56 protein-coding genes and 1 tRNA gene (1 of these 57 running past the window's edge) are annotated in these 57,671 nt (G+C 42.9%); 28 read left to right on the forward strand and 29 right to left on the reverse strand.

Features of this window, described 5'->3' with window-relative positions; translation table 11 throughout:
- Window positions 1-136: 136 nt before the first annotated feature.
- Both rplT and rpmI read right to left on the reverse strand, forming a co-directional pair.
- Window positions 137-493: a 50S ribosomal protein L20 gene (rplT, locus tag RH96_RS04620; RefSeq protein WP_010197865.1), complete on the reverse strand. Its 357-nt coding sequence runs from the start codon at window positions 491-493 to the stop codon at window positions 137-139.
- A gap of 150 nt (window positions 494-643) precedes the next feature.
- Window positions 644-841, reverse strand: a complete 198-nt coding sequence (gene rpmI / locus RH96_RS04625; protein WP_010197866.1) for a 50S ribosomal protein L35 — start codon at window positions 839-841, stop codon at window positions 644-646.
- A gap of 655 nt (window positions 842-1,496) precedes the next feature.
- Between rpmI and RH96_RS04630 the strand changes: the two genes are divergently transcribed.
- From RH96_RS04630 to RH96_RS04660, 7 genes are all read left to right on the forward strand, one after another.
- Window positions 1,497-1,940 carry a thioesterase family protein gene (locus RH96_RS04630; RefSeq protein WP_010197869.1) on the forward strand — a complete coding sequence of 148 codons (444 nt, stop codon included), beginning with the start codon at window positions 1,497-1,499 and terminating at the stop codon, window positions 1,938-1,940.
- Window positions 1,941-1,992: 52 nt separating this feature from the next.
- Window positions 1,993-2,856 carry a bifunctional phosphoribosyl-AMP cyclohydrolase/phosphoribosyl-ATP diphosphatase HisIE gene (hisIE, locus tag RH96_RS04635; RefSeq protein WP_010197871.1) on the forward strand — a complete coding sequence of 288 codons (864 nt, stop codon included), beginning with the start codon at window positions 1,993-1,995 and terminating at the stop codon, window positions 2,854-2,856.
- 230 nt (window positions 2,857-3,086) lie between these two features.
- Window positions 3,087-3,356, forward strand: a complete 270-nt coding sequence (gene tatA / locus RH96_RS04640; protein ID WP_010197877.1) for a Sec-independent protein translocase subunit TatA — start codon at window positions 3,087-3,089, stop codon at window positions 3,354-3,356.
- 62 nt (window positions 3,357-3,418) lie between these two features.
- On the forward strand, window positions 3,419-4,129 hold the full coding sequence (gene tatB / locus RH96_RS04645) for a Sec-independent protein translocase protein TatB (RefSeq protein ID WP_010197882.1): 711 nt from the start codon (window positions 3,419-3,421) through the stop codon (window positions 4,127-4,129).
- On the forward strand, window positions 4,129-4,986 hold the full coding sequence (gene tatC, locus RH96_RS04650) for a twin-arginine translocase subunit TatC (RefSeq protein ID WP_010197884.1): 858 nt from the start codon (window positions 4,129-4,131) through the stop codon (window positions 4,984-4,986). The genes tatB and tatC overlap by 1 nt, the downstream gene beginning before the upstream one ends.
- 515 nt (window positions 4,987-5,501) lie before the next feature.
- Window positions 5,502-7,001, forward strand: coding sequence for a UvrD-helicase domain-containing protein (locus RH96_RS04655; protein ID WP_010197889.1), 1,500 nt, complete (start codon window positions 5,502-5,504; stop codon window positions 6,999-7,001).
- Window positions 7,002-7,079: 78 nt separating this feature from the next.
- Window positions 7,080-8,099 carry a tRNA dihydrouridine synthase gene (locus RH96_RS04660; protein WP_010197891.1) on the forward strand — a complete coding sequence of 340 codons (1,020 nt, stop codon included), beginning with the start codon at window positions 7,080-7,082 and terminating at the stop codon, window positions 8,097-8,099.
- 48 nt (window positions 8,100-8,147) lie between these two features.
- On the opposite strand, the gene RH96_RS04665 is transcribed toward RH96_RS04660, so the two are convergent.
- Both RH96_RS04665 and RH96_RS04670 read right to left on the reverse strand, forming a co-directional pair.
- Complete coding sequence (locus RH96_RS04665) at window positions 8,148-8,573, reverse strand: MAPEG family protein (protein ID WP_010197893.1); 426 nt, start codon at window positions 8,571-8,573, stop codon at window positions 8,148-8,150.
- A gap of 14 nt (window positions 8,574-8,587) precedes the next feature.
- Entirely contained in the window at window positions 8,588-9,001 is a 414-nt protein-coding gene (locus RH96_RS04670) for an OsmC family protein (RefSeq protein WP_010197896.1), read from the reverse strand.
- A gap of 539 nt (window positions 9,002-9,540) precedes the next feature.
- On the opposite strand from RH96_RS04670, the gene RH96_RS04675 reads away from it, so the two are divergent.
- Window positions 9,541-10,062 (forward strand): RNA pyrophosphohydrolase, encoded by a 522-nt coding sequence (locus tag RH96_RS04675; protein ID WP_026037137.1) that lies wholly within the window; start codon window positions 9,541-9,543, stop codon window positions 10,060-10,062.
- A gap of 70 nt (window positions 10,063-10,132) precedes the next feature.
- Here the strand turns inward: RH96_RS04675 and RH96_RS04680 are convergent, their stop codons facing one another.
- Window positions 10,133-10,966 (reverse strand): NRDE family protein, encoded by an 834-nt coding sequence (locus RH96_RS04680; protein ID WP_010197909.1) that lies wholly within the window; start codon window positions 10,964-10,966, stop codon window positions 10,133-10,135.
- A gap of 309 nt (window positions 10,967-11,275) precedes the next feature.
- Here RH96_RS04680 and lgt point away from each other — a divergent pair, with 309 nt between their 5' ends.
- The 4 genes from lgt to RH96_RS04700 all read left to right on the forward strand — a co-directional run bounded on the left by lgt (window position 11,276) and on the right by RH96_RS04700 (window position 15,054).
- Window positions 11,276-12,160 (forward strand): prolipoprotein diacylglyceryl transferase, encoded by an 885-nt coding sequence (lgt, locus tag RH96_RS04685; RefSeq protein ID WP_010197913.1) that lies wholly within the window; start codon window positions 11,276-11,278, stop codon window positions 12,158-12,160.
- A gap of 63 nt (window positions 12,161-12,223) precedes the next feature.
- On the forward strand, window positions 12,224-13,084 hold the full coding sequence (locus RH96_RS04690) for a thymidylate synthase (protein WP_010197915.1): 861 nt from the start codon (window positions 12,224-12,226) through the stop codon (window positions 13,082-13,084).
- Window positions 13,085-13,148: 64 nt separating this feature from the next.
- A complete protein-coding gene (locus RH96_RS04695; RefSeq protein WP_010197916.1) occupies window positions 13,149-13,721 on the forward strand; it encodes a dihydrofolate reductase in 573 nt (190 codons plus the stop codon).
- 13 nt (window positions 13,722-13,734) lie between these two features.
- Window positions 13,735-15,054: a DUF723 domain-containing protein gene (locus RH96_RS04700; RefSeq protein WP_010197919.1), complete on the forward strand. Its 1,320-nt coding sequence runs from the start codon at window positions 13,735-13,737 to the stop codon at window positions 15,052-15,054.
- A 79-nt stretch (window positions 15,055-15,133) separates the two neighbouring features.
- On the opposite strand, the gene uvrC is transcribed toward RH96_RS04700, so the two are convergent.
- Together uvrC and RH96_RS04710 are read right to left on the reverse strand one after the other, a co-directional pair.
- Window positions 15,134-16,978, reverse strand: coding sequence for an excinuclease ABC subunit UvrC (gene uvrC / locus RH96_RS04705; protein WP_010197921.1), 1,845 nt, complete (start codon window positions 16,976-16,978; stop codon window positions 15,134-15,136).
- A 153-nt stretch (window positions 16,979-17,131) separates the two neighbouring features.
- Complete coding sequence (locus tag RH96_RS04710; protein ID WP_010197923.1) at window positions 17,132-18,658, reverse strand: DUF3360 family protein; 1,527 nt, start codon at window positions 18,656-18,658, stop codon at window positions 17,132-17,134.
- A gap of 518 nt (window positions 18,659-19,176) precedes the next feature.
- Here RH96_RS04710 and RH96_RS04715 point away from each other — a divergent pair.
- Window positions 19,177-19,740 (forward strand): DUF4442 domain-containing protein, encoded by a 564-nt coding sequence (locus tag RH96_RS04715; RefSeq protein ID WP_010197925.1) that lies wholly within the window; start codon window positions 19,177-19,179, stop codon window positions 19,738-19,740.
- 209 nt (window positions 19,741-19,949) lie between these two features.
- Here RH96_RS04715 and rplS read toward each other — a convergent pair whose 3' ends face one another.
- From rplS to rpsP, 4 genes are all read right to left on the reverse strand, one after another.
- Complete coding sequence (rplS, locus tag RH96_RS04720; protein ID WP_010197927.1) at window positions 19,950-20,372, reverse strand: 50S ribosomal protein L19; 423 nt, start codon at window positions 20,370-20,372, stop codon at window positions 19,950-19,952.
- Window positions 20,373-20,572: 200 nt separating this feature from the next.
- Complete coding sequence (gene trmD / locus RH96_RS04725; protein WP_010197929.1) at window positions 20,573-21,337, reverse strand: tRNA (guanosine(37)-N1)-methyltransferase TrmD; 765 nt, start codon at window positions 21,335-21,337, stop codon at window positions 20,573-20,575.
- 77 nt (window positions 21,338-21,414) lie between these two features.
- A complete protein-coding gene (gene rimM, locus RH96_RS04730; protein ID WP_010197930.1) occupies window positions 21,415-21,948 on the reverse strand; it encodes a ribosome maturation factor RimM in 534 nt (177 codons plus the stop codon).
- A 165-nt stretch (window positions 21,949-22,113) separates the two neighbouring features.
- Entirely contained in the window at window positions 22,114-22,383 is a 270-nt protein-coding gene (gene rpsP / locus RH96_RS04735; RefSeq protein ID WP_010197931.1) for a 30S ribosomal protein S16, read from the reverse strand.
- A 623-nt stretch (window positions 22,384-23,006) separates the two neighbouring features.
- Between rpsP and RH96_RS04740 the strand changes: the two genes are divergently transcribed.
- Window positions 23,007-24,482, forward strand: a complete 1,476-nt coding sequence (locus tag RH96_RS04740) for an ATP-binding protein (protein ID WP_010197932.1) — start codon at window positions 23,007-23,009, stop codon at window positions 24,480-24,482.
- Between the two features lie 361 nt (window positions 24,483-24,843).
- On the opposite strand, the gene RH96_RS04745 is transcribed toward RH96_RS04740, so the two are convergent.
- From RH96_RS04745 to RH96_RS04805, 13 genes are all read right to left on the reverse strand, one after another.
- On the reverse strand, window positions 24,844-25,023 hold the full coding sequence (locus RH96_RS04745) for a hypothetical protein (RefSeq protein ID WP_026037138.1): 180 nt from the start codon (window positions 25,021-25,023) through the stop codon (window positions 24,844-24,846).
- 154 nt (window positions 25,024-25,177) lie between these two features.
- The gene (locus RH96_RS04750; protein WP_010197937.1) at window positions 25,178-26,866 is read right to left on the reverse strand and encodes an ATP-binding protein; all 1,689 of its coding nucleotides are present in this window, start codon (window positions 26,864-26,866) and stop codon (window positions 25,178-25,180) included.
- Window positions 26,867-27,197: 331 nt separating this feature from the next.
- The gene (locus RH96_RS04755; protein ID WP_010197939.1) at window positions 27,198-27,914 is read right to left on the reverse strand and encodes a response regulator; all 717 of its coding nucleotides are present in this window, start codon (window positions 27,912-27,914) and stop codon (window positions 27,198-27,200) included.
- A gap of 638 nt (window positions 27,915-28,552) precedes the next feature.
- Window positions 28,553-28,969 carry a F0F1 ATP synthase subunit epsilon gene (locus RH96_RS04760; protein WP_010197949.1) on the reverse strand — a complete coding sequence of 139 codons (417 nt, stop codon included), beginning with the start codon at window positions 28,967-28,969 and terminating at the stop codon, window positions 28,553-28,555.
- Window positions 28,970-29,084: 115 nt separating this feature from the next.
- Window positions 29,085-30,518, reverse strand: a complete 1,434-nt coding sequence (gene atpD, locus RH96_RS04765; protein WP_010197951.1) for a F0F1 ATP synthase subunit beta — start codon at window positions 30,516-30,518, stop codon at window positions 29,085-29,087.
- 38 nt (window positions 30,519-30,556) lie between these two features.
- The gene (atpG, locus tag RH96_RS04770; protein ID WP_010197952.1) at window positions 30,557-31,438 is read right to left on the reverse strand and encodes a F0F1 ATP synthase subunit gamma; all 882 of its coding nucleotides are present in this window, start codon (window positions 31,436-31,438) and stop codon (window positions 30,557-30,559) included.
- Window positions 31,439-31,666: 228 nt separating this feature from the next.
- Window positions 31,667-33,211 (reverse strand): F0F1 ATP synthase subunit alpha, encoded by a 1,545-nt coding sequence (gene atpA / locus RH96_RS04775; protein WP_010197953.1) that lies wholly within the window; start codon window positions 33,209-33,211, stop codon window positions 31,667-31,669.
- A gap of 93 nt (window positions 33,212-33,304) precedes the next feature.
- The gene (locus tag RH96_RS04780) at window positions 33,305-33,928 is read right to left on the reverse strand and encodes a F0F1 ATP synthase subunit delta (protein WP_010197955.1); all 624 of its coding nucleotides are present in this window, start codon (window positions 33,926-33,928) and stop codon (window positions 33,305-33,307) included.
- Window positions 33,929-33,941: 13 nt separating this feature from the next.
- Window positions 33,942-34,412 (reverse strand): F0F1 ATP synthase subunit B, encoded by a 471-nt coding sequence (locus RH96_RS04785; RefSeq protein WP_010197957.1) that lies wholly within the window; start codon window positions 34,410-34,412, stop codon window positions 33,942-33,944.
- A gap of 117 nt (window positions 34,413-34,529) precedes the next feature.
- A complete protein-coding gene (gene atpE / locus RH96_RS04790) occupies window positions 34,530-34,778 on the reverse strand; it encodes a F0F1 ATP synthase subunit C (protein ID WP_010197960.1) in 249 nt (82 codons plus the stop codon).
- Between the two features lie 33 nt (window positions 34,779-34,811).
- Window positions 34,812-35,681: a F0F1 ATP synthase subunit A gene (atpB, locus tag RH96_RS04795; protein ID WP_010197962.1), complete on the reverse strand. Its 870-nt coding sequence runs from the start codon at window positions 35,679-35,681 to the stop codon at window positions 34,812-34,814.
- 687 nt (window positions 35,682-36,368) lie between these two features.
- On the reverse strand, window positions 36,369-36,767 hold the full coding sequence (locus RH96_RS04800) for an ATP synthase subunit I (RefSeq protein ID WP_010197964.1): 399 nt from the start codon (window positions 36,765-36,767) through the stop codon (window positions 36,369-36,371).
- A 376-nt stretch (window positions 36,768-37,143) separates the two neighbouring features.
- A complete protein-coding gene (locus RH96_RS04805) occupies window positions 37,144-38,028 on the reverse strand; it encodes a metal ABC transporter solute-binding protein, Zn/Mn family (protein WP_026037139.1) in 885 nt (294 codons plus the stop codon).
- A gap of 118 nt (window positions 38,029-38,146) precedes the next feature.
- Here RH96_RS04805 and RH96_RS04810 point away from each other — a divergent pair, with 118 nt between their 5' ends.
- The 6 genes from RH96_RS04810 to gluQRS all read left to right on the forward strand — a co-directional run bounded on the left by RH96_RS04810 (window position 38,147) and on the right by gluQRS (window position 43,928).
- Window positions 38,147-38,686: a transcriptional repressor gene (locus RH96_RS04810; protein WP_010197967.1), complete on the forward strand. Its 540-nt coding sequence runs from the start codon at window positions 38,147-38,149 to the stop codon at window positions 38,684-38,686.
- A 96-nt stretch (window positions 38,687-38,782) separates the two neighbouring features.
- Window positions 38,783-39,580, forward strand: a complete 798-nt coding sequence (locus RH96_RS04815; protein WP_010197970.1) for a metal ABC transporter ATP-binding protein — start codon at window positions 38,783-38,785, stop codon at window positions 39,578-39,580.
- A gap of 76 nt (window positions 39,581-39,656) precedes the next feature.
- On the forward strand, window positions 39,657-40,475 hold the full coding sequence (locus RH96_RS04820) for a metal ABC transporter permease (protein WP_010197972.1): 819 nt from the start codon (window positions 39,657-39,659) through the stop codon (window positions 40,473-40,475).
- Between the two features lie 298 nt (window positions 40,476-40,773).
- Window positions 40,774-41,622: a metallophosphoesterase gene (locus RH96_RS04825; RefSeq protein ID WP_010197973.1), complete on the forward strand. Its 849-nt coding sequence runs from the start codon at window positions 40,774-40,776 to the stop codon at window positions 41,620-41,622.
- A 466-nt stretch (window positions 41,623-42,088) separates the two neighbouring features.
- Window positions 42,089-42,529, forward strand: coding sequence for an RNA polymerase-binding protein DksA (gene dksA, locus RH96_RS04830; RefSeq protein ID WP_010197974.1), 441 nt, complete (start codon window positions 42,089-42,091; stop codon window positions 42,527-42,529).
- 394 nt (window positions 42,530-42,923) lie between these two features.
- On the forward strand, window positions 42,924-43,928 hold the full coding sequence (gene gluQRS, locus RH96_RS04835; RefSeq protein ID WP_010197975.1) for a tRNA glutamyl-Q(34) synthetase GluQRS: 1,005 nt from the start codon (window positions 42,924-42,926) through the stop codon (window positions 43,926-43,928).
- Window positions 43,929-43,978: 50 nt separating this feature from the next.
- Here the strand turns inward: gluQRS and ftsW are convergent, their stop codons facing one another.
- Both ftsW and murD read right to left on the reverse strand, forming a co-directional pair.
- Window positions 43,979-45,175, reverse strand: a complete 1,197-nt coding sequence (gene ftsW / locus RH96_RS04840; RefSeq protein ID WP_189585987.1) for a putative lipid II flippase FtsW — start codon at window positions 45,173-45,175, stop codon at window positions 43,979-43,981.
- Window positions 45,176-45,491: 316 nt separating this feature from the next.
- Window positions 45,492-46,907: a UDP-N-acetylmuramoyl-L-alanine--D-glutamate ligase gene (murD, locus tag RH96_RS04845; RefSeq protein ID WP_010197977.1), complete on the reverse strand. Its 1,416-nt coding sequence runs from the start codon at window positions 46,905-46,907 to the stop codon at window positions 45,492-45,494.
- 655 nt (window positions 46,908-47,562) lie between these two features.
- On the opposite strand from murD, the gene RH96_RS04850 reads away from it, so the two are divergent.
- The 4 genes from RH96_RS04850 (at window position 47,563) to RH96_RS04865 (ending at window position 52,156) form a co-directional block, all read left to right on the forward strand.
- The gene (locus tag RH96_RS04850) at window positions 47,563-49,062 is read left to right on the forward strand and encodes a SulP family inorganic anion transporter (protein WP_010197978.1); all 1,500 of its coding nucleotides are present in this window, start codon (window positions 47,563-47,565) and stop codon (window positions 49,060-49,062) included.
- Between the two features lie 161 nt (window positions 49,063-49,223).
- On the forward strand, window positions 49,224-50,078 hold the full coding sequence (locus RH96_RS04855; RefSeq protein ID WP_010197979.1) for a universal stress protein: 855 nt from the start codon (window positions 49,224-49,226) through the stop codon (window positions 50,076-50,078).
- 399 nt (window positions 50,079-50,477) lie between these two features.
- Window positions 50,478-50,816: a P-II family nitrogen regulator gene (locus tag RH96_RS04860; RefSeq protein ID WP_010197981.1), complete on the forward strand. Its 339-nt coding sequence runs from the start codon at window positions 50,478-50,480 to the stop codon at window positions 50,814-50,816.
- A gap of 77 nt (window positions 50,817-50,893) precedes the next feature.
- The gene (locus RH96_RS04865; RefSeq protein WP_010197982.1) at window positions 50,894-52,156 is read left to right on the forward strand and encodes an ammonium transporter; all 1,263 of its coding nucleotides are present in this window, start codon (window positions 50,894-50,896) and stop codon (window positions 52,154-52,156) included.
- A gap of 144 nt (window positions 52,157-52,300) precedes the next feature.
- Here the strand turns inward: RH96_RS04865 and RH96_RS04870 are convergent, their stop codons facing one another.
- The 3 genes from RH96_RS04870 to RH96_RS04880 form a co-directional block, all read right to left on the reverse strand.
- Complete coding sequence (locus RH96_RS04870) at window positions 52,301-52,684, reverse strand: DUF2147 domain-containing protein (protein WP_010197983.1); 384 nt, start codon at window positions 52,682-52,684, stop codon at window positions 52,301-52,303.
- Between the two features lie 259 nt (window positions 52,685-52,943).
- A complete protein-coding gene (locus RH96_RS04875; protein WP_010197984.1) occupies window positions 52,944-53,207 on the reverse strand; it encodes a hypothetical protein in 264 nt (87 codons plus the stop codon).
- A gap of 128 nt (window positions 53,208-53,335) precedes the next feature.
- Window positions 53,336-54,166 (reverse strand): DNA/RNA non-specific endonuclease, encoded by an 831-nt coding sequence (locus RH96_RS04880; RefSeq protein WP_010197985.1) that lies wholly within the window; start codon window positions 54,164-54,166, stop codon window positions 53,336-53,338.
- Between the two features lie 253 nt (window positions 54,167-54,419).
- Between RH96_RS04880 and RH96_RS04885 the strand changes: the two genes are divergently transcribed.
- The 4 genes from RH96_RS04885 to RH96_RS04900 form a co-directional block, all read left to right on the forward strand.
- Window positions 54,420-54,510: transfer RNA gene (locus tag RH96_RS04885), tRNA-Ser, on the forward strand.
- A gap of 679 nt (window positions 54,511-55,189) precedes the next feature.
- Complete coding sequence (locus RH96_RS04890; RefSeq protein WP_010197986.1) at window positions 55,190-56,353, forward strand: iron-containing alcohol dehydrogenase; 1,164 nt, start codon at window positions 55,190-55,192, stop codon at window positions 56,351-56,353.
- A 74-nt stretch (window positions 56,354-56,427) separates the two neighbouring features.
- A complete protein-coding gene (locus RH96_RS04895) occupies window positions 56,428-57,327 on the forward strand; it encodes an SMP-30/gluconolactonase/LRE family protein (RefSeq protein WP_010197988.1) in 900 nt (299 codons plus the stop codon).
- A gap of 313 nt (window positions 57,328-57,640) precedes the next feature.
- Window positions 57,641-57,671 carry the beginning of a hypothetical protein gene (locus RH96_RS04900; RefSeq protein WP_010197991.1) on the forward strand. Its footprint extends 680 nt past the window's final position, so the window shows 31 of its 711 coding nt (coding positions 1-31); the start codon lies at window positions 57,641-57,643; its stop codon lies off the right edge, out of view.

Genomic DNA, 57,671 nt, shown 5'->3' on the forward strand with positions numbered 1-57,671 from the left:
ATTTAATATAAAAAAAGCCACCGACCAGCGGTAGCTTCTATTAATATCGACCTATTAATCAATATTAGTCCTATTCGTTTAGATGCTTAATTAGATAAGCGTTATATCTATTTAATATCTAAAGGATAGTTAATATTTATGCTAGTTCCGCTTTTGCTTTTTCGACCAAGGCTGTGAAAGTCGCTGCATCATGCATAGCGATGTCAGCAAGTACGCGACGATCGATTGAGATGTTGGCTTTTTTCATACCATTGATAAAGCGGCTATAGCTTAAGCCGTTTAAGCGTGCACCAGCATTGATACGTGCAATCCAAAGACGACGGAAGGTACGTTTTTTGTTGCGACGGTCACGATAAGCATATTGACCAGCTTTGGTCACTGCTTGTACCGCTACGCGGTAAACACGTGAACGGGCACCGTAGTAGCCTTTTGCGCGCTTTAAGATTTTTTTGTGACGACGATTCGCCTGTACACCACGTTTTACACGGGCCATAAATTACTCCAAGATATTGTTAATCATTATTAAACGAATCACGATGTCATCGAATAGTAGACATCGTTATCAAATTGCAAGGTCAAATATTTTTAACTAAGTAGCTATAAATTAAACAGCGCTTGATTAAATACATATGACGATAGGCTATTAGATGTATGGGCACATACGACGAACTGCTGCTTCGTCAGACTTGTCCACCATCTTAAGACCGCGCAACTGGCGAATACGCTTAGCTGATTTCTTGGTCAAGATATGGCTTTTGTTTGCTTGCTTACGCTTGAAGCCGTTTGCTGTTTTTTTGAAGCGTTTAGCTGCACCGCTTCTGGTTTTCATCTTAACTTTCATGATGATTTGCCTCTTTGTCTTTAATAGAACCTGGTCGTCAAATAGTTAAAATGAATAGTGGCTTTAAAAACAACCACTAAACCTCTATTTGCCTCGAGGTGGGAGGCGCTATTTTAGCAGATAGTGTGCTATTTTGCCAAGTAAAGTTTCAGCCCTCTCCTAATACACAATTTATGCTTGTCATTCGTATTAACAAAAGTACATGTTCTAGCCGTTTTAAGCTTCATAGAGGCCTCTCTTTTTTAGCCATCATTAATTTATAAGATAAAATAGCGCTAATAATCATGCAGCACACTTAATTATTTACCATAAACCAGACACAAGGGTTCAGCGCTCTTTACCTCATTTCATATTTGTTGCTGGATGAAGACTCATGTCAGGTACTATTGCATGATGTTCGATAGCACCATACATTACTGAAATCTCTATAAAGCTTCATAAACCACGAATTTTTTGTAAATAGATTGAATCTCGGTTTAAGCTGTGCTTAAGTAGAGACTGAGCGTCGCTACATTTTAAGTGCCAATAAACAACGCCAATTACTGCATCTACTAACCGTAGATCATACGATGCATGTTGATTTTTAACTATTCGGCTAGCTTGCCAATCGCTCAACAGAACAACTGATTATGGACAATCACTCTAGGAGACGACGTTGTCAAACCAAGAACTAGACTTTGATGACGGAATATTTGTGTTTGAAACGGTGATGCGGGTGCGCAATACCGAAATTGATATGGGTCAGCATTTAGCACTGCAATCATTGACAGCCCTACTGACTGAAGCAATGCAACGCTTTTTATACTCTAAAGGGATTAAAGAGATCAATGCCGATCATCAAGGCTTGATTATTAATAAGCTACAGCTGAGCATTTTTAGCTGTGTACGGGCGCGTGAAGAGCTTCTGTTTGAGGTCGGCGTTGAGCCATTATGTGATAATGGTGGCAATATTGTGTTTCAAGCCATGCGTATGCACAATGGCGAAATAGTGGCAAAGGCAAGGCAGCATTTTGTCAATTATGATTTTCGCCTAAATAAAATAACCACGCTGGATAACACGATTAAGAAAGCCTTATATCCCCATTTATTCGAGCTTTAACTTTTCTTACTGACTAATGACCACTTCCTAATTATAAGACGATAGACAGATTATGACTTTACCTGCTTGGCTAACTGCCATAAAGTTTAACGCTGATGGTTTGATTCCTGCGATTGCTCAAGATCACGAGTCAGGGCGCATTTTGATGATGGCCTGGATGAGTGCTGAAGCACTTCAGTTAACAGCACAAACAAAAACTGCCGTGTATTTTTCGCGCTCACGTGCCAAGCTATGGCATAAGGGCGAGTCATCGGGTCATACTCAGACCGTACATGATATTCGCTTGGACTGTGATGCAGACGTGATTGTACTTAGTGTCACTCAGGCTGGCGGTATCGCTTGCCATACTGGTCGTGAATCTTGCTTCTATCAGCGTTTAGATTTGTCCGGCCAAACGCCTGAATGGCAAACCGTCGATAAGGTATTAAAAGACCCTGCTGATATTTATCAATCTTCTGAAGCTTCTGGCTCTACTCCTCACAGCCATAATACTGATACAAACGATGCTATGAATGCGGATAGTACGAATAACGCAGTTGAAAATCATAATACCGCAACGGGTAACACCTCCATTTTACAGCAGCTTGATAACGTATTGGCAGAGCGCAAACAAGCGGATGCCGATAGCTCTTATGTGGCAAGCTTATATGCAAAAGGGTTGAATAAAATCCTAGAAAAAGTGGGCGAAGAGAGTACAGAAAGCATTATCGCTGCCAAAGACTTTGCCAATTGCGATGAGACAACTAACAAAGCACAATATGACGAGGCTCGTCATGAGCTCATTTATGAGGTTGCCGATGTCTGGTTTCATACGTTGGTGGGGCTAGCGTGGTTCGATATAGAGTCGGATGCTGTGTTAAACGAGCTGGGACGTCGCTTTGGGCTATCAGGCATCGAAGAAAAGGCCTCGCGATAAATTGTGACACGATAAAGTTAATCCAGTAAAGATGACGGGCGAAATCGTAAAACAAATCTCTACTTGTTTTGATTATGATTGCTTTCACCTTTTTGTCACAATGGCAGGTTATAATATAGCTCTTTTAGCTTCGCATCTTTTATCTATATTTTTTGTTTAACAGATCAATATTCTATAAAATAAAAGCATTCATATATAGATATTACAATCAAGACATTAAGGATATCATTATGGGCAGTTTTTCCATTACACATTGGCTGATATTATTGGTGGTAGTGGTGGTCGTATTTGGCACCTCAAAACTTAGAAATGCGGGCAAGGATTTGGGCGGTGCCGTCAAAGGCTTTAAAGAAGCGGTCAAAGATGAGAATACCGAACATGCCAAAAAGCATGTGGTTCTCGACCATGATGGCAATGCACACCCAACAGATCACGCGGCAACCAGTAAGGTGCAGGATAGTGATATCAATACTGCACCTGTTGACGATAAGCACCATTGATAATACCGAGTATAGTGCTGGGTATGATACTGCTGGCATCTAGATAGTGATAATCAACCATTATGTTTGATATTGGGTTTTCTGAATTACTCCTCTTTGGCGTCATTGCCTTAATTGTCTTGGGCCCAGAAAAACTGCCACAAGCAGCACGTACTGCTGGGCAGTGGTATGCTAAAATTCGCCGTACAGTCTCTACCCTACAGTCTGAAATAGAGGCTGAGCTAGACCTAGCTGAAACACGGCAACAAATGCAAAAAGAGCTGGCTAAAATTCGTGAAACTGAGGCAGAAATGCGGCGTGAGATGGCAGAAATGCGCGGCAGTATGCAGGAGTTTGAGTCTTCACAAAACCAGACTCTGAAAGCCACGCATGATCTAGACGCTGACCATCGCAATAATAAAACAAGCAATAATCAGCAAGATGCTAGCGATCAAAAAAACACGCCACCTGTCACGCCAAAGGCGTTTGACTACGCCTACGAGCAGGACGAAAAATTAGCAGATTCTGAGCAATTATTGAAATATGGTACTGACGACGAAACCTCAAAAACTGCCTCTAGTGATAATATTCAACCCATTACTCAACCAACTGCTCAAATCATCACCACCAAACCGTGGGAAAATATGTGGTTCCGTCTGGGCGCTTATGATAAAGCGCGTCGTTTGCCGCAGCCGCCCTATTTGCCGAATTACAAAGCGGATAGATTATTAAACAGCCCTTTAGATCTTTCTTCAAAAACACAGGCTTCTGTCAATAAGCAGGAGACTGATTGATGAATTTATTTAAGCGCAAAAAAAGTCGTCAAGAAAAAATTGCCGATGCAGATTTAGAGAAAGTAACTGAGACAGCCAGTAACGAGAAATCTGGCGATATATTAAGTTCATTGGCTGATATGCCCATCACTGAGCACTTGATTGAGCTACGTTCGCATCTGATCAAAATATGCGTGGCAGTGTTGGTCATATTTTTAGCCTTGGCTGGATTCTCACGCGAGCTCTATAATTTCTTATCTGATCCATTGGTCGCGCAGCTACCCGCCAATTCGACGATGATTGCCACGGATATCACCTCTAACTTTATGGCACCGATACGCCTGACTGTCTTTGTCGCTGCCTTCTTTGCCATGCCTTATATTTTGTACCAAATTTGGTCTTTTGTCGCACCTGGGTTATATAAAAAAGAGAAAAAAATCGCTATCCCTGTGCTGATGTCATCTATCTTTTTGTTTTATGCGGGCGTGGCTTTTTCTTACTTTATCGTGCTGAAAGGCGTCTTAAAATTCTTTATCATGTTTGCCCCGCAGAACGTCTTGCCAATGACGGATATCGATAGCTATTTAAGCTTTGCGCTTAAACTATTTATGGTGTTTGGCCTGACTTTTGAGATTCCCGTCGTCACCTTACTATTGATATTGGTGGGGATTGTCTCCATTCAGACTCTAGAAGATAAACGTCGTTATATTATCGTTGGTTGTTTTGCTGTGTCTGCAGTCGTCACACCACCCGATGGCGTGTCGATGTTATTACTCGCCATCCCTATGTGGCTATTGTTTGAGCTGGGTCTGTTATTAGCAAAGATCTTAATCAAAGAAAAGTCTAGTCCTGATTTGGCAGCCGTAGATAAAGAGTAAAAAAACTATATTCGCTATGTTTTGACGCATCAATAAATGCTCGTGTTTTTATTGGCAATTATTTTTGACTTTCCTCTATCTTATTTATTAGCTTAGGGCGTGTCTTCATTTCAAAAATGGTGATAAAAATGAGATAAATTGCCGTCAAACAAGAAAAATAGTGCAGATAATATCGAGATATTAACCAGCTATTTGACGATGTTTGGCAAGATTTAGCCATTTTTAGCCCATTCAGATGACTATCGAGTGAATTGAAGACACGCCCTAGTATAGTCAGTTCAAAAAAAATGGATACATAACTAGTTAAGTGCAACTGGTATAAATTTTCCTTGCTTGCTGCTATCACAGAGGCTACGAAAAATTCATCTCAGTCGCACTGTATCTGTTTTAAAGTGAATTCACTATAGTTATTAGCCTTACTAAGCGTCATCATTGTTCGCCAGCCATTGCTTATCCAGTGGCTTTTTTTACCCCCATCGTTTTTACTCACTTTTAGTCTTTTAGGTAGCTTTATTATGTCCGCATCTATGCCAGCTTATATGAGCGACCCCACTGATGAGCAGCTGAGCGCGCTTAATATGGCGATGGATCACAAATCATTTAAAGTGGTCGCTTATGCGGGTGCCGGTAAAACCACGACGCTAAAACTAATCGGTGAGCGCCTACGTGGACGCGGCTTATATTTAGCCTTTAACAAAACAATTGCCAATGACGCTCGTTCAAAGTTTCCATCCCATGTGGAATGTCGCACCTTTCACTCGCTTGCTTATCGGCATGTCGCGCGTGATATCACGGCAAAACTATCCTTGCCACGCTTTTCACCCAAGCGTCTTGGTGATGACTTGGGATTGCAACCGGTACAAGTACGCCGGCAAATGGATGGCATTAATAAATACATTACGCTCACGCCTGCGAGATTAGCTCGATTCGTTAGTGACGCAGTCAGCAACTTTTGTAGTACACATGCCAGCTATCCAGCACCAAGGCATATATTGTTTCCGAGTTGGCTCGATGAGTCTGATGCAGAGCAATTACGTGAGATGCTATACCCTGCCGTGGAGCAACGCTGGCTACAGTCGATTGATGCACGTCACCCTGCTGGCATCGGGCATGATATTTATCTCAAACTTTGGGCGCTATCTAAGCCAAGCATTCCAGCAGATTTTATCTTGTTTGATGAAGCGCAAGATGCTGACCCATTGATGATGGGAATTTTGACGCAGCAACCACGGCAAGTCATTTATGTCGGCGATGCGCACCAGCAGATTTACGAGTGGCGCGGCGCAGTTAATGCGATGAAAAAGCTGCCATTGCCGCAAACCTTATTGACGCAGTCTTTTCGCTTTGGCGAACCGATTGCTGAGGTTGCCAACACTTTGCTCAAAGCATTGCAAGAAGAGGTACCATTAAAAGGCAATCCTAACAAGCAGTCTTCTACTGAAAAAGGTATGGTTCATAGTAAAAAAGATGCCATTCTATGCCGCACCAATGCCGCTGCGATGTCGCAATTATTGACTGGACTTAAGCTAGGACACCGCGTGGCATTGCAAGCCGATACCGAGCGTATGCTGAAATTCTGTCAGGCCGCCGAAAACTTAAAAAATGGCAAATCGGCGTATGGTGTGCCAGAGCTGGCATATTTCTATAACTGGTCTGATGTACAAGAATATGCTGAAACCAATGAAGGCAGCGATCTCAAAACTCTGGTCAAGTTGGTCGATGACCATGGCACCAATGTATTAAGCCAAGCAGTTAATAGTTTGACCAGCATCGAAAATGCCGACTACGTTATCTCAACGGCTCACAAAGCCAAAGGGCTTGAATGGGGAAAGGTACAGTTAGATGATGATTTTTATTATGATGTCACCACCAATGCGATCAAGATAAGCCCAGAAGAATTGCGTTTGCTCTACGTTGCTTGTACACGTGCGCAGAGTAATTTGGACATCCATAATATCAAAGACTTGATATCAGGCTTACAGACAGGCAAAAAAGTGATTTTTGGCAATACTTAATTTTCCTCTTCCTAGTTGTCAATTTGAATTCCTAGTCTACCTTTCTTTATAACGACCTTTTAGCAGTGAATAACAAGCATGAATAATAGTCAGCAACTTCAAGCACGTCAAAACACCATCCGTCAGTTATTTGCCAATCCTGTCCGCTTACTTGCGCCAATGGAAGGACTGACCGACCCATTAATGCGACAAATCCTAACGCAGATTGCGGCAGATTTAGGTCGTCCCTATGATTGGTCAGTTAGCGAGTTTATCCGCGTGACCCAACACGTCTTGCCAGCGCATGTATTTTATAAATACGTTCCAGAGTTGCGTCATGATGCCAAGACTGCCTGTGGCACACCGATTCATTTGCAACTTTTAGGCAGTGAAGCGCAACTCATGGCAGACAATGCGGCATATGCCTGTGCGCTTGGTGCACCTGCCATTGATATCAATTTTGGTTGCCCTGCTAAAACGGTAAACAGCCATCGTGGTGGTTCGGTACTATTGGATGAACCCGAAACCATGTATCAAATTATCAGTGCGGTGCGTCAAGTGGTTCCTGCCGACATTCCAGTCTCGGCTAAGATACGTTTAGGCTATACCGATACCAGTCGCATGGATGATATTCGCGGCGCGATTAACGACAGTGGTGCTGATTGGCTGACCATTCATGCACGAACCAAAACCCAAGGATATAAGCCGCCAGCCTATTGGGACAAGATTCAAAGCTTTAATGCGCTTGATATTCCCGTCATTGCCAACGGCGAAATATGGAATGCAGAGCATGCACAGAACTGTATGACGCAAGCAGGTACAGAGCATTTGATGTTGGGTCGCGGCGCAGTCACTCGTCCCGACTTAATTGCACAGGTTGATGCCAATATCGATGATGCAGAAACGTTGACTGTTTTAACATGGGAAGATTTAATTGCACATCAGATAAAATTTTTGGAAGGTCAGGCTAAAACTGAAGTGATATTGGTTGGTCGTTACAAGCAGTGGTTAGCGATGCTCACCAAAGGTTATAGCGAGGCAAAAATATTATGGGACAGTATCAAACGAGAAAAAAATAAAGCAGTTATCATTAGTGCACTACGAATGAGTGTACGATAATCATAACTGCCTCTCTCTCAAACTGGCACCTTAACGAAACAAATAACGCTAAACACTCACTCGAATAGCTAGATAGAATAGCATCAAAGAACAAGCCATCGATAACGCCCAAAGGATAGAACGAAACATTGCCAAATTAGTAATATAAGCCACGCAAAAACCGATACGAATCAACACATATAGCCAAGCCAATACATTGATAATCGATTGCGGCACAAAGAATAGCATCGCTGTTATTACTGCGGCCAAAAATATAGGCAAAGTCTCATAGCTGTTTTGCTGTGCAGCATTAGCTCGTGCTGCAACCCCTGTCGCATGCTGAAAAAAATCACGTGGATGCGCATTATTTCTGAACTTAAAGCCGCCAGATGCTTTTGCAACTATTGATACCGCCCATGGCAATAAGCTTGCTACCACCATCGCCCAGATCGCTGACGCTGCTGTATCAGGGATTAACCCAAAAAATACATTCATTGTTCTATTTGCCCCTACCCTGCAATCACTTCAAAATCGTGGGTAATATTCACCCCACCTTGTACCAACATTCTACTGGCAGAGCAGTATTTTTCTGCTGATAAATGAATGGCCTTCTCAACCTGCTTGTCTTTGATATCTTGCCCTGTCACAACAAAGTGCATGTGGATATCGGTATATACTGCTGGTACAGTTTCGGCACGCTGCGCGGTCAGCTCACAACGCACGTCTGTCACCTCTTGGCGTGACTTTTGTAAAATCGCTACCACATCGTAGCTCGCACAGCCACCCAGCCCTAGTAAGATCAGCTCCATCGGGCTTGAACCTTTTTCTTTATCAGCATCTATTTGTACATTATGTCCTGATGGTGACACGCCCATAAAGGCTTTGTTCTCTTGCCATGTGACGCTTGCTTTTGACTCTGACATTGTAGATGTTCCTTATTTTAATTGGTGTATTGCCTATTTTTTATTGTTTGAAAGATATGCTGCTTGGCTAGTGTAGCATAAGCCAAAGCGAGATTTTATACAGCCATTGTCTTAGGGTACGCCCTCCATTCGATCGATAATGATCTAAATGAATTCAAAGCGAGTACACGCCCTAGATTATTCTTGTCAGATTATCGCCATGGGCGCTCGGTGGTCTGTTTTCGAGGGTGCACTTTCGCTAGCCAGACTTTCAGCCTTATACTGAACACAGTTTTTTTACTGTGACCTAAGTTTGTCTTCATGATCCCTAAAATTGGCTTACAAAAATCCATTTATAACTAACTGATTTTAAAGGACTAAACTCGTGAAACATTTTATAGCAAAATACTGTTACACATTTTGCTTGTTTCTTGGTTTAATAACGGTAATGAATCTTATTTTTGCCTGATATCGATAACAGTCACCCTATAATAATTATGATTGCTGTCACGGTGTTATGTGGGAATAAGCTATTTTTAGACATATTAAAAGGTTTAGTCATGATAGATGCAGACGGCTTTCGCGCCAATGTCGGTATCATCTTGGCAAATACACAAGGGCAAGTTCTGTGGGCAAAACGCATTGGTCACAACGCTTGGCAATTTCCGCAGGGCGGCATCGACCGTGGAGAGACGCCGATGGATGCGATGTATCGCGAACTCTGGGAAGAGGTCGGTTTACATCCACGTCATGTGGACTTATTGGCAGTTACGCAAGATTGGTTGCGCTATCGCCTGCCAAAACGCTATGTCCGTCATGGACAGCACCCTTTATGTATTGGGCAAAAACAAAAGTGGTTTTTGCTGCGCTTAGATGAGCCAAATACTCAACACATCCGCTTTGATGCGGGAAAACCGGAATTTGACCATTGGCAATGGGTCAGCTACTGGTATCCACTCGGACAAGTGATTCACTTTAAACGCGGAGTATATCGTCGCGCCTTGCAAGAACTGGCACGCGAACTACCACTTAGACAAGAGCTTATTATTCCTGAGCAAGACAATCACTTGTTAATGGAGTAGTTAGACAGTTTAATACAAAACACATGCTCACATTGATATCTAAAAAACGTAGATATTAATGTGAGCATTTTTATTTGGGATTTGCAGGATGATTGCATTTATGGCTGATAAGTTCAGCAAGGATTTGTTTGTCTGATGTCCTATTTTGGCGTAAGGTTAAAATACTTTGAGTCCGTGTTCCGTAAGTGGGTTTGCTGGTTTCAGTATTGCCAAAAGCAACAGGCTCAATATAAACAGACGACAAGGTTTGCTCAATCTCAGTGCTCATACCCGTCTCTGGTAGTTGGTCCACTGGTGCTTTCGTATTATCTGACAATACATTAAAAGCAGCCTCTTGCCAGTACTTAGGCGAGCTGTCCTCAGCAATCAAGGGTAGCACTTCTTGCCGCAGCCTGCCACGTAGACGCTCGGTTTTAAACCAACTGTCCTCTGGCTGACCATTAGAGATGACATGAAGTCCTGCATGTAATGGTGTGGGTGCATGACCGCGATTATTAACGATAACGGCTTGTGCCGTATCACCAATAATAAGATTGAACCCAGCATAATCTTGCAGATTAATACTTCGGGCAAAATCCATCGGGCTTAAATCTCCTGTTAAAAACTCAGTCACGAGCGCACCGCGTGAGCGCTCATCACTGCTTGCTTGCACACCATCACGAAAGTTCAATACCGCAGCCCAACGTCCATTCTGCTCATGATATTCTGGATTTTGTGCATGTGTTTCTTGCTGATGAATGCCTAGCCATGTACCACCGCTTTGCTTATCACGGCCAGCATAAATAGGCTGATCAGACCATTGATGTAGCGGCTCAGTTGGACGCTGCAAAAACTCATCACGATTAGACAATAATACCAATGGCAACTCATCAAATAACTGCCAAGCAATGGCGACGATACACATAGCATTCCTTTTATAATAATTTTCTGTTGTACAAGTACTTGTTAGCAAAGGTAAAAGACCTCGTTTAAGGTTTTATTTGCTAATCAGGTCTCATCAGCCGTTATTTCTGATTTTTGTCACTCAAAAGCGGTGGCGTTGATAAATATAGATGCATGATGATTCCTCAGAAATTAATGCGATTTTTTCATCTTATCGGTTTTTTTATCGCTTTGCTATTCATTCAATCATCCATTCACTCATCATAGTATTCGCAAGGGACGAATTTTGCTATTATAGTCAGCACTTTATTATCAATATTATGATGCCCTTATGATGATTCATCCTCAGTACGATCCTGTAGCATTAGCAATTGGACCCGTCGAAGTCCATTGGTATGGGCTGATGTATTTACTGGCATTTGCCGCCGCTTTCGGTCTGGCATGGTATCGCAGCAGCAAACGCGATAACTGGACCACTGATATGGTCTCTGACTTAGTATTTTTTGGTGCACTCGGCGTCATTTTGGGCGGCCGTGTCGGCTATGTCTTGTTCTATCAGTTTGGTGAATTGCTACAAAATCCAGCCTATCTCTTCAAAGTCTGGGAAGGCGGTATGTCATTCCATGGCGGCTTGATCGGCGTCATGCTTGGTATGCTATATTTTGCTCGTAAGTATAAAAAGACACCATTCCAAGTACTAGATTTTGTCGTGCCATGCGTACCGACGGGTTTATTGTTTGGCCGCATTGGCAATTATATCAATGGTGAGCTGTGGGGGCGTGTCTCTGATGGCGGCTATAATTGGTTGACGTACTTCCCGCAAGCCGCATCTTTCGATATGCAGCAGTTACAGACGAATCCTGAGCTGCAAGAGCTAATGACCGAAGTCAATGGTCAGTATCTATTACCTCGTCATCCTTCACAGCTATATGAAGCGCTTGCTGAAGGTCTATTGCTGTTCTTATTCTTATGGTGGTATTCATCGAAACCCCGCCCTCGTATGGCAGCGACAGGTATTTTCATGTTGGGTTATGGCTTTAGCCGTTTCATTATTGAATTCTTTCGTCAGCCAGACATCGACCAAGGATTCATCCTATTAGGCTGGATGACCAAAGGGCAAATACTAAGCGCACCGATGATAATCATTGGCTTTGTCTTGCTAATTTATGCCTACAAACGCGGCATCTATGACTGGGGTAAGCAAGCTGCTTATTAAGCAGTATTTTTAGTCGAGTATCGGTTTTGACAATGCATTTTAATAATGCAAAAGAGTATTTTTATGATCAATAACAATAATGAGCAGGGCTATTTAGACTTGCTCAAACACGTTTTGACCACAGGCACTGAAAAAGGCGATCGTACTGGAACTGGTACGCTCAGCCACTTTGGCGCGCAGCTACGCTTTGACTTAGCGTCAGGGTTTCCGCTATTGACCACCAAAAAAGTCCACTTTAAATCCATCGCCTATGAGCTATTTTGGTTTTTAAGTGGTAGTACTCACGTTGACTATTTACAAGCCAATGGCGTACGCATTTGGAATGAATGGGCTACTGCAGAGCAGACGGCTCGTTTTAATCGTCCTGCTGGTGACTTGGGCCCTGTTTATGGTCATCAATGGCGCAATTATGGCGCAACTAAAGATGAAGACGGCAATTACCATGCTGATGGTGTCGATCAAATCACCCAAGTTATCGAACAAATAAAAACCAACCCCAATTCACGCCGCTTAATCGTGTCTGGTTGGAACCCTGGCGAAGCAGATCAAGTTGCCTTACCGCCTTGTCATACTATGTTTCAATTCTTTGTCGCAGACAATAAACTGTCGTGCCAGCTCTATCAGCGCTCAGCAGATTTATTTCTAGGGGTGCCGTTTAACATTGCCAGCTATGCCCTGCTTACCCATATGATCGCGCAAATTTGTGGTCTAGAAGTAGGCGAATTCATCTGGACAGGTGGTGATTGCCATATCTATCAAAACCATCGTGAGCAGGTTGAGTTACAGTTGACACGTTCGCTATATACACTGCCAACGTTGACGCTTAACCCTGAGGTTAATGATATTTTTGCTTTTAAATATGAAGACATTAGCGTTGATAGCTATGAATCACATCCCGCTATCAAAGCAAAAGTTGCGGTATAGCATCTGTCTGATTGACTGATTCAAATAAGATTAGCATTGTAAAAGATAATAAAAAGGATACGTTATGAGTTATGCCCACACCGAAGTCGCCCAAATCGCTGCTATCAGTAGTAACCGCTGTATCGGTAAAGACAATGCGCTGCCGTGGCATATCTCGGCAGATTTGCAGCATTTCAAAAAGATGACAACCAAAGATAGTGATGGTGCTATTAAAGGTATCGTCATTATGGGCCGCAAGACCTTTGAATCGATGGGCAGTAAACCGTTGCCAAATCGAGTAAGCTTTATCATCAGTACTCAGATGGATTATGCTGAACAAAAAGGCCTCGTCGGTAAGACCAATGCTTATGTCACGCATAACCTAGATGATGCTCTCACACAAGCGGCCAGTCTGGCGCATGGCGCACATCTGGATACGATTTGGGTCATTGGCGGCGAGCGCGTTTTTAGCGATGCATTGATGTATACCGACCGTATTGAACTGACCCATGTAGACACCGAAATTACCGATGGTGATGCATTCTATCCTGAATTGCCAAGTGAATTTGAAGTAGCAGAAGAGTCTGAGCAGATCCACGATGAAAAGAGTGCGTTAGATTTTAAATTTGTGACTTATCAGAGAGAAACTAAAAATTAAGAATAGAATTTTTATGGCCAAGTATACTACGCAGCAGATAGTAACGCAGTTCATAAAAGTGCATGAAGATACTTACGACTACTCACAAGTAGATTATATTCACAGCCAAACCAAAGTTAAGATCATTTGTAGGGTTCACGGCATTTTTGAGCAATTGGTTGGTATGCACAGAAAAGGTCAAGGCTGTGCGAAATGTATGTACGATGAAAAAAGAAGCAACCTAACAGATGTAATAGAAAAATTTAGAATTGAGCATGGCGATAAATACGACTATAGCCTTGTTAATTATATGAATGCAGATACAAAAGTTAAAATATTGTGCAGATTACATGGAGTTTTTAAACAGACACCTTATCATCACGCTACTGGTAATGGTTGCCCAAAATGTGTTGGAAAAAATAAATCTCAAGAAGATATGATTGAATTGTTTAGCCAAGCGCATGGAAGTAAGTACGATTACTCAAAAGTTAAATATGTCAAAGCTAACGATAAGGTAGAAATAATATGTCTAGAGCATGGTTCGTTCTATCAAACACCGATAGGTCATGCTTCTGGAAAAGGTTGCATTAAATGCTCTAACACTTACCAGTACAGCACTAGCGAAATTATTGAAAAGTTCATTAATGTTCACGGTGATAAATATAATTACGACCTTGTAGATTATAAAAACAGCCATGAAAAAGTAAAAATAATCTGTAGTAATCATGGAATCTTTACACAAACATCAGGCAGCCATTTAGCGGGTAATGGCTGCTCAAAATGTGCTAGTAATTATCAGTATGATACAGATCATATTATCAGTCAGTTTAAAAGTGTACACGGCAATACTTATGATTATTCAAAAGTTAGCTATAACGGTATTTTTCAGCCAGTTAAAATAATTTGCAAGATCCATGGTTTGTTTTCACAAGTCTCTAAAGTTCATAGGAGTGGTAGTGGTTGCCCTGATTGTGCTATCACAATAGGCCATACTAAAAACAACTACGTTAGTTATTGTAATAAAACAGATGGAAAAACCCATTTATATCTTATTAAGTGCAAAGGTAATAGTGAACTATTTTATAAAGTGGGTATAGCTAAAAGGGGCGCAAAAGATAGGTTCAACTCAAAAGGCAAGCTACCTTATGACTTTGAAATAATCAAACAAACTTATGGTGCAGCAAGCTTTGTATGGGATTTAGAGAAATCAGTACACAGTATGATGACTAATATTAGATATAAACCTAAATTACGATTCAATGGCGATAGTGAATGCTTCTCAGAAGCACCCGACCATATCATAAAGTTATTCGATGAACTCAATAACTCAGAACAACTTATGTTTTTAATTTAATTTATAATAATAACTCTATAAGCTTACTTCCAATGAATGCAGTCAAGTATAGAGATGAGTTAGCTCATCAAATATAATTCTACTCATGCAAAACCTTATAAACCGTCTTTGCCAACACCGGACCAATACCTTGCACGCCTGCCAGCTCTTGCTGAGACGCACCAAGCAATTGCTGCATACCACCAAAGTGATTAAGCAAATCACGACGGCGCTTTTCGCCCAGTCCTGGTATCACTTCTAGCACTGATGATGAACGACGCTTATCACGCTTTTTACGGTGCGCTGTAATCGCAAAACGATGCGCCTCATCGCGAATATGCATCAATAAATGCAGCGCTTTACTATCCATTGGTAGATCTAGCGGCTCGTGGTCAATAAAGTGCAATACTTCAAGCCCAGCCTTGCGCCCTTCCCCTTTTGCCACACTAATGAGCAAAGTGTCACCCAGAATACCCAACTCAGTCAATACTTCTTTGGCAATACCAAGCTGACCTTTACCACCATCGATGAGCAACAGATCCGGCAACGGCTGCTTTTTATAACGCCGTGTCAGTACTTGTTTCATCGCTGCATAGTCATCACCACCTACGATGTCATGGATAGCATATTGACGATAATCACGGCGACGCGAGCCACCTTGGTCAAATACCACGCAACTACCAATGGTCGCTTCACCCATCGTATGTGAGATATCAAAACACTCAATCCGATCAATGGTTCGCTCAGTGACATCGGCCAATACATCTTTTAGTGCATCAAAGCGTGCATGCAACTCTAAATAATCGCCCAGCTTGGTTTTTAGCGCGTTATTAGTGTTCAGTTTTGCCAAATCCAGCCACTCTGCACGATGTTCACGTACATTAGTTTTGATGATAACTTTACTACCAAAATGCGTCGCCAAGGCTTCACTCACTGCCACTTGATCCGGTAACTCATGAGTTAGCATGATTTCTGCGGGCAAGTCATCGGTTACTTGAAAATAGAAAGAAGTAATAAAAGCAGATAAATTATCTGCGAGCGATTCACTGCTGTCGACATCAGGGAAGTAATTTTTACCACCCAGTACGCGCCCGCCACGTACGGTCAGTACGTTGACACACGTCATGCCTGCCTGACTGGCAATTGCAATCACATCGGCCTCGCCTTGCACAGTATAGACAGCTTGCTTGGCCTGCACTTCACGCAGCATAGAGAGCTGATCCCGATAAAATACCGCTTTTTCAAAATCTAATTCTTCAGCTGATGCTTCCATCTTTTCAATCAGCGTGGTGTGAATATCGCTAGAGTCACCCTTCAAAAACCGAATCGTATTGTTGACATCTTCTGCATACTCTTCTGCTGATACCAAGCCGACACAGGGCGCACGGCAGCGTTTAATTTGATACTCAAGACAAGGACGTTTACGCTGCTTAAAAAAGGTATTGGTACATTGACGCATTTGAAACATTTTTTGCATCAGCACCAGTGTCTCTTTTGCTGCATGAGCAGATGGAAAAGGCCCAAAGAATCGACCTTTTTGATGATTGCCTTTGCCGCGACCATACGCCAATCTTGGATAAGGCTTGTCGGCTGAGATAAACACATAGAGGTAAGATTTATCATCCCGTAGCAACACATTATAAGGAGGACGATATTCTTTAATCAGGTTTTGCTCGAGCAATAGTGCTTCTGTCTCACTGCGTGTGATGATGGTCTCAATATTATGAATTCGCGCCACTAATGCTCGTGTCTTTGGATGATCGATCGTCTTTGCAAAGTAGCTGTTTACGCGGCTTTTCAGTGATTTAGCCTTGCCAACGTATAAGATATCACCGTTTTTCCCCAGCATTTTATACACGCCTGGCAAATTTGGTAGGCGCTGAATTAAATGCTTAAGACGGGCTTTTTTATCATCGATAGGGCTCGATTCTGAGACATTAACCATAGAATTCATTGCTCTTAAAAGTCTTATAATACTGCTAGTTATGGGGCGGGAGTCATTGTTTTACAAGCTAATTATTATCATAGGATCACCCAAAAAAAAGCCAGCTTTCGCTGACTTAGTTTGTTCTATTATCGTTTATTCAGCAACATACTACTAATGACGGAAGTTAGCCATTAAAGCTGGGATGCCTGGCAACATACCAACGATAGCCATCACGCCAGTCAATACCACAAACATAATACCCGGTATGATCCAGCGGCTCATTTTAGTCAAATTGGCACTACGTTCTTTAGAGCCAATCAAGCCCAAGTTATCGAGCAACAATGTGAGTGACCAACCAAAAGCAGGATTTACCAGTGCGGAAGCAAACACCACAATCGCAGCAGACTGGGTCGTTTTTCCTTCGCGAGTCATCTCCATGCCAGCTTCAAGCAGTGGGATAAATACCCCAACGATCAATGCCACACACATCACTGGCTGCCAGATGGCCAAATCCATTGGATAGCCCCAAACCCCTGCGATAATACAGAACAATGCCGTCAATAAGGCACCGGCAGGTATCGGACGTTTGGCAATCGCTGCTGGGACAATATAGGTGCCCCACGATGACGCAAAGTTAGCACCGCCCAATACAGAGCCGACGACCTGACGAAATGAGGCACTGGTCATTGTGTCATCGATATCCATGAGTACCTTTTCAGTACGTTTAGGATAGCTGATTTTTTGAAAGACCTGATGGCCTAAAAAATCTGGTGACCACATAGCAACTGCCAAAATAGCAAATGGCAGTACAATAATAAAGCTCTCAACTGTCGGTAATCCTAGCATCCAACCAGTATTTTCACCCCACCAATACATCGGGTTCATATTCGGCAGACCTGGTGCGGTTTTAAATTCAAAGGGCGCGCCCAATGCAAAGGCAAGACCACCACCTAAGACACAGCTTAGCGGTACAGCGAGCCAGCGTTTTTGCCAGTGCTCAAGTAATGCATATAACAGGATAGTAGCCAGAATAATAAAAAAGGCAATATGCGACATGCCGATACTCTCTGACCATGCAAACAAGTTTTTAACCTGTGAGGTCGTTCCGATAAACCCTAAGTAAATCAAGAGGCCACCGCACACACCTTTACTGGTTAAATTGGCCAGCAAGCTTCCCCCTTTGCTAATAGCAAGCAGTAAGCCGAAAGCACCGATGAGCAGACCAAACGCCATTGGGTGGCCACCAGCAGCTACAACAATAGGAATAAGGGGAATAAGGGGGCCGTGAGTACCTGCGAGGTTGGCTGTCGGGAGCAGAAAGCCTGAAAATAAGATAATAAAAAATGAAACAATTAATAGCTCATAACGAACGTTTTCTAAAACAAACGCATCGCCCAAACCAAGTGGACCTGCAAATGTTGCAGCAATCGCACCTACCATAACCACTTTGCCAATCGTTGCGGCCATTGCAGGAATAGTGTCTTCGTATTCAAAGCGATAATCACGAAACGGTAAATTGGGACGCCAGCGTTTGGGCTGCATGATTTGCAATTCATGATTCAGATAATCATCACGACTATCAAAGCTTGAACTTGGCTTGTGCAAATCGACATAGCTACCTGATGACTCTGTGTCGTAATCTGACGGGTTTGACGGCTGTTGATTAGACCCTGGAGAAGGGATCTGAGTGTTACTCATCACATTTCCTTGTGTCGACTGAGGCTTTGGTTAACTGATAATTTAATAGTGAAACTTTATGTGACTAAAGCGTTCATTAAAAATTGCAGGCTATTGTATGACATGAGAACTTGAAATGCGAACTTAGAACCATTTAAAGATACTGTATATCTCATTATAATATATAAATTAAAGTTTCTATTTAGCACGACATTGAACTTAATAGGAAACCATGAGGAAAAAACACATCTAATATAGGCTTTAAATTAAAATAAATGATCTTTTTCTTAACAATCATCTATATCTGGACATTTTTTATCACATAACTAAATACTAAAGATAATTATACTAAATAGGTTATGGTAACTTTAAAGTAACCATAGAAAATCCATGTCAGTTACGCTTTAAGGCTAGCGGTCTTGGTGTTTTTTACTTATGATAAATATCCCCTAATGATTATGCTCAATACAAATATCTTTTAAATAATCAGCTGTATTAAAGCAAATAGAAAAACTTAGAAGCAATAACAGGATAAGTTCATGCGTTTACTACCACCCAATTTTGAGACATTAAAACGTCGGGCTAAACAAAGCATCATGCCATTACTGACACCACATTTACTTAAGCTACGCATCAATACCTATGCGCCTTATGTCGGTGCAGGTATCAAAATCGATCATATCAATCTGGATCAAGGTCTGTGCGTTGTCAGTATGGGACTTAATGCTTTGAACAAAAATATCGTCGGCACTCAGTTTGGTGGTAGTTTATATTCGATGGTTGATCCATTTTATATGATTATGCTCATGCACCAGTTAGGTAGCAGCTATGTTGTATGGGACAAAAGCTCACATATCGACTTTGTCGCGCCGGGTAACAGTAAAGTGATCACTCGGATGAAAATCCCCAGTGCTGAAATCATCACTATTCAAGAACTGGCCAAAGATGGTGATGCGGTCTTTCGTGAATATCAGGCCGATATCTTCGATGATCAGCAAAAACTGATCGCCACTGTCACCAAAACTATCTACATCCGACTGCGTAAGTACAGCAAATCTAAAGACCAAAGTAGTCGTATAGATAATTTTGATGATGAAGGTTAAAGCGTACTGAACATGTCATTTTCAATTAAAATTTAAGACCACACATACAAAAACCCCAACCTAGCTTTCGCATAGATTGGGGTTCCGTCTTTTTTGGTATGGCCCGCTTATTTATAAATAAACCTATGAATAAGGGCTTGTATCTACTCTCGCCTTACCTATCATTAACCGTATAATCATACGGCTAAATAGGCATGGCAAACTTGTGCTTAAATACCAGGTGCAGTATCAACTGCATCAGGTACGCCAGCGCTAGTTTTTTTCTTAGCAACTGGACGAGCACCAAGTTTTTCGCGGATACGGGCTGATTTACCAGAGCGTTCACGTAAGTAGTATAGTTTCGCACGACGAACCGCACCACGGCGTTTCACTTCGATGCTTTCAATGATTGGTGAATGCAGCTGGAATGCACGCTCAACACCGATACCGCTTGAGATTTTACGAACGGTAAATGCTGAGTTTAGACCGCGGTTACGCTTAGCAATTACAACGCCTTCAAAAGCCTGTAAACGCTCACGCTCACCTTCACGTACTTTTACTTGAACCACAACGGTATCGCCGGGTGCAAAGTTTGGGCGCTCAAGCAATTGAGCGTTTTCGATGACCTGAACCAATGGATGCTTGTTGCTCATGAGAGTTATCTCCTCACATTAGATAATAGAGGCTTAACGCATATCACCTGTTTGTAATAATTAATCGCATCTCTTTATAGTGAGACACAACGTAAATGGGTTATAACCAACGGCCACTATGCGATGACTCGTTTTATTAGTGCTCAAAATTTTATTTCTTAACCGTTTATCAAATGTGAAAAAAACCAGATTTCAACAATCTATTTTTTATCTGCTTTTGCCAATGCTTTTAACCACTTCGCTTGCGCTACCGTTGGTGTGAACGCTTGCCATAAGTCTGGACGACGCGCTTGCGTGCGACTGACTTGCTGGCTAAAGCGCCACTTAGCGATGTTGGCATGGTGACCTGATAGTAATACTTCAGGAACCGCCATACCCGCAAAATCATGCGGTTTAGTATAATGTGGACAATCAAGCAAGCCATCGACGAACGAGTCTTGCTCAGCTGACTTGTCGTCACCCATGATATCTGGCAAACGACGTATCACACTATCCATCATCACCATTGCTGGCAGCTCGCCACCAGTCAACACATAATCACCCAGCGATACTTCCATATCGACATATTGCGCCAGTAAGCGCTCATCAATACCTTCGTAACGACCACATAATATAATCATGCCATCGTACTCAGTCATACTGACCACACTACTTTCGCTGAGCGTTTGTCCTTGTGGCGACATATAAATCACCGGACAATGCTCACTGTCGACACGGCAGCCATGTTGACTCGCTCGCAGGCGCGCATCCTCGATAGCTTTTGACAATGGCTCAGCCATCATCACCATCCCAGGACCGCCACCATAAGGGCGCTCATCAATACGGCGATAGTTATCAGTGGTATAATCACGTGGATTAATGCATTCAATCGTCACTTGCTCTTGAGTGACTGCTCGCCCCGTGATACCAAACTCACGAATCGTCGCAAACATCTCAGGAAAAATACTAATGACGGCAAAATACATCTGATGTCTACTTGCATTGTGGCTAAAACAATCGGTATGACTACCAATAACACTTGGCTAAAAAGCCAGATATTATATTAGTAATCACTTTGCCATGTAACCAGCACTGTTTTTTCGGCTATATTGACCTCTACAACAGTTTGCTTGTGCCATGGAATCAGGCGTTCTTCCTTATCTAAACTGTCTGAATTTGCCGTTACACGCATGATAGCGTGGGCGCCAGTTTCAAACATTTCAGTGATATTGCCTAAATATTCACCCTGCTCGTTCATCACGCGCAGACTGACCAAATCTGACCAATAATATTCGTCTTCAGCTGTTTCAGGCAGAATGTTTTGCTCGACCCAAACGGTAACACCGTTCATGGTCTCAGCAACATTACGATCAGGAACCTGCTCAAACTGAGCCACAATTCCTGTTCCTTGCTCACGCCATGCCTTTACAGTCAAAGGTTTCATACCAGTGGCAGTTTTCATCCACCACGGCTTCATATCGAATATCGCTGTGCGATCATCCGTCTCACTGAATACCCAAAGCCAACCTTTGATGCCGTAAGGCTTTTTGAGCTGACCAATTTTCATAAGGGCACTAGCGTTTGGAACAGATGACATAGCAGCTAACCTAACAATGATTAAAACAGCAATTGCAAAAACAATTGTGTCAAAAGCGATAAACAGTTAATGGCGCACCCTGGTGAGACCAGTTACGCTATGTATTCTAAAGTCTACTGAGTGAGATCATAGTCAGACTATAAACGTCTCAGTAATAACCTAAACTTAAGCAGTTGCTTCAGTTTGAGCTACAGACTTGTTGTAAGCTTTTGCTAATGAAGCAACGCGATCTGAAGGTTGTGCACCTTTTGCGATCCACGCGTTGTACGCTTCCATGTTCAAACGTACTGCTTCTTCAGACTCTTTAGCGAGTGGGTTAAAAAAGCCGATGTTTTCAATATAGCGACCGTCACGCGCGCGGCGTTGATCAGCAACAACTACTTGATAAAATGGGCGTTTCTTGGCACCGCCCCGTGCTAAACGAATAACAACCATGTGAATTCTCTCTTTCGCAGGTATACCAAAAAGGGCATAATTATAGCACAGTCTTATTTTATTGAAAACATAAACTGTGCTTATTTAATTATTTATTAACAATAGCTTAAATGCACCTATATGTAAATTAAAATTATGAATCGTCAACGATTATGCAGCCCCGTTCTTGTGCGCTTAATTCTATTAAATCGCTAAAACACTGTTAGGTGATTTTTCTATATTCTATTTAGGGTATGTCATCTTAGAGCATGTCATCAATTAGCACCTTGATATATTTAGCGGTCTTAAAATGGCTAAATGTAATTATGCAAATTTGAGCCATCAGCGTAGTTACTTGATTGTGCTACCCTACCGCCCTCTATAATGGTCTAATAAAAACAGTCTACAATAGACCTTAATCCCCAATGTCGGCAACGTGCTTGATTGCTTGATTGCTTGATTGATTGCTTGATTGATTGATTGATTGATTGATTGCTTGATTGATTGCTTGATTGATTGCTTGATTGATTGATTGATTGCTTGATTGATTGATTGATTGATTGATTAACGATAAAAAAATATTGAAGTTTGTGAAACACGACTTTATTTTATCACCCTATTATTTATCTACGCCTTGGACTCATATGATCATCCCAAACCCCAAACCACCTCGCAAAGGTTGGCTGCCACGCTCCTATTCGAACAGTTGGTTGACCACTTTGATGGTGGCCTTCATTGTCCTTATCAGTGTCGGCTTATCGATTGTATTTTTTTGGCGCAGTCTGTATTTGCCAGAGCTAAAAAATCATGCGCGTTATCTGACCAGCGAGCTACGTTTGATGAATAGCGTCAATAGAGATTGGCAGGATAATCCTAAGGTACGGCAGTGGATATATCAACATTCGCACGTGGTGGTGGTCGACAATCCCAGTGACTTCCCACAAGTAGCAGATAAAGCGTTTGTGGGAGTTTTTACCGATGTTTTGCAGTACGAAATCGGGGCACAGTTGGGTCGACCAGTTGAGGTCTATTTTAAATTCAAACCAACGCCGCAGCTTTGGGTACAAGACAGCCGTGACACCAGTTTTTGGATTCGTGAACCCGTGGTTTATTATTCTCAATACAGTCCAGGATTGTTAGTGCTATTCCTCATTGGATTGCCTATATTATCGCTGCTGACCATTATTTTATTAGCCCGGCAATTGAATCGTCCACTGCGTTATTTACAGCGTGCGGCGACCAATTATATTCGCCTTGGTCACGCTACTACCTTGCCGACACGCAACGGCCCTACTGAAATTCGCCAAGTAAATATGGCGTTTAATCGTCTATTTACCACACTCAATCAAGCACAAAAAGAGCGCACAATTATGCTTGCGGGTATCTCGCACGATTTGCGCACGCCTTTGACTCGTATGCGCTTGACCGCAGAGATGCTACCGGATGATTTTTTTCGCGAGGGTTTGATTTATGATATTGAGGATATGGATGCGATTTTAGAACAGTTCATCTCATTTATGAAAGATGGCTCGGATGAACCAGTGCGCCTGACCAATTTAGACACCATATTTAATGAAATCATGGTGCAATTTGCGCCAATGAAATTTATTTATCAATCGGAATGTGACAAAGTAGTACCAGTGCGACCTCTCTCGATTAAGCGCTTGGTCATTAATCTGGTCAACAATGCCAATCGGTATGGCAAGCCGCCTATTTATCTTTCAGCGACTGTCGTACCAACGTTCATAGAAACAACTGAAGTAGAAGACAGCGACGTAGTCTCTGAAAATGAAGTCAATAAAGAAGCTCAAGAGCAGCTGATGATATGTGTAAGGGACTGTGGTGATGGCGTAGCAGAGGATCAATTAGAGCGCATCATGCAGCCTTTCGAACGCGGTGAGACAGCACGTACCACGCAAGGTAGTGGACTGGGTCTGGCGATTGTTGACCGTATTGCACGGTTACATCATGGTACGGTTGAGGCAATCAATCATCCTGAAGGCGGACTACAAGTCTGTGTGCGTATCCCTTTGCTATCCAAGGTGGCAGGAGAGCAGACATTAGCGGCTAATACAGATAAAACGTCGAGGGCAGATACTACCTTTAATAAAGACCTATAAAAAATTGACAAAAGACGATTTCATAATCGTCTTTAAAAGTTGGTGTGATAACTTAGGGCGTGTTGAACATTCGACCATGGCACTGACAGATACTATTTTTTAGACAGTTCGACGTCAAAAATAGTAAGTTTAGTCATTCTAAGCGTCTGTTTTTAACAATGAAGTGGCAAAAAATAGTCCTGTCTCCCTTTGTTGGTATTAGAGCTGATGTTAAAACTGCTCCATACTGCGTTGTAAACCTAGTTAAGGCTCTAGCATTACCGTCGTTTTACGCCTTGTCTGGAGCAGTTTTAGCGATCAGCAGTGCCTATTTGTCAATGTTCAACACGCCCTAACTGTTTCAATATTTAGGCAACAAAAATTATTCCCGTACGCCGATAATCGGTGGAATATACTCAGCACTATTAGTGAACGCTAGAGGCTGAGTAATTTCATCCTGCGCGGCTTTGAGCGTTTGAGTCGTGGTTGGCTGCTGTAGAAATAAATAATAACCCAGCGTCAACGCATTCAGTAGCACCAAACCACCAAATAAATACGGCATCCTCTGCCCTCCTCTATTTTCCAACTTATAAAACCTGTTATTACAGGTTTGCTACCAAAGCATCTCAGCTTAGTTCACCATATATTGAGCGCTTAGTCTATTTTTTGCTGGTCAAAATACTCATAATTTTACAGACATAAAATAGCTGCTTGCATTATTTAATCTCAAAATCACGGTCGCTTTTTTCTTGGGTTAATTGATCAGCAGCCAGCACTTGCGTCAAAGGTTTGATAGGCCATGTCATCACAAATCTAGCACCACCAAGATCACGGCTTTCGTCTACTTTCATACTGCCATTAAACCAAAAGGCAATACGCGACACAATAGACAGTCCTAAACCATAGCCACCAGAGGCTCGTGTACGGCTGTCATCTAAGCGTGAAAATGGAATAAATACTTTTTCGCGATCAGCCTCTGCAATACCTTGACCATCGTCCTCCACGCTGACAAAAGCGTTGCCCTTTTTGACGCCCGCACTAATAATAATGGTCGTTTCTGCATAGCGTAAAGCATTACCCGCAAGGTTTTGAATGACACGGTGCAAATATCGTCTGTCTGCTACTGCTGTTACTTTAGGATTTGGCAGATTGGCGACGATTTTTATAGGTTTGCCTAAGGCATTGGTTTCGCGCTCAATCTGTTCGAGCAATTCTTTAAGATTCACCGGCTCTAGATCGAGTTTTGGTGAGCCTTCTTCAAGCTTAGCATAGGTCAAAATCTCATCAATGAGGCCATTGAGCGACTCAATATCCTCGTCGATATAATCACGCTGCATAAAACGTGAGTCTTCATCATCGGTATCTGCTAGCATATCGACGGCAAAGCGAATACGAGCCACCGGTGTACGTAACTCGTGCGATACCGCGCGCGTCAGCTCTCGCTGCGACTCAATCAAACGCTTAATATGGGCGGTCATGGCATTAAACGTCGCTGACAGACGTGCAATTTCGTCTTGCCCAATGACCTGTACTTGGATATCAAGGTTGCCTTGACTCACCTCATTAACACCGACTTGGATCAATTGTAATTTACGCTCGAGCGGAAAAATGAGCGCATAGACACCCAGACTGATCAGAAACATACTAATTAGAATCATACTGATAATCAGATTAAGCGGGAACCAATTGAACAAAGGAACCGGCCCAATCAGAATCGCCATATCGTTGATTTCAGATGGCACAATAATTTTGATAGATGAGTTACTTTTACTGCTATTGGTGTCTTGCAATAAAATGACCACTTCATCGCGGCGCAGACGCGCCATCTGATCTGTGTCCAACTCAAGCGTATTCACGGCTTTAAATGCCAAAGGAAAAGAGAACTTTTCTTCCAATTCAGCCAAGCGAGCACGCTTATCCGACAGCGTTATATGATAGGACAAATCATCCAGTAGGAACACGGCAATGGCACGTACTTGCTGCTCAGTGACTTGAGTAACTCTAGCGGTCAACACGCTTTTACTGTCTGGTAGACGATAATAAACGTCTGCGTAGACGGGCTGACTCACATAACGCACAACGGTATTGCCGTTCTCAAAACGTCGCAATTCGCTGGCATTAAAATCGACTTTTTCAATCGGCACAACACTAAAAGTCGCGCCAAACAAACTACTGGCATCAGACAACCAGTACTCACGCTGCATCTCATTGTCTTGGTGCGCAATTCCTTCGCTGACCAGATGGAAAGCGCCTGTTGCCATGCTTTCACGGTAGGATTGTACGCGCTCTTTATTGATGGTATCCATCAATAGTTGAGCAAATAATGCCACACACAAACAGACGATGAGTAGTCCAGCATAAATACGGACAAAAATACTATGTTTTAAAGAAGAGACTAATGACATACGTGCCGTGACCAACTTAGTAAATAATAACGACTGATAACATTTAGTATATAAATGACGCAATATTAATGATATCGAGCATCGTTGAATAGAGATAAACCCTGACCGCTATGTTTTGATTTTATGTGCCAGTAACCTGATTACCTATGCGCATCACATCTATTTAGTCAGTATCTGTAATAATGGCTTAATTAAACCACATAACACCACATTTAAGTTCAAAAATTAAGATTTCGCCACAAAAAAACCAGCATCATTGCTGGTTTTTTTATCTAACTTACACTAACAATCAATCTTTGCATAAGCAAAACTGGCTAATTCAGTTAATGAATTAGTTGCCTTCTTTGACAAATAAATAACCTTTACTACGTACGGTTTTGATACGTTTTGGATTTTCTGGATCATCACCGATTTTTGGACGAATACGCGAGATACGTACGTCAATCGAACGATCTTGACCATCATACTCAATACCACGTAGACGCTCAAAAATATCTTCACGAGAGAGAATACGACCAGCATTAGAAGCCAGCAACCACAAAAGATCATATTCAGCACTGGTAAAATCGACCAACTCATCGCCTAAATTCACTGAACGACCACCGTTATCGATGACCAATTCGCCAAATTCTAAGCGTTGTGGTACATCTTCTGATGGTGCATTTTCCGAGCGACGCAATAAAGCACGGATACGGGCAAGCAGTACACGCGGCTGAGCAGGTTTGGCGACATAATCATCGGCACCCATCTCAAGACCCAATACCTGATCCATATCTTCAGTACGCGCAGTCAACATCAAGATAGGGTTCTGATAGTGCGGACGTACCTCACGGCAGACTGTAAGCCCATCGCTACCAGGAAGCATGACATCAAGCACGACCAAATCTGGTTGTTCGTTGACAATGCGGCGAATGGCACGATTGCCATCAGTCTCAATTGCCACTTCTAAACCGTTTTTCACCAAGTAATCTTGGGTCAACATGGCCAGACGCTCATCATCCTCAACAATCAAAATTCGGGGGGTGTTGTCTTCTTCAGTTGTTGTCATTGTTATATCCTCTAATACATCTAATTTAAAAGCAGTAAAAGTAAGAGCGGTAAATTAATAGCGCCACCTAGTGGCACAATTGATGTTCGTATAGCTGTTACAAACTTGGTAGGACAGTATACTATTAAACATACAGCTTCCTATACTATAGCTTATAGTCGTTAACAAAACCTATAAACTACGACTATTAAAACTTTAGTTTGCGTCCAAGATTATAGGTTTTGTACTGCCAAAAAACCTAACACACTCTCTATCAAGCAGTTAAGAGGCCAATAGGTATGAACCATCAGACCCTTAGATAAAATAGCTCTAGTACGTTTTTGATATTCTTGGTAATTGTTGTCCAACAGCTAATATAGCGAGATATATGGATTGCCGCTAGTGACTTTTGCATAAAATTATTAATATTGGCTATCTATTAATTAAAAGGGCGAACTATATTGTACATTTATTCAAACCTAACACAGAAACCCCGCATTATAGTGAATAGTTTAATATTTCATAGCGAATAGCTTGATACATCGTACCACGACCTAAATTCACACCAAATAATGAGCAAAAAAAACAGCCCATGATGGACTGTTTTTTGAGATATAAGACTGGATTAAACGTAAAGTTTAACACGGCAAATAATAAGACTAAGCACGGTTTTTGTACTTACGGATAGCTTGTAGCTGTCCTACGGACTCTGCCAATGATGCCAAGGCAGCGTTGGTTTGTACCGTATCTGATTGATTGACCAGCATTTGCTCTGCTTTTTTACGTGCTTCAACAATTTTGCTTTCGTCAAGATTATGGGCGCGCATCGCTGTATCAGCCAATACCGTGACCATTTTTGGTTGTACTTCTAGTACACCACCTGATACGTAAATCACTTCTTCTTCACCGTTTGGTGTTTGCACTCGCATCGCACCCGGTTTTAACAAAGTAATAAGCGGTGTGTGACCTGGCAATACACCAATCTCGCCTTCGGTACCAGTCGCTATTAACATGCTAATTTCGCCTGAATACAACTCTTCACGGGCACTTACGACGCGACATTGTAACGTTGCCATACTTAACTCCTTACTATCAAAACGCGATCAAAAAACAGTAAAAACTGCGATGCGTTACTGATGAGTAGATAAACGTATTATAACCTATCTACTCGTTAGCCAATGCTTGAGCAACTTACGCTGCAGAAGATTTCATTTTTTCTGCTTTGGCAACCACTTCATCGATGCCACCAGCCATATAGAAGGCCTGCTCTGGTAAGTCATCGTATTCACCAGCGATGATTGCTTTAAAGCTAGCAATGGTATCGCGTAGTGGTACATATTTACCAGGTGCACCAGTAAAGATTTCAGCAACGTGGAATGGCTGTGACAAGAAGCGCTGAATCTTACGAGCGCGATAAACGACTAGTTTATCTTCTTCTGACAACTCATCCATACCCAAAATTGCGATGATATCTTTAAGCTCTTTATAGCGCTGTAGAATTTCTTGAACACCGCGAGCAACGTTGTAATGTTCTTCACCGATCACTTGTGGATCTAGCTGACGTGAGGTTGAATCTAATGGATCAACCGCAGGATAGATACCTTGTGATGCGATATCACGGCTTAGTACAACCGTTGCATCCAAGTGAGCAAACGTCGTAGCAGGTGATGGATCCGTCAAATCATCCGCAGGGACATATACGGCCTGAACTGACGTGATTGAACCTGACTGAGTTGACGTAATACGCTCTTGTAGCATACCCATCTCTTCAGCTAGTGTTGGCTGATAACCAACCGCTGATGGCATACGGCCAAGCAGTGCTGATACTTCAGTACCGGCTAGTGTATAGCGATAGATGTTATCAACGAACAGCAATACGTCACGACCTTTGCCAGTAGCAGGATCTTTCGTATCACGGAAGTACTCAGCCATAGTCAAACCAGACAGCGCAACACGTAAACGGTTACCCGGTGGCTCATTCATCTGACCATATACCATAGCTACTTTAGATTTACTAAAGTCTTCAGTGTTTACAACGCCAGCTTCTTGCATTTCGTGATAGAAATCATTACCTTCACGAGTACGTTCACCGACACCAGCAAATACTGACAAGCCTTCATGCTTAAGCGCGATGTTGTTGATCAATTCCATCATGTTGACGGTTTTACCAACACCAGCACCACCGAATAGACCAACTTTACCACCTTTAGCGAACGGGCAAAGTAGATCGATAACTTTGATGCCTGTTTCTAACAATTCAGTACTATTTGACTGATCCGCATAGCTTGGCGCTTCACGGTGGATAGACCATTTTTCGTCAGCTTCTACAGGACCTTCTTCATCGATAGGACGACCAAGAACATCCATGATGCGACCTAGGGTACCAATACCGACAGGCACAGAAATAGGTGCACCAGTATTAGTAACAGGTAGGTTACGTTTTAGGCCTTCAGTTGAACCCATGGCAATAGTACGTACGATGCCATCACCTAATTGTTGCTGTACTTCTAGGGTGGTCTCGGTACCATCTACTTGCAAAGCATCATAAATCTGAGGAACTTCACTACGGTTGAACTCAACGTCAAGAACCGCGCCAATAATCTGTACAATACGACCGCTACTCATTGCGTTCTCCTTGAACTTCTATATATAGGTGTAGTCAATTATGAAACAGCAGCAGCACCGCCAACGATTTCCGAGATTTCTCGGGTAATCGCCGCTTGACGCAGCTTGTTATAAACCAACTGTAAATCGTTAATTAGGTCACCAGCATTATCTGTTGCCGCTTTCATCGCAACCATACGTGACGACTGCTCAGAAGCAATGTTTTCCATTACCGCTTGATAAACAATCGATTCAATATAACGGCCAAGCAATTCATCAATCAACGTCTTGATGTCAGGCTCGTAGATATAATCCCAGCTAAGTTCTGTCTGTATACCGCTCTCTTCGTCACCAAATGAGCCCTCTGGTAGAGGTACTAATTGATTGACGGTTGGCTTTTGAGTCATGGCATTAACAAATTTGTTATATACCACATAGATACGGTCTATATTACCGTTACTATAATCCTCAAGCATGGCCTGAACGGGTGCATTTAATTGCTCAAACGTTGGTTTGTCGCCATAGTCGGTCACGGCTGAGGTGACTTTTCCGCCGAAATTTTTGAAGAAACTGACGCCTTTGGCACCGATGACTGCAAACTCAGCTTGAACAGACTGATCTTGATAATCTTGAATGCTTTTGGTTAGGGCTTTGAATAGGTTAATATTCAAACCACCTGCGAGACCACGATCAGAGGTAACGACAATATAGCCGACCTTGTTGACCGGACGCGATACCATATAAGGATGTTTGTAGTCTGATGAGGCATGCACCAAATGTGAAATAACCCGGCGCATACTATCAGCATACGGGCGACCCACTTCCATGCGCTCTTGGGCACGGCGCATCTTACTTGCTGCTACCATTTGCATAGCGCGAGTAATTTTTTGGGTGCTTTTAATACTGGTGACTTTGGCACGTATCTCTTTTAAGCTTGCCATAATGATTCCAATATAAGAGGGTTAAAAAGCATTGGCGCCTGCAACAATTTTTTAATATAAAACATTGAACTGATCAAATAATATTTCAAATCTTGTGGCAACACGCGATCTAATACCGATGATGGTTAACGCAGTGACGCGCCTGTCTCAGCAAAAAGCTTATCAGACAACACGTCACCTTATAGGCTGTCAGCGACAGCCATAACCAGTTCGGCTTAACCCGTTAAATTAATAACTGTGATTTTGTTTAAAGGTCTCTAAAGCTGACTTTAAACGACCTGCAATATCATCGTTATAGTTCGCAGTATCATCAATCTCACGCATCAATTCACTTTGCTCATCATGCATGTAACGTAAGTAAGATTCTTCGAAAGCACCAATTTTTTCAACTGGAACGTCTGATAAGAAACCTTCGTTCGACGCATAGATAACCGCTGCTTGCTCAGAGATAGACATTGGCTGATACTGTTTCTGCTTCATCAGTTCAGTCACACGCTCACCATGATCAAGCTGTTCACGAGTCGCGTCATCAAGATCTGAGGCAAACTGAGCAAATGCTGCTAGTTCACGATACTGGGCTAGTGCGGTACGGATACCACCAGACAGCTTCTTAATAATCTTAGTCTGAGCTGCCCCGCCCACACGAGATACCGAGATACCAGCGTTGACTGCTGGACGGATACCTGAGTTGAATAGGCTAGACTCTAAGAAGATCTGACCATCAGTGATTGAAATCACGTTAGTCGGTACGAATGCAGATACGTCACCAGCTTGGGTCTCAATAATAGGTAATGCGGTTAAAGAACCTGTTTTACCCACTACTTCACCATTAGTGAACTTTTCTACGTACGCAGCGTTTACGCGTGATGCACGCTCAAGTAAACGTGAATGCAAATAGAATACATCACCAGGATACGCTTCACGACCTGGCGGACGACGTAGCAATAGTGAAATCTGACGATAAGCAACTGCTTGTTTTGATAAGTCATCAAAAACAATCAGGGCATCTTCGCCGCGGTCACGGAAGTATTCGCCCATCGTACAACCTGAGTACGGTGCAATATATTGTAGTGCTGCTGGCTCTGATGCTGAAGCAACTACTACTGTAGTGTATTCAAGCGCACCAGTTTGCTCAAGCTTACGTACGACGTTTGCGATGGTCGAACGTTTCTGACCGATTGCCACGTATACACACTTGATACCAGATGATTTTTGCGCAATGATCGCATCGATAGCCATCGCGGTTTTACCCGTCTGACGGTCACCAATGATAAGCTCACGCTGACCACGACCGATTGGAATCATGGTATCAACGGCTTTATAACCGGTCATTACTGGTTGATCTACTGACTGACGGTCGATCACGCCTGGGGCAATTTTTTCGACTTTGTCAGTCATTTTGGCATCGATAGGACCTTTGCCATCAATAGGATTACCCAAAGCATCAACAACACGGCCTAGCAGCTCAGGACCTACGGGTACTTCAAGAATGCGACCAGTACAATAGGCTTTTTGGCCTTCTTGTAGTTTTAGGAAGTCGCCCAGTACTACCGCACCAACAGAATCACGCTCTAAGTTAAGCGCCATCCCATAGATTTCACCTTCAAACTCAATCATTTCGCCGTACATGGCATCTTCAAGACCATGAATCTGCACGATACCGTCAGATACTTTGACAATCGTGCCTTCATTCTTTGCAGTTGCACCCGCATCAAGGTCTTGAATACGCTGCTTAATCAGGTTACTGATTTCCGCTGGATTCAATTGTTGCATTGCCTTGTTTCCTTTAATTTATGATAACCCGCCCACTGACTTAAATGCTCTTACTATCACGCAGTTTTTATATATCTACGTTGATGAATGGCATTAGGCAGTTAGCTGTGTTTTTAACTGTTGTAACTTGCCGCGCATCGAATCATCAATGATTTTGTCACCGACTTTGATCGTAGCGCCAGCCAAAAGACTAGGATCAACCGACTCATGAATCACCACACTAGCATTTAGCGAAGCAGCAAGACGTGTTTGGAGCATATCACGCTGTGCATCGGTCAATGGATAGGCGGAGGTCACGTAGGCATCAAGCTGCTTTAAGCTGGTTGCCTTATGACGGCGATAATGCGCATAAACTTCAGGAAGCAGCGCCAGACGCTCTTGTTCTGATAACTGATTAACGAAGTTACTAAGTGCCACTGATACTTTTGGATAGCTGGCGTTGTTGTCTGGGCGAGCCCCTTGGGCCTCACCTAATAACTGCTTAAAAGCAGAATCATCATCGCTAGCTACTTGTGTATCATAAAGATCGATCAAAGCAGCTGACTTATGCTCAGCAGAAACAGCTGGATTGTCTAGCCAAGTACTGAACGACTTGTCGTTGACAATGTTACTGGCAATAAATAAGAAGTTTTCCCACTCATTTACTACCCCGTTTTCATTGGCATAGTCAAACGCGGCTTTAGCGTACGGTCGTGCTAAGGTTGATAAGTCAGCCATTATATCCTCACAATTACAGCTTCGCCGCCAGTTGGTCTAACATACTGGCATGTTTTTGCACATCGACTTTGTCTTGCAAAATCTTTTCTGCACCAAGCACAGCCAGTTCAGCAACTTGGGCACGCAATGATTCACGCGCTTGATTGATTTCTTGGTCGATAGATGCTTGCGCTTGTTGACGAATGCGCTCGCCTTCCGCTTGGGCTTGCGTTTTGGCATCTTCGACAAGCTGGTTGGCGCTCTTGTTCGCTTGCTCGATTAGAGCAGCAGCTTTAGTCTTTGCAAGATTAAGCTCCTGCTGGACATCTTGCTCCGCGGTCGCCAGATCTGCTTTTGCTTTTTCTGCGGCATTCAAGCCTTCAGCAATTTTACGCTGACGCTCATTGATGGCACCGATAAGTGGTGGCCACACGAATTTCATGCAGAACATCACAAAGATTGCAAAAGCAATGGCTTGACCGATGAGGGTAGAATTGATATTCACGTGATCACCTCTTTGTTAATGAAAAATCAGTTTCATTGATCATATTTGATAGCCAAACTTTGGCTATGGTTAAGATACAAACTTTGACTACCAAACATTTACAACTGAGCTTTCTGATTAACCTGCTAGAGGGTTAGCGAATAACAATAGCATAGCAATACCAACACCGATCATCGGAATAGCATCAAGAAGACCTGCTACGATGAACATACGAGTTTGCAATTGTGAGCCAAGTTCTGGCTGACGCGCAACACCTTCTAAGAATTTGCCGCCTAGAATAGCAAAACCAATACCTGTGCCAAGTGCGCCAAGACCGATAAGTAGCGCTACTGCTATAACTGTGTAACCACCTAATACTGGATCCATTGATGTATCCTCATTTACCTATTGAATGTCTAATTAATGTTCAGTTGATGATGCAAGCGACATGTAAACTATCGTTAGCATCATAAATACGAACGCTTGAAGTGTAATAATTAAGATGTGGAAGATCGCCCACGGTACTGATAACGCCCATTGAATCCAAAACGGCATCAGGGCAATCAGTATGAAAATCAATTCCCCAGCATACATGTTACCGAATAGACGCAAGCCAAGTGATACAGGCTTTGCAATCAAGGTAACTGCTTCTAGAATAAAGTTAATGGGAATCAAAATGGCTTGCATGATTGGGTTTTTGGCACTAAACGGATGGAGCGTTAACTCACCGACAAAACCACCCAACCCTTTTTCTTTAATGCTATAAAAGATAATCAGCGCAAAGACAGAAAATGACATGCCAAGCGTGATGTTAGGATCAGTCGTTGGCACAATCTTGAAGAATACGTGATGTGGATCATGACCCATCATGGCGCCAACTTGCCCCGCAAGACTTGGAATAAAGTCGATAGGCAATAAATCCATCAAGTTCATCAAGAAGATCCACACAAAAATAGTCAACGCCAGTGGCGCAATCAGTTTTGAGGTACCACTATACGAATCACGAACGTTGTTATCAACAAACTCAACGATCAACTCAACTGCTGCCTGAGTTTTGCTTGGTACGCCTGAAGTGACTTTTTTGGCAACCATCCAAAAGATGGTGCAAAACAAGATACCCAGGCCAACTGACCAAAGCATAGAATCAAGATGGATAGCTTTAAAGCCCATAAGCCCTGCTTCTTCAGCAGTATAGGCAACTTTCCAGCCTTCGCCCGGCAAATAGCCGTACGTCCAATTCGTTAAGTGGTGAGAGATATATTCTGATGATGTTTGTTGCTCGGATGCCATAATGTAAGCTTCTTATTAATCAACGATTTAATCAACTACCAAAAATACGGTTGTCATCTGATGAGGCGATTGGTGGGTCTTTTTCCCACGTGTCTCACGTAAGGAGATAAAACCAACCAAGGCGCTCATGTAACCAACAACATCCAACCCATAGTTCTATTTACTAGTGCTATATACCTAGCTTAGTATAAATTTTAGCTATCAAAAAAGGGCTTATGATTATTCATTAATAGCCCTTTAATGTTTATATCGAATAGGTGTCTGCTCATACCTGCCTTTTTAGGCAAACGCTTAATATAGCGTCCAAAAACAAAGCAGTTAGCTGCCTATATTAATGCAGCGTTGTATTCGTGTAAAGTCTATTATGACTTTTTTATCCGCTGTATGAACAAGTTAGCGGCTATTGACCTTTAGTGGCATGGGTTTGCATCATTCGTGAAATTGTAAAAATAAAATTATAAGTGATGGCAATTAACCAAACTATCTCTTATCTATAAGGCTATTTTTACTTTTTACGCTAATTTCAACGACTTATAGCAGTAACTTATAAGTCCATACCTTAACGTCAAATCAGTTATTTGTCATTCTTTTGGCTTTGTGAAGCTAGCCATAGAGAAGTTGGACGGCAGGATGACTTATCTAACGCTAATAGATACTTACTCACTTCAATACTGATCGTAAAGAGTGCTAGCGTATGTGCCACAACATCCAACTGTGACTAATTTGCATTACCATAAAACCGATGAACAACGCAGGCGCTGATAGGGGTTGTACGGTAATAAAAATTAGTGCGAAACCAAACACTGTCAGTAGCCATTTGACCATCTGACCTCGATATAGCTGGCTGACGATGTGTCGGCGCGCGCGATATCCAGTATGCCAAAAGATAAAATTTGCAAAGACGACTTGTGTGGCGAAACTAAGTAGCGCACCGATCGCGGTACTTTTTGCTACTATCAGCCCACTGTCTAGCCAAGTCACATCTACTACCCAGCCAATAATAATCAGGATAAATAAAATCCATGCTTGGCGTTTCAGGTAGATGCCAATCTCATCTTTTTGCGTGCGTTTGGCAGGCTTGGTCATCAGCAGCTATCCTATAGTATTGGGATAATGTCGCATATTTGCCACGATTTTATCCGTGACCAGTTTATTCATGACCATTTTATCCATGAAAAGTCACTATACAGACGTTGCCTTTTAACCAAAATAAAACGCAACTTATTATAGGGAGCGCGCGTGCGATTAGCAAGTAAAATATGCGTCTTATCAAGCATTTGATTGTTTAGCGCTAACGCTTCCTCCAAAAACTTAGTAAAGCATAGCTAATATTCTATAAAATAAAGGTCTTGGCGCTCGACAATTTGATAATGCTATCGAGCGCTAAGACCCTTTTAAATAACGTTTTATGCTAGGGCGTGCCTTTAACGTCAACAAAAGCGAGTAAATGGGCTAAAAATGGCTATGCGATACATTGGCGGATTTGCTGCGCCATACTCTGCCAGCCACTAACGAAGTCTTTACTGGTGCTCATGTCTTCAGCTTGCACGGTACTCTTCACAGGTTGTAGCTTAGCGAGCAACCCTTTAGCTGGCGCACTTGGACTAACCAAACACATTTGCTTGGCAGGACGCTTCTCATTTAGCCAGCGTAACTGACTGGCTTTTGGTGCTAAATGGTGATCGGTGCTTAGACTGCCAACGAGCTGTAGCTTTAAGCTTTCCTCCATATACTGATAGGCATCGTGATACGCCCAATAAGGCAATGCCTTTGTCACTGTACTCTGCTTTATAGCCAGCACTCCTTTATCCAATCGTTGAGCAAATTTTTGTGCATTGGCTTGATAGAGAGCTTTATATTGTGGATTGGCATGGCTATGAATCACGGCAAGCGCACGGGTGATGGCTTTAGCATTTTCAGGATCGAGCCAAATATGCGGATCTAGCGTGCCAGCGATAGCTTCGCCTTTGACATCGCGTAATGGATGGCGGTTAAACGCATCAAACTTGAATAAAGCAATGGCATTGGGCGCGCTATTGAGGCTGGCGGCCAAATTGTTTTCTAATGGCTCGCCAAACCATACCACAAACTTACTGTCTTGAATGGCTTTTATATCGCCTGGACTGATACTGCCGTGATGTCCCACCTCCCCTGCTTGCAATAATTGCTTGGCAGGCGGCGCACCTTCAGTCACGGCTTGACTCAACAAGAATAATGGATAATTACTCACGCTAACGGTAGCGGCTTGGGCGCTCAACGTCAGACAGCTTAACGCGACTATCCCAGTAATGAGCAGTCGCTGTAGCACAATGATCGAGCGTAAAGAATGGCTGAAAAATGAATTCATAATAGGCTCTTTAATATTAAGTTGAGGCAGCATACCTGTTTTTCATTTCATTATGTTATACTATAACAATAAAAAACACCATCATAAAAAGGCGCCATATTTTTTAGGAGTTTGTCCTATGTCCACTACTTCATCGACATGCGAACATTTGCACGATGTGCAACATTTTACCGCGCATGATGTAACCGAGCGCTTGACGGCGGCAAAAGAACAATGCCGCATAAGTGGTGTACGCTTCACGCCATTGCGGCAGCAGATATATCAGTTAGTACTGGCCGCTAATAAGCCTGTTGGTGCCTACGACTTGATCACACAATTGCAGCAAATGCGCTTATCAGAACCGGATGCACAAGATTCTGCGCCGACCAATCAGCAGACGCCAAAGAATGTCGCCCCACCAACGGTTTATCGCAGCTTGGAGTTTTTGTTGGTCGAAGGCTTGATACATCAACTAACCTCTATCAATGCTTATGTGCCCTGCTGTCACCCACGCGCCCAGCATACCGCCGCATTTTTAATTTGCGATCAATGCCAGCGAGTGCAAGAATGTAGCAGCTTACCGGTACAAGAAATGATGAGCTTTGCGGAGCAAGATGTCGGCTTTATCGTAGCTCGTAGTGTCATTGAGCTTAGCGGACGTTGCCAAGCATGCCAATAAAGCTTGCTGTATTTTTTCTTTATTAATTACTGATCTCGGTACTCAGCATTCAGTACTCAGACATTTATCATTTACCAATATATTAGTCACTAGCCTATGAGCCTGCCCATTTCACCATCAGAGCAATCGTCTGCGTCTATCAGTCTGGATAATAAGACCAACCAAGCCAGCCAGCTACTGAGCTTAAGAGATATCAGCTATGACATTGGTTCGCAACGCTTGTTATCACATATTAATATCGATATTGCCGTTAACGAGACAGTCAGTCTTATTGGGCCAAATGGCGCTGGTAAATCGACGTTGGTTAAGCTTATTTTAGGGTTGATTGAGCCAACTAAAGGGCAAATGACGCCCCATCATACGTTACAGCTTGGCTATGTGCCGCAGCGCTTTGCGGTACCGCCGATATTGCCATTACGAGTCTGCGACTTATTGGCGCAGGCCGATAAGAAACGCTTAACGGCTGAGCAACGCCAGTTTATCTTTGATAATTTATCGTTGACGCACCTGCTATCACGACAGATGCTGCACCTATCAGGTGGTGAAACGCAGCGAGTTTTATTGGCTCGTGCCTTGCTAGATAAGCCCAATTTATTGATTCTAGATGAGCCGATGCAAGGACTTGATCCTGATACCGAGGTTTGGCTCTATCAGTTTATTGATGAACTACCAGACTTCTTACGCTGTGCCATGCTGGTAGTGTCACACGATTTGCATTGGGTGATGAAAGGCAGCCGACGGGTCATTTGTCTGAATAAGCATATTTGCTGCGAGGGACAACCAAGCGAGCTTGCCATTAGTAGTGAGTTTCAAAAGCTGTTTGGTCATCATTATGAGCAGCCTTATGTGCATCAGCCGCATGCCTGTGAACATCACGCGCCAAGCGAGTTGTAATCATCATAACCAAACGACTAAAGCAAAAAGCTGCTTTACGACCTTTATTTTATAAACCGTTTATTGGATACATGATATGAGTGCTTGGTTAGCCATTATTGCGCCTGCTTGGATTGCTGGCAGTATTTTAGCATTGCTATCAGCGCCCTTGGGGTGTTTGGTATTGTGGCGACGCATGGCATTTTTTGCCGATGCCTTGGCGCATGGCACTTTGCTAGGCGTTGCCTTGGCTGTGTGGTGGCAACTGCCCATGGGCATTGGTATTGCATTGGTTAGTGTGATAGTGGTATTGGGTTTAGTGCTCATAGATGATGAGCGTTTGCCCGTCGATTCCGTACTGGCGGTGGTTGCAGTGTCTCTGCTATGTTTGGGGCTGTTAGCGCTGACCCAGCTGACCGATCAGCAAGCCAACGTGCTGGGGTTTTTGTTTGGTAATTTGCTCGAGCTTGATTGGGCAGATTTGCCATTGATAGGCGGTAGTGTGCTGGCGGGACTGGTATTGCTCGCATATATTTGGCCCGCACAAATTAAGCTTGCCACTCACGAAGCGTTAGCACGGATTCAAGGCGTCAACCCAACACGGCAGCGGCTGTTTTTTATGGGATTATTGGCAGGGTTTTGTGCCATTGCCCTGCAAGCAGTGGGTAGCTTATTAATTAGTGGCTTGCTGGTGCTACCAGCTTTAACAGCACGTTTGTGGTCAGCCTCGCCAAAGCAAATGGTGATTATCGCGCTGCTTATCGCTCAGCTTGGGGTCACCTTAGGTGTTTGGGGCAGTATCTGGCTTGATATTCAGACTGGACTATCTATCGTACTGGTATTGGCTATTTTATTTTTTGCAGCGCTGATTTTATCAAAAATGCTAACGGCAAAATTTTGGACGATGCGCCGTTAGTTGTGCCATCTTTATTGTTACGTAGAGGCCTTTCATTATTCCTTTGTCCAACTTTATTTCATCAATATTGCTAGAGCTTTCATTCACTTTATGATATAAACTTTCCTTAATGCTATCAATGTAATAGTTAGTAGAATGCTGCATATCGCTCGTTTTGTAAGTGTAGGGCTATAAGCGGCAACCACTTCCATCAAAGATGGGAGAAATGCGCCATAAGACCCCGTAATTAAAAGTGATCGATTTATCCATATTCGTTTTAATAGCAATACTTGTTTTGATTCGATAAGGGACTGACCCAATGCTAAGCTATCCTGCCAATAACATCAGCACGCCAGATGAACAGCTAAACGTGTTGCAGATCACTGATTTGCACTTATCAACGCCCACCTCTGCCCCAGCTAATGACGACATTGACAATAATTCCGATATATCTGTGTGTCAGCATAGCTTTGAAAAAGTCATCGAACAAGCATTGAGTGAAGACATCCGCTGTGACCTGATCGTGGTGACGGGCGACTTGGTGAATAAAGTAAAGCCAGCTATCTACGACCATATTTTTGAGGTATTGCAAGCGACTGACATTCCTTTTGCCTGTATTGCTGGCAATCATGATGTCACTGATGAGATTGGTAGCGATTTACCTTTTTTTGAGCGGGAGCTCGTCGCCCAGCCGATGGATACGCGTTTGCTAAGTCGACACGTTATTGAAACGGAATACTGGCAGCTGCTATTACTGGATTCCTCTATTTCTGGGCAGGTGGCAGGAGAAGTGACAGCGACCGATATCGACTGGTTATGTGTGCAGTTGCAAGAATGCAGTAAGCCTGCGCTCATTGCCTTGCATCACCACGTTATACCGATGGAGTCTGACTGGATCGATACTCATATGGCAAAGAATACCGAGTCTTTCTGGCAGCATATGGCACCGTTTGAGCAATTAAAAGTAATCATTAGCGGTCATACCCATCAAGCACAAGTGCGCCACCGTCAAGGGGTCAGCGTTTATAGCACGCCCTCGACTTGCTATCAATTTAAGCCTTATAGAGATGACTTTGCTTACGATGAAAACGCGCGCCCCGGTTATCGCTGGTTGCAATTAGCCAACAATGGAGAGGTTGCAAGCTGGGTTAAAAGGTTGGATACTTGATGCCCAGTTTTATCGGCGTCAATAACACTGTAATTGTCTTTGTCCATATGTTTGATTTAATACAAAAAATTTCGTCCATATGGTTGGCAAAATCAAACTTTGCTTTATTATAAGTGAATAACGATACTGATAAAATCAAACCGCGTTAGGATGGTAACGCGTCTAATCGCAAGCAAAATTATAATAGCTAGGATGGCTACATTGACCACAAGCTAAGTTTTCACAGTCAGTCATTTGTCGCATTATTTAGGCCCAGCCATTTAAATAAAAATATGCATAACAATATACCTGACCATTGATATAAACATATCAATATAACCGTACGATGAGTTCAGCTGTGTTACTTGTGTTACCAAGTGGTAAAACGTTTTATAAAGGGACAACTTATCGCGTTTGTTAAACTTATAACGTCTTGTCTTTTGATATGTCGTTTTATTGAATTAATTTGAAAAAGTAGGATACCCATATGAGCACCGTGACCACGAATCCGAGTGATGTTAAGTTTACTCCTTATGTGCCTGCCAAAGACGAAGAGTATATGTCTGATGCGCAGTTAGAGCATTTTAAGGCTATTTTGTTGGATTGGAAGCAGCAACTGATTGGCGAAGCAGATCGCACCAAGACTTATATCCAAGATGAGTCTAGCGCCATGCCGGATATTAATGACCGCGCCACTCAAGAAGAAGAGTTTGCCCTGACGTTGCGTACGCGTGACCGTGAGCGTAAGCTCATTCGCAAAATCGATAAATCTATGGCAGAAATTGACAATGATGATTATGGATTTTGTGAAACTTGCGGGGTAGAGATTGGCTTGCGTCGTCTTGAAGCACGTCCAACAGCCACTCAATGTATCGACTGCAAGACGTTATCTGAGATCAAAGAGCGTCAAAACCAAGGTCATACCTAGACGCTCTCTTATGCTAGCGCATTTAAATGAGTACTGAGTGTCTTATAATAACGAGCGACCATTTATTGGTCGCTCGTTGCGTTTTATAGATCTCGTTCTATAGTCAGTTCAATATAAAAAAGAGACAGCGTGACTGATATAAATTTTTTGTAGCCTCTGTCTGCGTACACACAGCAAGCAAAAAAAATTGATATCAACAGTGCGTGATGTATCGATATTACTTTTCACTGACTGCGCTATTTTTCTTGTTTGACGGCAATTTTTATCACCATTTTTAAAATGAAGACACGCCCTAACAAAACAAGCGTATTTAATAAATATCTTTTTACTCCGTTCTTCTTTATTCTAGCTATATCCTCCTACATTGATAGTCATTACTTTGATAACCCCTACTTTGCAAACTGCCCATACTCCTATTCTCCATCAGCAGCCATTATCACCTCCTATCGGTCGCTTTGCGCCTTCACCCACAGGTGAGCTGCATCTTGGCTCCTTGACCACTGCGCTTGCCAGCTTTTGCCATATCAAGTCGCTCGGTGGCAAATGGCTGCTGCGTATCGAAGATACCGACACGGAACGCTGTGACAGACAATTCACTGAGCAGATTCTTATAGATTTAGAAGTGCTCGGGCTACAGTGGGACGGCGATGTCATTTATCAGTCTGAGCGTATTGATATCTACAACGACTACTTGTCATCAGACTTGCTGCCACTGACTTATGGCTGTCAGTGCTCACGTAAGGACTTAGAGCGCTATTGGTCTCAGCAAGCACAGACATCCTCGACGACTCAAACTTTAGAGCCTTTACCAGCAGGTTTGAATGCTACGGATATTAAGCAACTGCTGCCCAATAGACAACGCTACCCGCGCTGCTGCCTCAATGCCAATCTCAATCGTCAGCAACACAAGCTGCGCATACAACTGCCAGACCATAAGATCGGGTTTAGCGATGGTATTCAAGGGTTGCAGTGGGATAATCCACAACAAACCTTAGGGGATATGGTGGTTCGACGTCAAGACGGCATGATCAATTATATCTTAGCCGCCAGCCTCGATGATGGGCTACAACAAGTCACTCATATTATGCGTGGCTTGGACATTTTACCCATGACCACTGCTCAGATTAGTATCATGCAGGCGGCTAACTTACCAGCTATCGATCACTGGTATCATCTGCCCTTGATATGCAATCCTGATGGGCAAAAGCTCTCCAAGCAGAATCTTGCCCAACCGATTGATACTCGCGATCCAAGTAAGCTTATCGCCGACGCTTTGCAGCTATTACAGCAACCAGCGGTCGATAGAGATACGCCAACCCGTATGTTAATGCAAGCAATTGCACAATGGGATAACACTCCGCTACAAGGCAAGAGCGCGCTTAATCTGCCCAATTATTAAAAAACAAAAAGCGCCGCTGCTGGCGACGCTTTTCTACAGATTAACACCTGCTAATAATAACGGCACTGGCTTTTTTCAATCTCAGGGCTTTCTTTATAAATCTTTAGCAGCAAGGCAACCATCACTAAGCTGATGAGCATCGATGAGCCACCGTAACTAAAGAATGGCATGGTCAAACCTTTGGTCGGAATGGCACCCATATTCATCGCCGCATTGATAATCGTTTGCGCGATAAAGACCACACCGATACCAAAAGCGGTATAGCTCATACGCATCTGGCGACGCTTGAGCGCGTTATAACTGATACGCATGGCACTGCCAATGATGAGCGCCTCGAGCAGCAATACCACTGCGACCCCCACAAAACCCAGCTCTTCACCCGTAATGGCTAATAAAAAATCCGTATGTGCCTCAGGTAAATGTGACAGTTTTTGTACGCTTTCACCATAACCGACGCCGGTGAACTGACCACGACCAAAGGCAATCAAACTGCGTGCCAGCTGATAATCGGTGTCTTGCACATCGTCAAAAGGATCCAAAAACGACATCACACGTACCAAGCGATATTGTACCAAGGTCACTGCCAGTACTGCCAATCCAGCCACCAAGCCTCCTAATGCCAAGAACTGCTTGTAAGGCGCACCAGCGATATAAAATATCGCAAAAACGGTGCCAACAATGACCACCAAAGAGCCAAAATCTGGCTGTAATAATAATAACAGCGTGATCATGCCTACCACTAAAAATATCCGTAAAAAACCATCCCAGCCATTACGAACCTCAAAAGATCGACGCACGACAAAATCAGACACGAATACAATCATGACCAGTTTGGCCAATTCTGCGACCTGAAAATTCAAAAACCCTAGATTTAACCAGCGCTTAGAGCCATTAATTGGCGTGCCAAACAAAGTTAAAACCAACAAACCCCCCGTAATGGCTAACAGGAGAAACTGAGTCTCTGTCTTATATAAGGTTCGTAAGGATACTAAGTAATAAGGGAAAGCGGCAGCAATTAGTCCAATTCCCATATAGAGTAGCTGATTTCTAAAAAAATACAGCTCCGTCATGCCGCGACTGAGCGCGAAGGGAATAGAAGCAGAAGCGACCATCAGTAGACTGAGCACCAGCATACAGCCGACACTCGCTAATAAAATTGCACGCGCTGACGGCATAGAAAGAATGCCATCTGAGCCAGAGGCTTGCTGCGATTGGGGAGACGAACGAAAAAGAGAAGAGAGCGCCATAATTTTATATACACTAACAAACGAAAAAACACGGCGTTTATGCAACGCCACCGTATAAAAAATATAAAGTAGATCGTACCACACGGACCATAACAGCCCGTCAATACTAGAAGAATAAAGCCTGATTTGGCAGCTATCCTAGGATTATTGTATCCATTATCACTGTTCTAATAATAAAGTCGGCAAACTGCCTGACTGATTATTGACAGTAGCAGTAATCTATAAGCAAAACAATCATTTATCTACAAAATGCGATTGGCTACACACTGCTGTGTTTGTATTGCTGTGTAGTTGCCCAATATTTAGCTAATGCTATTTAAATATCTGTCGCAAGCTGGTTGACCAGCTGGCTAAAATGCTCACCACGAGCCGCATAACCACTAAATTGATCAAAGCTGGCACAGGCTGGCGATAATAACACGGCTTGCACTTGTGACAAGCTGCTTATAGTGACTTGTTGAATGGTGGCAAATGCATTTTCTAACGTTTGGCATTGATGCAGCGCCACTTCATCACTTAATTTCGTTGCACGTAGATGCTGTTCAATCTGCTTAGCATCCTCACCAATAAACAGTACTTGGCTGACGTATTTATTGATAAAAGGCGTCAATTCACCGAATTGTTGACTTTTACCCTGTCCGCCTAAGATTAACAACAGCTTACCGTCTTTTGGTGCATAGACCGCGCCTAATCCTTCGATAGCCGCCATGGTCGAGCCAATATTGGTGCCTTTTGAATCGTTGAAATAATCAAGGCCTGCCGCAGTGGCGACGTATTGGCAGCGATGCTCGAGACCTGTGAACTGTTGCAGGGTGTTTAGCATGCTATCTAGTGGTAAGCCAGCAAGCTCACCTAGTGCCAAAGCCGCTTGGGCATTGAGCAAATTGTGACGCCCTTTAATCTGTAGTTTGTCCGCTGATAGTAACCGCTCGGTCCCACGTGCAAGATAGATCTGTCCTTCTGGATCCGTGATGAGACCATAGTGACCTTTATCAGGAGCATGGATACCTGTGCTCAGCCGTGGCAAATTATCCGCCACCAACGGTCGAGTCAGCGCATCTTCACGATTGATCACCACCGATTTGGCACCTTGAAAAATACGATGCTTGGCTTGATGATAGCCCAACATATCACCATGGCGATCTAAATGATCGGGTGACATATTAAGAACAGTTGCCACTTGCGCACCTAAATTGGTCACGGTCTCTAACTGGAAGCTTGACAGCTCAAGCACCGCCAATTGCATATCGGGATTGGCAAGTAGATTAAGTGCTGGCACGCCGATATTACCACCGACGCCCACATTGACACCGGCATCCGCCGCCATCTGTCCGACCAAAGTTGTCACCGTGCTTTTGGCATTGGAGCCAGTAATAGCAACGATCGGTACGGTACAGGCTTCGCAGAACAGCTGAATATCACTGACCACAGGAATGTTGGCGCGACGGGCGGCGGCAACCGCGTCGGTATCTAGAGAAATACCTGGGCTGATAATGATCCGTGCCGCTTGTTGCAATAATTCTGCATCTATCGCTCCAAATTGGCGAATATCAACGGCTGCTGGTAGTTGCCCTGCTAAGGCAGGCGTCGGCTGACTGTCAGTGACAGCCACATGGTAGCCTTGCTTGGTAAGATAGTTCGCTACTGAAAGCCCTGACTGTCCCAAACCGACCACGACTTGTAGACCACTGCCCTTATGAAGTAAGGTTTCTGTTGCGGTGAGGGTGGTCATATCTCTTCCTTCTATTGGACGAACAAAATGGCATCAAGCATATACGTGGTTTAGACCGTCTGAATGATACTGTTAAGATGAAGAGCATGATAACGGTATCGTTCAGATTTCGGTACTGGTTTTTTATGACTTTGTGCTATTATGCGGCTGTTTTTATATTGAGTAGCTAATGCTATAATATCGGCCTAAACAGATATTTGGGCTAGATATTCCACCTAAGCATTTTAGTTTAGCATGTTGTCACATTTACCGCGCTATTGTCACGCTGCTTCCGCAACGATTCCTATTGAGGTAATGAGATGGCAGACACTGGCTTCGATCTACTTATGCGCTTTTGTCTGATAGATTATTTATCTCCTTCTACCGCGGTACGTCATGGCGGTTCTTATACTTTATTTTAGACACTGTATTTTAAACACTATATTTTAGGCCTTATATTTTAGGCACTGTCATCATATTGACTATTGGTGAGCGTATTAGCGATACCAGTCAATAAATTGATAGGCGTGCTGCTAGCTAATTATCGATTGGTAATGAAGCAACAGCATAATAAAAGTACGTTTAGTAGCACTGATTATAACGACTGTAATAACGCGATCATTTTAACACTGAGTAATGATTACTTTTTTTGCCTTTAACTCTATGCAGTTTACTTATGACATCTTTTTTTGATAGCTTACGTGACGACTGGTTTTCCAATGTTCGCGGTGACGTTTTATCAGGGGTGGTGGTTGCACTGGCCTTGATTCCAGAAGCCATTGCTTTTTCTATTATCGCGGGCGTCGATCCAAAAGTTGGTTTGTATGCATCATTCTGCATCGCCGTCGTGATTAGTTTCGTCGGTGGTCGGCCGGGTATGATTTCGGCAGCGACGGGGGCAATGGCGCTAGTGATGGTAGACTTGGTGGCTGATCATGGCTTGCAGTACTTGCTGGCTGCTACCTTACTGTGCGGGGCGATTCAGGTCTTCATGGGTATTCTTAAGCTTGGCAATCTGATGCGTTTTGTCTCGCGCTCGGTGGTCATTGGCTTTGTCAATGCGCTAGCGATTTTAATATTTATGGCTCAATTACCTGAGCTTAACCCTATGACTGAGAAGGTCGGGATGACCGTTTATATCATGACTGCGGCGGGCTTGGCGATTATTTATCTGTTTCCGCTTATTCCTAAAATTGGTCGGGTGATTCCTTCACCGCTGATTTGTATCGTTGGCTTGACCGCGGTAGCGATGTATATGAATCTCGATATTCGTAACGTCGGTAGCATGGGTGATTTGCCCGATTCTCTACCCGTATTTTTGCTGCCAGATATTCCATTAAATTTAACGACGCTCTTAATCATTGCGCCTTATTCTATCGCGTTGGCCATCGTTGGTTTATTAGAATCTATGATGACAGCGACGATTGTGGATGAATTAACTGATACGCCGAGCGATAAAAACCGCGAGTGTCGTGGTCAAGGTATTGCAAACGTGGTATCAGGATTCTTTGGTGGTATGGCAGGTTGTGCGATGATTGGCCAGTCAATGATCAACGTCAAATCAGGCGGACGTACGCGTCTGTCTACCTTAATGGCAGGTGTGGTACTGCTCATTATGGTGGTGTTTTTAAGTGAATGGGTCAGTCTGATACCGATGGCAGCACTAGTGGCTGTGATGATTATGGTCTCCATTGGTACTTTTAATTGGCAATCTATTCGCGAGTTCAAGACCCATCCGATGTCATTTAACATTGTCATGCTAGCGACCGTTTTGACCACTATCTTTACGCATAATCTAGCATATGGCGTAGGTGTTGGTGTGTTGCTATCTGCGCTAGCGTTTGCTAATAAAATCGGGCAATTCTTAACGATATTTAGCGAGTATGACGACAGTAGTAACACGCGCTACTACTACGTCCAAGGCCAAGTGTTCTTTGCCTCAACGACGCAGTTCTTGCATAGTTTTGATACCAAAGAAGCTTTGGATAGCATCCATATCGATGTCAGCCAAGCGCATTTTTGGGACGTCAGTGCCGTAGATACCTTGGACAAGCTGGTCATGCGCTTGCAACGTGAAGGGATTGATGTCAAAGTGGTAGGACTCAACAGTGCGAGCCGTACGTTGATTGACCGTTTCTCTATCCATGATCGCCGAGACATTGGCTTGTTGGATTAAATGGTTAGATGACCCAGCACTATGCCTGCGTTATCGAACGGACGTTAATTCGTGGTTTGTAGACAAACCACTATATTGGTATACCAGTTCAAGCTTTAGGGTCATCGCAGATGAGTTGACCCGCTTGACGGTATCTAACTATTAGATGATGTGGTGGCCTTATGAGTAATTTAAAGCCAGATAGCGTAATTGCCTGCTTAGACTGCCCTGATCACGTACAAGCCGTGCTAGAGGCGAGCATGTGGGCAGCACCTCGTTTACAAGCCCCTATCGGTCTGTTGCATTCAGTACCAAGCTTGCAACAAAAAGCAGCGGTCAATTATTCTGGTTGCCTCAATATCGATGACGAAAGTGCTTTATTAGATCAATTTACTACCAAAGAACATTTGAGTAATTGTGAACTAAAAGCGCAAGGCAAACTGTTACTCCATCAAGCCACAACTTATTGCGAGCAGCAGCGCCAAAAGTTAAAGACGTATACGCTGCATCGTCATGAACATCTTAATCAAAGTATCGATTATGTCGACAATAAGGCACAATTGATTGTTATTGGTCATCATGTGACCTGCAAAGCAACGTTGAGTCAGCTTATTCGCCTAAGCCACTGCCCCATTTTGGTGACTCATGCACCATTTTTGACCCCTACAACTGCTTTATTTGCTTTTGACAACTGTGCAACTTCTCATAAACTGCTTAATTGGCTATGCAAAACGCCGCTTGTTCGCGCCCTAACCATTCATATTGTTATGGTCGGTAAAGACAACTCGGAAAACTGCGATGCACTACGTGAAGCTTATGCCCGTCTCAAGCAAGCTGGCATAAAATCCAAAAAGGCATTGTTAGACTGCCGCGATGTGACAGCAGCCTTAACCTACTATCAAAATGAGCACAACATTGGTCTGCTGATAACAGGCGCTTTTGGTCAGTCTCGTTTGCATGAACTGCTCAAAGGCAGCGACACCAAAAAGCTACTAGGCAGCACCAAAACCCCATACCTACTCTTCCCTAAAGTATAACGCCAACGTTTAATTTGCGGGCAGAGTATTGTGCTCTGCCCCTCCTGTCTACTTTTACTCAGTACTCATTTGCTATACACTTTTATCAAATCATCACATGAAATAAAGTGATAGCCTCCCCAAGCGCTTTAAAAGTTGGTTATAATAAAGTTTTCGATACTCCAACGTTAAAGGTTGATCTACTCTGCTTGTATGGACAACACTGACGATTATCGTGGCCCTATAAGCCGTATTTTTTGTCAATACCATAAGCATTTTTGAACCAATTGGCTCAATCCTAGCTACCCCCTTGATTAGGTTTGGCACAGTTCTTGAATGACTTACGTTAAGAATGGCAGTCATACGATGAAGCACAATGTCTATATCAACCTGCGACATCACACATATAAGGAATTTTTTATGAAGCTAATCACTGCGATCTTAAAACCGTTTAAGCTCGATGATGTGCGTGAAGCGCTTTCTGACATCGGTGTCAAAGGTGTTACCGTCACTGAAGTCAAAGGTTTCGGTCGCCAAAAAGGTCACACGGAGCTCTACCGCGGCGCAGAATACGTGGTGGACTTTTTACCTAAAGTAAAAGTTGAAGTGGCCGTTATCGATGAGATGGTTGAACCTGCTATCGAAGCCATCACTCGCATCGCCAGCACTGGAAAAATCGGTGACGGTAAAATATTTGTGACGGCTCTTGAGCAAGTCATTCGTATTCGTACGGGCGAGACAGGTCCTGACGCTATCTAACGCGTAGACTTACCTATAAACACAGATTTATAGGACATACCGATATCTATATTGCATATATTCAAGGGGGAATTAACATGCAAAATCAAATCTTTGAGCTCCAGTACGCACTTGATACGTTTTACTTTTTAATGTGTGGGGCGCTGGTCATGTGGATGGCAGCGGGCTTTACCATGTTAGAAGCAGGACTGGTACGCTCAAAAAACACCGTCGAAATCCTAACAAAAAATATCGCGCTATTTGCCACCGCTTGTACCATGTACATGATCTGCGGCTATGCCATTATGTATGATGGCAATCTATTCTTAAGCGGTATTGCAGGCGGTGAGGCTTTGGTAGCAGATGCTTTAGCAGCCTCAGCTGAAAATGGCTTTGGTGGTGATTCTGTTTATTCTGCAGCTTCTGACTTTTTCTTCCAAGTGGTATTCGTCGCAACCTGTATGTCAATCGTCTCAGGCGCTGTCGCTGAGCGTATGAAGCTGTGGGCTTTTCTCCTCTTCGCGGTAGTCATGACTGGTGTTATCTATCCTGTTGAAGGCAGCTGGACTTGGGGTGGCAAAGACGTCTTTGGCTTATTTAACTTAGGTGACTTAGGCTTTTCTGATTTTGCTGGTTCCGGTATCGTCCATATGGCAGGTGCTGCGGCTGCATTAGCAGGGGTATTATTGTTAGGAGCTCGTAAAGGTAAGTATGGTCCTAACGGTGAAATACGTGCCATTCCTGGTGCCAATCTGCCATTAGCAGCACTTGGTACTCTCATATTATGGATGGGCTGGTTCGGCTTTAATGGTGGTTCTGTCCTCAAACTCGGTGATATCGCCAGTGCCAACTCTGTCGCGATGGTATTTCTGAATACCAATGCCGCAGCAGCAGGCGGTGCTATTGGTGCATTGTTAGTAGCGCGTCTTATCTTTGGTAAGGCTGATTTAACCATGCTCCTAAATGGTGCGCTAGCAGGTTTGGTTGCGATTACCGCAGAACCTTCTACTCCTTCTGCGCTGCAGGCCACACTTTTTGGTCTGATAGCAGGTGTTATCGTTGTTTTATCCATTCTCGCCTTAGATAAAATAAAAATAGATGACCCAGTAGGTGCTATCTCAGTACATGGTGTAATTGGTCTCTTCGGTCTACTGATTGTTCCTATTACCAATCCAGCGGCATCGTTCGTAGGTCAAATTGCAGGCGCGGCAACTATCTTTATATGGGTATTTGTTGCCAGTCTAATCGTTTGGTCAATCATTAAAGTGGTGATGGGTCTACGTATCTCTGAAGAAGATGAATATGAAGGTGGTGATATCGCCGAATGCGGTATGGAAGCTTACCCAGAATTCGTAAGATAATCGGTTAACATCTAGAAAAATACTGTAGTACAAAGAAATCCCGCACTACCTTTCGGTAATGCGGGATTTTTTATACTGTATAATTTGTACTATATAAATTGCTTTCTATAAAGTATCTAATAATCTAGTTTCTTTAGAATTAGATTATTTCTTTTTCCACTCTTGACTGCGTGAGAATGGACCGATATAACCTTTTAGCTTCAATGTACTACCACTTAGTTGTGCCGTCATACGATAATCTTTACCTTTCTCAGGATCAGTAATCGTACCACCACTATATTTACCACCACCATCAGCTTTAAGATCTTTGATGATAGTCGTGCCAACGTGTTTCTTACCTTTGGCTGAATTAGTAGAAATCAACGTACCTGTCAAAACACCATTTGATTCAGTGATTTTTACCGTACCTTTTGGCTTACCTTCATCATAGGTCTGCCAAGTCGTATTGGCTAGAGGATCAGCGGCAAATGCCATGCTTGCTAAACTGATACCTGCAACTGCTAAAGTGGTTTTTGTAAATAATTTCATAGACTGACTCCCTTCATATAATGATTACTCGAAACGTTATGTTTCTACTCTCCTAGGCTTATCCTTCGCTAAAATTTCATTCCCAACTGTGCGATTTCCTACTATTTAGTAGTGGATTAGCGCAACAATAAATAAGCTGTTCATTAAAATTCTAAACGACATAAGCGATGTCTTGACCCATTATAAGCAATTTTAAGGTTTTGCCTAGTAATTTTTTTATAGTTTATTATTTCTATAAAATCAGAACCATATCAAACAGTTACAAGAAAGGATTGTCGATATTTTTATCCAGCTGGTCATCTTTTTCTTTTGACTTGTCATCAGTATTATTGTATTCACTGTTACTTTCAAAAGCTTGCAAAATTTTATCCATTAAGTCATGTAACTGTTGTGCTTGCTGATGCCCAGTGGCATCAAAGGTCAAATTAATATCGCCATACATAATAATTTTATCTTGCTGGTTTTCGATCACGAGCTCACCAATTTGCATACTTTGATGATTATTGGCAAATGGGTCAATCATTTGAGTCTCCTTTCTATTAACAGCATCTTACGTGATTTTTCAATAGTTCGTACTTTCTGTCACATACAGACACTAGAGTGTGTCCTCAATCTGAATAAAAGCGACTAAATAGGCTAATAGTAAAAGCATTACGCCTGCAACTGGGTGATCAGCCAGTCGAGAATCGCCCAGACAAAAAGCATCCAAGTAGGTTCTTCAACAGTCGCCTCAGGCAAATCTGAACTCTCGCCAGCCTTTAATGGTAGCTCGAACGCTTGCGCTTTAGTCTTGGCATCCAGTACGGGTAATACATCGATGCCAATTTCGGTCGCCAATTCATCGACACTAATAACCTCTATACGCTCTGACTCATCATTTGGTGCGTAATAGACCCCTGCTTGATTAATCGCAGGAATATAGACTGCTTTAAAGAAATGACTGGGAACAAGCACTCGGTCAGCCAGTTGCTTGGTTTTTTTGCCAGTAAATGCCACCCCTGTAATGGTATAAACTTCTCCATATTGCTGGGTTAAGTAACGAGTGGCTGACTCGATATTGCGCCAAATATAGCGATTATTACGTGGCGATTGGGGAGCGATATTGGCCAAGCTAAAACTATCGTACTGTTGACTGCGATTCGCCATATCAGCATTGGGCGCTAAATGCCCGCGATCATAGCCTGAGCCTGAATAGTCAGACAATGAGGCACGTGCGGATGTGGGTAGTCGGCTTTCTTCATGAAAACTGTCTTCACGATCAATTTCTTTGGCTTGCTGTAAACGCTTGCGATCTAAATACTCTGCCGACCACAGCGGCGTGCGTGATACTCCTGAATACATCACGGCAAAACCATCCATACATAGAGCTTGTGTCTTGTTACTGAGCTTAGGATTGGTAAATTCAGGATAGATACTGCCATAAAAGGACTGGCTACACTGGGTAAAGTCATCAGCATGCGCCGAGGTTATGCTTACTACCATCATCACAATCATTATGATGCTGTTTTTGACACTGTATTTGATCCTGCCGACACTTATCATTCAACTTTCAACCATCTATGCTTGTCATTACGTATACGCTATCGTAGCAGGCGTCTGTGAATAAAGAAAGATAAGGCGTAAGCCGTGACATTTTAAATGCTATCCGCTATACTAAGCGGTCTCAAATATACGGACAGCTGATTATTTTTTATTTTAATCATAATCAATCAAAACTGTCTGCTATATCAAAAACGGTGAAGTGGGTGAGTGGCTGAAACCGCACGCCTGGAAAGTGTGTATGCGTTAATAGCGTATCGAGGGTTCGAATCCCTCCTTCACCGCCAATCTTATCAATTTTAAGAAAGCCTCCTAGTTTTCCTATCTTGTCCTACCCTATCCCAAACACTTCTTAAGCCCTTCATAAATAACGCTTCTAGCGTTTTTTTTATGTCTGCTATTTTCCTAATTCAACCCAATGTGACCCAACTATCCCGTCGCTTGTGTTGGTCTATTCGTTGGTCAACCTATGCTATTAATCCTGTAAATATTAACTTGAAAGATTTTAGTTACGCAACTTGACGATAATGATCAAACCCAATACGTCCTGATATTTTTTTGAATTATAGATACTGTATATCGCTAGGTAGATAGTTAGGGTCTATTGAATCAGTTATGCAAGCACGATAAACTCTTGATATGCACGCATACTAGACATCCTATAACTAAGGAAATTGCGTATACTGAATTACGTAAGCTATAGTCGGTTCAGTATAATTTGGATACAAGGAAGGCGAGTGAAAGTAGTACAAGTAGTAGATTAAGCAAGCTTGACACCGTATCCAATTTATAGAGGATTAACTATAGTCGGTTCAATTTAAAAGTGGTACAAGGCAACCGAGTGTAGATGTATATTTAATACCTCAAGCGAGGTTAACGCTGTAACGCTTTTATAGTGGATTGAATATATATCTTACGATTAGTGCTGATTCATATCTAGATGTATCTCTACACAAGGAAGAAAAAATGACAGGGATTGAGTTTTATAGCAATGGTCATATCATCAGCGAAGCTGACAGTATGCGCAAAAAGCTAGGCGCGTTAGCTCAACAATACCGTGCGACGTCGGCTATTATTGTTACCGATGCTGGAATCACTCAGCTGGGCTATGTCGATATCGCACAGCAATCATTACAAGAAGCTGGCATTCAAGTGGTGGTCTTCGATGCTGTCATCGCTGACCCACCCGTTGACGTCGTCAATGACGCTATGAACATTGCCAGAGACCATAACTGTGATCTGGTTATTGGTCTAGGCGGTGGCAGCTCTATTGATACTGCCAAAATCGTCGCCTTGCTTCCAAATGACTTTAAGTCAGTAAATGACATTTTAGACAAAGATGTCAGTGGCTTTAATAAGCTGCCTTTATTTGCGATACCAACGACTGCTGGTACGGGTGCAGAGTCTACCTTTGTCTCTGTCATCACGGCAAAAGATGGCAGCAAAAAAGCCATTTATACGCCTAAAATCTTACCTGATGTCGCCATTTTAGATGCCACACTCACACTGAAGCTACCTCGTTACATCACGGCTGCAACCGCTTTGGATGCCATGGTTCACTGCGTTGAAGCGTATACGAGTCGTACCAAGAAAAATCCTATTTCAGATGCTTTGGCTGTTAAAGGGTTGCAGATGCTCTGGAATAACTTTGAGAAAGTATTGGCTCAAGGCGATGATATCGACGCTCGTGCCGAAATGTTATTAGGCTCTACTTTGGCTGGTATTGCCTTTGTGAACTCATCAGTAGCAGCAGTACATGGACTCTCGTATCCACTGAGTATCAATTTTCATATCCCTCATGGACATGCCAATGCACTCGTTATGTGTGGTGTTTTCACATTTAACTTATCAGAAGCCGCCCCGCTTTATGCTGAGCTGGCTCATGCTGTCATGCCTACTCAGACATCTGGCATGGCAGACTTAGACGCAGCGACTTTATTTATTGATCAACTAAAGATGTTTTTAGAAAATAGTGGTCTCAAGTACCGCTTAAGCGAATTGGATATAACAGATCAAGACATCCCCGCGTTGGCAGACATAGTAATAAATACCTATGCCCGACTGATTGCAACCAACCCCAAAGACATGACTTTAGATGAAGTGACAACGATATATAAGGAGATACTCTAAAACAGAAACCATTGTTGCTATTCAAAACAGTTTTATTTATCAAGGAAGATAACCACTATTCAAGGGAAACAATTATGTCAGAATATAAATTAGACGTTGTCGTTGATGGCTTTCATTACTTAGAAGGCCCTCGCTGGTATAACAATGCTTTATGGTTTGTTGATTTTTATACTCAAGGCATTTATCGTGTCAACGATGAGGGAGTGGCAGAAGAAATTGCTAATGTTGAGCAGCAACCCTCTGGTTTAGGATGGTTGCCCGATGGGCGTATGCTGGTTGTATCGATGAAAGACCGCAAAGTATTACGACTAGAAAATGACGGTAGCTTAGTCGTTCATGCCGATATTTGGGAGCACTGTGGTGGTCATGCCAATGACATGGTGGTTTCAGACAATGGTAATGCTTACGTCGGTAACTTTGGCTTTGACTTGATGGGTGGTGCTGACCATGAAAATACGGGGCTTGTTTTGGTTAAGCCTGATGGAAGCTCACAGATTGTCGCTGAAGGATTGGCATTTCCAAATGGTATGGTTATCTCTGCAGATCAAAAGACATTGATCGTTAACGAGCTGTTTGGCAATAAAATCACGCAGTTTGCTATTAACGAAGATGGTAGCCTTGGTGAAAAGCGCGACTTTGCTAATTTTGGAGAGTTGGGTGATGAGCCAAACCTTGGTTTGCGTATAGAAAATGCCAGTATATTACCTGATGGTCTCGCGCTAGATGCTGAAGGTGCTGTTTGGATTGCGGATACGTTGAATCAGCGTGCCGTCCATATAGCAGAAGGTGGTGAAATTTTAGAAACTATCGATACGGCACCTGATGGTATTTTCGCGGTTGCCCTTGGCGGACAAGATGGTAAAACACTATTTATGTGTGCGGCACCTGATTGGGATGAAGCATCACGTAAAGCTGAAAACAAAGGTCGTATGCTGTCCACACAAGTCAAAGTAGGTCATGCAGGTACACCTTAGTTCAAAGCCTTTTTAGAAATAAATCTAAAATAATCCGCCTGATTTCACAGTATGCAATAATGCCAGTGCAACGATTAGACAGCTTACAACCGTCTAATCGTCGCTTCATGCCTGCAAGTTATTTTATTCTTGATTCCTATCCTGTCTTTTATCTTTTTTAGCCTCTTTATCTAGGGCGTGTCCTCAATTCAATTGATCATATCTAAACGGGCTAAAAATAGCTATTAACGAATGTCAGACGCGAGTGGCGTAGAATTCTATTATAGTAGGTATGAGCAACTTAGAAAATTAAAATAATGAGAAGGATGGCCTTATGAAAAATTTAGCAGTAGTAGTAGCAGGAC

Source organism: Psychrobacter sp. PAMC 21119 (assembly GCF_000247495.1).
GTDB classification, from domain to species: Bacteria; Pseudomonadota; Gammaproteobacteria; order Pseudomonadales; family Moraxellaceae; genus Psychrobacter; species Psychrobacter glaciei.

What these genes read in the sequence shown, in the direction of transcription:
- tatB (WP_010197882.1), top strand. Translation starts at nt 3,419, where the DNA reads ATGTTTGATATTGGGTTTTCTGAATTACTCCTCTTTGGCGTCATTGCC.
- RH96_RS04680 (WP_010197909.1), bottom strand. Translation starts at nt 10,966, where the DNA reads ATGTGTATCGTCGCCATTGCTTGGCAGTTATTTGATGAGTTGCCATTG.
- RH96_RS04695 (WP_010197916.1), top strand. Translation starts at nt 13,149, where the DNA reads ATGAGTTATGCCCACACCGAAGTCGCCCAAATCGCTGCTATCAGTAGT.
- RH96_RS04710 (WP_010197923.1), bottom strand. Translation starts at nt 18,658, where the DNA reads ATGAGTAACACTCAGATCCCTTCTCCAGGGTCTAATCAACAGCCGTCA.
- uvrC (WP_010197921.1), bottom strand. Translation starts at nt 16,978, where the DNA reads ATGGTTAATGTCTCAGAATCGAGCCCTATCGATGATAAAAAAGCCCGT.
- RH96_RS04675 (WP_026037137.1), top strand. Translation starts at nt 9,541, where the DNA reads ATGATAGATGCAGACGGCTTTCGCGCCAATGTCGGTATCATCTTGGCA.
- RH96_RS04850 (WP_010197978.1), top strand. Translation starts at nt 47,563, where the DNA reads ATGACATCTTTTTTTGATAGCTTACGTGACGACTGGTTTTCCAATGTT.
- RH96_RS04810 (WP_010197967.1), top strand. Translation starts at nt 38,147, where the DNA reads ATGTCCACTACTTCATCGACATGCGAACATTTGCACGATGTGCAACAT.
- RH96_RS04800 (WP_010197964.1), bottom strand. Translation starts at nt 36,767, where the DNA reads ATGACCAAGCCTGCCAAACGCACGCAAAAAGATGAGATTGGCATCTAC.
- RH96_RS04805 (WP_026037139.1), bottom strand. Translation starts at nt 38,028, where the DNA reads ATGAATTCATTTTTCAGCCATTCTTTACGCTCGATCATTGTGCTACAG.
- RH96_RS04855 (WP_010197979.1), top strand. Translation starts at nt 49,224, where the DNA reads ATGAGTAATTTAAAGCCAGATAGCGTAATTGCCTGCTTAGACTGCCCT.
- rimM (WP_010197930.1), bottom strand. Translation starts at nt 21,948, where the DNA reads ATGTCATCTGTTCCAAACGCTAGTGCCCTTATGAAAATTGGTCAGCTC.
- atpD (WP_010197951.1), bottom strand. Translation starts at nt 30,518, where the DNA reads ATGAGTAGCGGTCGTATTGTACAGATTATTGGCGCGGTTCTTGACGTT.
- RH96_RS04715 (WP_010197925.1), top strand. Translation starts at nt 19,177, where the DNA reads ATGCGTTTACTACCACCCAATTTTGAGACATTAAAACGTCGGGCTAAA.
- atpB (WP_010197962.1), bottom strand. Translation starts at nt 35,681, where the DNA reads ATGGCATCCGAGCAACAAACATCATCAGAATATATCTCTCACCACTTA.
- RH96_RS04825 (WP_010197973.1), top strand. Translation starts at nt 40,774, where the DNA reads ATGCTAAGCTATCCTGCCAATAACATCAGCACGCCAGATGAACAGCTA.
- murD (WP_010197977.1), bottom strand. Translation starts at nt 46,907, where the DNA reads ATGACCACCCTCACCGCAACAGAAACCTTACTTCATAAGGGCAGTGGT.
- RH96_RS04660 (WP_010197891.1), top strand. Translation starts at nt 7,080, where the DNA reads ATGAATAATAGTCAGCAACTTCAAGCACGTCAAAACACCATCCGTCAG.
- lgt (WP_010197913.1), top strand. Translation starts at nt 11,276, where the DNA reads ATGATGATTCATCCTCAGTACGATCCTGTAGCATTAGCAATTGGACCC.
- RH96_RS04870 (WP_010197983.1), bottom strand. Translation starts at nt 52,684, where the DNA reads ATGAAATTATTTACAAAAACCACTTTAGCAGTTGCAGGTATCAGTTTA.
- atpE (WP_010197960.1), bottom strand. Translation starts at nt 34,778, where the DNA reads ATGGATCCAGTATTAGGTGGTTACACAGTTATAGCAGTAGCGCTACTT.
- tatA (WP_010197877.1), top strand. Translation starts at nt 3,087, where the DNA reads ATGGGCAGTTTTTCCATTACACATTGGCTGATATTATTGGTGGTAGTG.
- rplT (WP_010197865.1), bottom strand. Translation starts at nt 493, where the DNA reads ATGGCCCGTGTAAAACGTGGTGTACAGGCGAATCGTCGTCACAAAAAA.
- RH96_RS04670 (WP_010197896.1), bottom strand. Translation starts at nt 9,001, where the DNA reads ATGTCAGAGTCAAAAGCAAGCGTCACATGGCAAGAGAACAAAGCCTTT.
- RH96_RS04745 (WP_026037138.1), bottom strand. Translation starts at nt 25,023, where the DNA reads ATGCCGTATTTATTTGGTGGTTTGGTGCTACTGAATGCGTTGACGCTG.
- RH96_RS04655 (WP_010197889.1), top strand. Translation starts at nt 5,502, where the DNA reads ATGTCCGCATCTATGCCAGCTTATATGAGCGACCCCACTGATGAGCAG.
- RH96_RS04665 (WP_010197893.1), bottom strand. Translation starts at nt 8,573, where the DNA reads ATGAATGTATTTTTTGGGTTAATCCCTGATACAGCAGCGTCAGCGATC.
- RH96_RS04815 (WP_010197970.1), top strand. Translation starts at nt 38,783, where the DNA reads ATGAGCCTGCCCATTTCACCATCAGAGCAATCGTCTGCGTCTATCAGT.
- RH96_RS04750 (WP_010197937.1), bottom strand. Translation starts at nt 26,866, where the DNA reads ATGTCATTAGTCTCTTCTTTAAAACATAGTATTTTTGTCCGTATTTAT.
- RH96_RS04860 (WP_010197981.1), top strand. Translation starts at nt 50,478, where the DNA reads ATGAAGCTAATCACTGCGATCTTAAAACCGTTTAAGCTCGATGATGTG.
- atpA (WP_010197953.1), bottom strand. Translation starts at nt 33,211, where the DNA reads ATGCAACAATTGAATCCAGCGGAAATCAGTAACCTGATTAAGCAGCGT.
- RH96_RS04755 (WP_010197939.1), bottom strand. Translation starts at nt 27,914, where the DNA reads ATGACAACAACTGAAGAAGACAACACCCCCCGAATTTTGATTGTTGAG.
- RH96_RS04890 (WP_010197986.1), top strand. Translation starts at nt 55,190, where the DNA reads ATGACAGGGATTGAGTTTTATAGCAATGGTCATATCATCAGCGAAGCT.
- RH96_RS04740 (WP_010197932.1), top strand. Translation starts at nt 23,007, where the DNA reads ATGATCATCCCAAACCCCAAACCACCTCGCAAAGGTTGGCTGCCACGC.
- rpmI (WP_010197866.1), bottom strand. Translation starts at nt 841, where the DNA reads ATGAAAGTTAAGATGAAAACCAGAAGCGGTGCAGCTAAACGCTTCAAA.
- RH96_RS04865 (WP_010197982.1), top strand. Translation starts at nt 50,894, where the DNA reads ATGCAAAATCAAATCTTTGAGCTCCAGTACGCACTTGATACGTTTTAC.
- ftsW (WP_189585987.1), bottom strand. Translation starts at nt 45,175, where the DNA reads ATGGCGCTCTCTTCTCTTTTTCGTTCGTCTCCCCAATCGCAGCAAGCC.
- trmD (WP_010197929.1), bottom strand. Translation starts at nt 21,337, where the DNA reads ATGTATTTTGCCGTCATTAGTATTTTTCCTGAGATGTTTGCGACGATT.
- RH96_RS04690 (WP_010197915.1), top strand. Translation starts at nt 12,224, where the DNA reads ATGATCAATAACAATAATGAGCAGGGCTATTTAGACTTGCTCAAACAC.
- RH96_RS04760 (WP_010197949.1), bottom strand. Translation starts at nt 28,969, where the DNA reads ATGGCAACGTTACAATGTCGCGTCGTAAGTGCCCGTGAAGAGTTGTAT.
- RH96_RS04895 (WP_010197988.1), top strand. Translation starts at nt 56,428, where the DNA reads ATGTCAGAATATAAATTAGACGTTGTCGTTGATGGCTTTCATTACTTA.
- dksA (WP_010197974.1), top strand. Translation starts at nt 42,089, where the DNA reads ATGAGCACCGTGACCACGAATCCGAGTGATGTTAAGTTTACTCCTTAT.
- RH96_RS04700 (WP_010197919.1), top strand. Translation starts at nt 13,735, where the DNA reads ATGGCCAAGTATACTACGCAGCAGATAGTAACGCAGTTCATAAAAGTG.
- atpG (WP_010197952.1), bottom strand. Translation starts at nt 31,438, where the DNA reads ATGGCAAGCTTAAAAGAGATACGTGCCAAAGTCACCAGTATTAAAAGC.
- rpsP (WP_010197931.1), bottom strand. Translation starts at nt 22,383, where the DNA reads ATGGTTGTTATTCGTTTAGCACGGGGCGGTGCCAAGAAACGCCCATTT.
- RH96_RS04875 (WP_010197984.1), bottom strand. Translation starts at nt 53,207, where the DNA reads ATGATTGACCCATTTGCCAATAATCATCAAAGTATGCAAATTGGTGAG.
- RH96_RS04880 (WP_010197985.1), bottom strand. Translation starts at nt 54,166, where the DNA reads ATGGTAGTAAGCATAACCTCGGCGCATGCTGATGACTTTACCCAGTGT.
- RH96_RS04780 (WP_010197955.1), bottom strand. Translation starts at nt 33,928, where the DNA reads ATGGCTGACTTATCAACCTTAGCACGACCGTACGCTAAAGCCGCGTTT.
- rplS (WP_010197927.1), bottom strand. Translation starts at nt 20,372, where the DNA reads ATGAGCAACAAGCATCCATTGGTTCAGGTCATCGAAAACGCTCAATTG.
- tatC (WP_010197884.1), top strand. Translation starts at nt 4,129, where the DNA reads ATGAATTTATTTAAGCGCAAAAAAAGTCGTCAAGAAAAAATTGCCGAT.
- RH96_RS04820 (WP_010197972.1), top strand. Translation starts at nt 39,657, where the DNA reads ATGAGTGCTTGGTTAGCCATTATTGCGCCTGCTTGGATTGCTGGCAGT.
- hisIE (WP_010197871.1), top strand. Translation starts at nt 1,993, where the DNA reads ATGACTTTACCTGCTTGGCTAACTGCCATAAAGTTTAACGCTGATGGT.